50 protein-coding genes (1 of these 50 cut by a window edge) are annotated in these 56,821 nt (G+C 72.2%); 39 read left to right on the top strand and 11 right to left on the bottom strand.

Going from position 1 to position 56,821, the window contains the following annotated elements:
- The 14 genes from ABD785_RS33140 to ABD785_RS33075 all read left to right on the top strand — a co-directional run.
- A protein-coding gene (locus ABD785_RS33140) for a winged helix-turn-helix transcriptional regulator (RefSeq protein ID WP_344836267.1) crosses the window boundary here: on the top strand, window positions 1-535 show its 3' portion. 245 nt of this gene lie to the left of the window's left edge; only the last 535 of its 780 coding nucleotides appear in the window; the start codon falls outside the window, past its left edge; the stop codon is at window positions 533-535.
- 69 nt (window positions 536-604) lie between these two features.
- A complete protein-coding gene (locus ABD785_RS33135; RefSeq protein ID WP_344836265.1) occupies window positions 605-1,027 on the top strand; it encodes a DUF2752 domain-containing protein in 423 nt (140 codons plus the stop codon).
- An 80-nt stretch (window positions 1,028-1,107) separates the two neighbouring features.
- On the top strand, window positions 1,108-1,914 hold the full coding sequence (gene trpC / locus ABD785_RS33130) for an indole-3-glycerol phosphate synthase TrpC (protein WP_344836263.1): 807 nt from the start codon (window positions 1,108-1,110) through the stop codon (window positions 1,912-1,914).
- An 86-nt stretch (window positions 1,915-2,000) separates the two neighbouring features.
- Window positions 2,001-3,212, top strand: coding sequence for a tryptophan synthase subunit beta (trpB, locus tag ABD785_RS33125; protein WP_344836261.1), 1,212 nt, complete (start codon window positions 2,001-2,003; stop codon window positions 3,210-3,212).
- Window positions 3,209-4,006, top strand: coding sequence for a tryptophan synthase subunit alpha (gene trpA, locus ABD785_RS33120; protein WP_344836259.1), 798 nt, complete (start codon window positions 3,209-3,211; stop codon window positions 4,004-4,006). The genes trpB and trpA overlap by 4 nt, the downstream gene beginning before the upstream one ends.
- Window positions 4,007-4,207: 201 nt before the next feature.
- Window positions 4,208-4,687, top strand: coding sequence for a DoxX family protein (locus ABD785_RS33115; RefSeq protein WP_344836257.1), 480 nt, complete (start codon window positions 4,208-4,210; stop codon window positions 4,685-4,687).
- A 43-nt stretch (window positions 4,688-4,730) separates the two neighbouring features.
- Window positions 4,731-5,483: a DsbA family protein gene (locus ABD785_RS33110; protein ID WP_344836256.1), complete on the top strand. Its 753-nt coding sequence runs from the start codon at window positions 4,731-4,733 to the stop codon at window positions 5,481-5,483.
- A gap of 87 nt (window positions 5,484-5,570) precedes the next feature.
- The gene (gene lgt, locus ABD785_RS33105; protein ID WP_344836254.1) at window positions 5,571-6,980 is read left to right on the top strand and encodes a prolipoprotein diacylglyceryl transferase; all 1,410 of its coding nucleotides are present in this window, start codon (window positions 5,571-5,573) and stop codon (window positions 6,978-6,980) included.
- Window positions 6,977-7,690, top strand: a complete 714-nt coding sequence (locus tag ABD785_RS33100) for a VIT1/CCC1 transporter family protein (protein ID WP_344836252.1) — start codon at window positions 6,977-6,979, stop codon at window positions 7,688-7,690. The genes lgt and ABD785_RS33100 overlap by 4 nt, the downstream gene beginning before the upstream one ends.
- Window positions 7,691-7,751: 61 nt before the next feature.
- Window positions 7,752-8,528: a hypothetical protein gene (locus ABD785_RS33095; RefSeq protein WP_344836249.1), complete on the top strand. Its 777-nt coding sequence runs from the start codon at window positions 7,752-7,754 to the stop codon at window positions 8,526-8,528.
- Window positions 8,525-9,292: a hypothetical protein gene (locus ABD785_RS33090; protein ID WP_344836246.1), complete on the top strand. Its 768-nt coding sequence runs from the start codon at window positions 8,525-8,527 to the stop codon at window positions 9,290-9,292. The genes ABD785_RS33095 and ABD785_RS33090 overlap by 4 nt, the downstream gene beginning before the upstream one ends.
- A gap of 208 nt (window positions 9,293-9,500) precedes the next feature.
- Window positions 9,501-14,054 carry a glutamate synthase large subunit gene (gltB, locus tag ABD785_RS33085; protein ID WP_344836244.1) on the top strand — a complete coding sequence of 1,518 codons (4,554 nt, stop codon included), beginning with the start codon at window positions 9,501-9,503 and terminating at the stop codon, window positions 14,052-14,054.
- Window positions 14,055-14,066: 12 nt separating this feature from the next.
- Window positions 14,067-15,533, top strand: a complete 1,467-nt coding sequence (locus ABD785_RS33080; protein ID WP_344836242.1) for a glutamate synthase subunit beta — start codon at window positions 14,067-14,069, stop codon at window positions 15,531-15,533.
- Window positions 15,534-15,633: 100 nt separating this feature from the next.
- Entirely contained in the window at window positions 15,634-16,392 is a 759-nt protein-coding gene (locus ABD785_RS33075) for a DeoR/GlpR family DNA-binding transcription regulator (protein WP_344836239.1), read from the top strand.
- A gap of 2 nt (window positions 16,393-16,394) precedes the next feature.
- Here the strand turns inward: ABD785_RS33075 and ABD785_RS33070 are convergent, their stop codons facing one another.
- Together ABD785_RS33070 and ABD785_RS33065 are read right to left on the bottom strand one after the other, a co-directional pair.
- Window positions 16,395-17,078: an alpha/beta hydrolase gene (locus tag ABD785_RS33070; protein ID WP_344836236.1), complete on the bottom strand. Its 684-nt coding sequence runs from the start codon at window positions 17,076-17,078 to the stop codon at window positions 16,395-16,397.
- Window position 17,079: 1 nt separating this feature from the next.
- Window positions 17,080-17,550, bottom strand: coding sequence for a pyridoxamine 5'-phosphate oxidase family protein (locus ABD785_RS33065; protein ID WP_344836234.1), 471 nt, complete (start codon window positions 17,548-17,550; stop codon window positions 17,080-17,082).
- Between the two features lie 58 nt (window positions 17,551-17,608).
- Here ABD785_RS33065 and ABD785_RS33060 point away from each other — a divergent pair, with 58 nt between their 5' ends.
- Window positions 17,609-18,244 carry a winged helix-turn-helix transcriptional regulator gene (locus ABD785_RS33060; RefSeq protein ID WP_344836232.1) on the top strand — a complete coding sequence of 212 codons (636 nt, stop codon included), beginning with the start codon at window positions 17,609-17,611 and terminating at the stop codon, window positions 18,242-18,244.
- Between the two features lie 6 nt (window positions 18,245-18,250).
- On the opposite strand, the gene ABD785_RS33055 is transcribed toward ABD785_RS33060, so the two are convergent.
- Window positions 18,251-19,723 carry an aminopeptidase P family protein gene (locus ABD785_RS33055; protein WP_344836230.1) on the bottom strand — a complete coding sequence of 491 codons (1,473 nt, stop codon included), beginning with the start codon at window positions 19,721-19,723 and terminating at the stop codon, window positions 18,251-18,253.
- Window positions 19,724-19,809: 86 nt separating this feature from the next.
- Between ABD785_RS33055 and ABD785_RS33050 the strand changes: the two genes are divergently transcribed.
- The 4 genes from ABD785_RS33050 to dmpI all read left to right on the top strand — a co-directional run bounded on the left by ABD785_RS33050 (window position 19,810) and on the right by dmpI (window position 22,393).
- Window positions 19,810-20,505 carry a GntR family transcriptional regulator gene (locus ABD785_RS33050; protein WP_344836227.1) on the top strand — a complete coding sequence of 232 codons (696 nt, stop codon included), beginning with the start codon at window positions 19,810-19,812 and terminating at the stop codon, window positions 20,503-20,505.
- A gap of 56 nt (window positions 20,506-20,561) precedes the next feature.
- Window positions 20,562-21,269, top strand: coding sequence for a siderophore-interacting protein (locus ABD785_RS33045; RefSeq protein WP_344836226.1), 708 nt, complete (start codon window positions 20,562-20,564; stop codon window positions 21,267-21,269).
- A gap of 3 nt (window positions 21,270-21,272) precedes the next feature.
- On the top strand, window positions 21,273-22,121 hold the full coding sequence (locus ABD785_RS33040; RefSeq protein ID WP_344836224.1) for a LysR family transcriptional regulator: 849 nt from the start codon (window positions 21,273-21,275) through the stop codon (window positions 22,119-22,121).
- A gap of 89 nt (window positions 22,122-22,210) precedes the next feature.
- Window positions 22,211-22,393, top strand: coding sequence for a 4-oxalocrotonate tautomerase DmpI (dmpI, locus tag ABD785_RS33035; protein ID WP_344836222.1), 183 nt, complete (start codon window positions 22,211-22,213; stop codon window positions 22,391-22,393).
- A gap of 10 nt (window positions 22,394-22,403) precedes the next feature.
- On the opposite strand, the gene ABD785_RS33030 is transcribed toward dmpI, so the two are convergent.
- Window positions 22,404-23,048, bottom strand: a complete 645-nt coding sequence (locus tag ABD785_RS33030; RefSeq protein ID WP_344836220.1) for a TetR/AcrR family transcriptional regulator — start codon at window positions 23,046-23,048, stop codon at window positions 22,404-22,406.
- Window positions 23,049-23,151: 103 nt separating this feature from the next.
- Between ABD785_RS33030 and ABD785_RS33025 the strand changes: the two genes are divergently transcribed.
- The 9 genes from ABD785_RS33025 (at window position 23,152) to ABD785_RS32985 (ending at window position 33,536) form a co-directional block, all read left to right on the top strand.
- Entirely contained in the window at window positions 23,152-24,600 is a 1,449-nt protein-coding gene (locus ABD785_RS33025; RefSeq protein ID WP_344836218.1) for an MFS transporter, read from the top strand.
- A gap of 55 nt (window positions 24,601-24,655) precedes the next feature.
- Window positions 24,656-25,213, top strand: coding sequence for a type 1 glutamine amidotransferase domain-containing protein (locus ABD785_RS33020; RefSeq protein ID WP_344836215.1), 558 nt, complete (start codon window positions 24,656-24,658; stop codon window positions 25,211-25,213).
- A gap of 19 nt (window positions 25,214-25,232) precedes the next feature.
- Entirely contained in the window at window positions 25,233-25,802 is a 570-nt protein-coding gene (locus tag ABD785_RS33015) for a GNAT family N-acetyltransferase (protein WP_344836213.1), read from the top strand.
- A gap of 14 nt (window positions 25,803-25,816) precedes the next feature.
- Window positions 25,817-26,605 (top strand): PhzF family phenazine biosynthesis protein, encoded by a 789-nt coding sequence (locus ABD785_RS33010; RefSeq protein ID WP_344836211.1) that lies wholly within the window; start codon window positions 25,817-25,819, stop codon window positions 26,603-26,605.
- Window positions 26,606-26,643: 38 nt separating this feature from the next.
- A complete protein-coding gene (gene lnt / locus ABD785_RS33005; RefSeq protein WP_344836208.1) occupies window positions 26,644-28,026 on the top strand; it encodes an apolipoprotein N-acyltransferase in 1,383 nt (460 codons plus the stop codon).
- A gap of 51 nt (window positions 28,027-28,077) precedes the next feature.
- Window positions 28,078-28,797, top strand: a complete 720-nt coding sequence (locus ABD785_RS33000; RefSeq protein ID WP_344836205.1) for a response regulator transcription factor — start codon at window positions 28,078-28,080, stop codon at window positions 28,795-28,797.
- Window positions 28,794-30,269, top strand: a complete 1,476-nt coding sequence (locus tag ABD785_RS32995) for a sensor histidine kinase (RefSeq protein WP_344836202.1) — start codon at window positions 28,794-28,796, stop codon at window positions 30,267-30,269. Before ABD785_RS33000 ends, ABD785_RS32995 begins: the two co-directional genes overlap by 4 nt.
- Before the next feature lie 67 nt (window positions 30,270-30,336).
- Window positions 30,337-31,542: a bifunctional glycosyltransferase family 2/GtrA family protein gene (locus tag ABD785_RS32990; RefSeq protein WP_344836200.1), complete on the top strand. Its 1,206-nt coding sequence runs from the start codon at window positions 30,337-30,339 to the stop codon at window positions 31,540-31,542.
- On the top strand, window positions 31,539-33,536 hold the full coding sequence (locus tag ABD785_RS32985; RefSeq protein WP_344836197.1) for an ArnT family glycosyltransferase: 1,998 nt from the start codon (window positions 31,539-31,541) through the stop codon (window positions 33,534-33,536). Before ABD785_RS32990 ends, ABD785_RS32985 begins: the two co-directional genes overlap by 4 nt.
- 22 nt (window positions 33,537-33,558) lie before the next feature.
- Here the strand turns inward: ABD785_RS32985 and ABD785_RS32980 are convergent, their stop codons facing one another.
- Window positions 33,559-34,008 (bottom strand): protease inhibitor I42 family protein, encoded by a 450-nt coding sequence (locus ABD785_RS32980; RefSeq protein ID WP_344836194.1) that lies wholly within the window; start codon window positions 34,006-34,008, stop codon window positions 33,559-33,561.
- A gap of 90 nt (window positions 34,009-34,098) precedes the next feature.
- On the opposite strand from ABD785_RS32980, the gene ABD785_RS32975 reads away from it, so the two are divergent.
- From ABD785_RS32975 to coaE, 5 genes are all read left to right on the top strand, one after another.
- Window positions 34,099-35,175 carry a polysaccharide deacetylase family protein gene (locus tag ABD785_RS32975; protein ID WP_344836191.1) on the top strand — a complete coding sequence of 359 codons (1,077 nt, stop codon included), beginning with the start codon at window positions 34,099-34,101 and terminating at the stop codon, window positions 35,173-35,175.
- A 248-nt stretch (window positions 35,176-35,423) separates the two neighbouring features.
- Window positions 35,424-36,890: a 30S ribosomal protein S1 gene (gene rpsA, locus ABD785_RS32970; protein WP_344836188.1), complete on the top strand. Its 1,467-nt coding sequence runs from the start codon at window positions 35,424-35,426 to the stop codon at window positions 36,888-36,890.
- 141 nt (window positions 36,891-37,031) lie between these two features.
- Window positions 37,032-38,870: an endonuclease/exonuclease/phosphatase family protein gene (locus ABD785_RS32965; protein WP_344836185.1), complete on the top strand. Its 1,839-nt coding sequence runs from the start codon at window positions 37,032-37,034 to the stop codon at window positions 38,868-38,870.
- Complete coding sequence (locus ABD785_RS32960; RefSeq protein ID WP_425547849.1) at window positions 38,870-39,328, top strand: GNAT family N-acetyltransferase; 459 nt, start codon at window positions 38,870-38,872, stop codon at window positions 39,326-39,328. The genes ABD785_RS32965 and ABD785_RS32960 overlap by 1 nt, the downstream gene beginning before the upstream one ends.
- 9 nt (window positions 39,329-39,337) lie before the next feature.
- On the top strand, window positions 39,338-39,940 hold the full coding sequence (coaE, locus tag ABD785_RS32955; protein ID WP_344836180.1) for a dephospho-CoA kinase: 603 nt from the start codon (window positions 39,338-39,340) through the stop codon (window positions 39,938-39,940).
- Here coaE and ABD785_RS32950 read toward each other — a convergent pair.
- Together ABD785_RS32950 and ABD785_RS32945 are read right to left on the bottom strand one after the other, a co-directional pair.
- Window positions 39,926-40,789 (bottom strand): glycerophosphodiester phosphodiesterase, encoded by an 864-nt coding sequence (locus tag ABD785_RS32950; RefSeq protein ID WP_344836177.1) that lies wholly within the window; start codon window positions 40,787-40,789, stop codon window positions 39,926-39,928. The two genes, coaE and ABD785_RS32950, sit on opposite strands and share 15 nt — an antisense overlap.
- 173 nt (window positions 40,790-40,962) lie before the next feature.
- Window positions 40,963-46,530: a TIR domain-containing protein gene (locus ABD785_RS32945; RefSeq protein WP_344836174.1), complete on the bottom strand. Its 5,568-nt coding sequence runs from the start codon at window positions 46,528-46,530 to the stop codon at window positions 40,963-40,965.
- A gap of 101 nt (window positions 46,531-46,631) precedes the next feature.
- On the opposite strand from ABD785_RS32945, the gene ABD785_RS32940 reads away from it, so the two are divergent.
- Window positions 46,632-47,813, top strand: a complete 1,182-nt coding sequence (locus tag ABD785_RS32940; RefSeq protein ID WP_344836171.1) for an ArsB/NhaD family transporter — start codon at window positions 46,632-46,634, stop codon at window positions 47,811-47,813.
- Here the strand turns inward: ABD785_RS32940 and ABD785_RS32935 are convergent.
- Genes ABD785_RS32935 through ABD785_RS32925 form a run of 3 tightly spaced genes read right to left on the bottom strand, consistent with a single transcriptional unit; the run spans window position 47,803 to window position 50,225 of the window.
- A complete protein-coding gene (locus ABD785_RS32935; protein WP_344836168.1) occupies window positions 47,803-48,582 on the bottom strand; it encodes an inositol monophosphatase family protein in 780 nt (259 codons plus the stop codon). The genes ABD785_RS32940 and ABD785_RS32935 overlap by 11 nt on opposite strands.
- Window positions 48,579-49,217: a hypothetical protein gene (locus tag ABD785_RS32930; protein ID WP_344836165.1), complete on the bottom strand. Its 639-nt coding sequence runs from the start codon at window positions 49,215-49,217 to the stop codon at window positions 48,579-48,581. The genes ABD785_RS32935 and ABD785_RS32930 overlap by 4 nt, the downstream gene beginning before the upstream one ends.
- Before the next feature lie 3 nt (window positions 49,218-49,220).
- Window positions 49,221-50,225, bottom strand: coding sequence for a hypothetical protein (locus ABD785_RS32925; RefSeq protein ID WP_344836162.1), 1,005 nt, complete (start codon window positions 50,223-50,225; stop codon window positions 49,221-49,223).
- A gap of 213 nt (window positions 50,226-50,438) precedes the next feature.
- Between ABD785_RS32925 and ABD785_RS32920 the strand changes: the two genes are divergently transcribed.
- From ABD785_RS32920 to uvrB, 3 genes are all read left to right on the top strand, one after another.
- Window positions 50,439-51,329 (top strand): DUF4352 domain-containing protein, encoded by an 891-nt coding sequence (locus ABD785_RS32920; protein ID WP_344836159.1) that lies wholly within the window; start codon window positions 50,439-50,441, stop codon window positions 51,327-51,329.
- A 34-nt stretch (window positions 51,330-51,363) separates the two neighbouring features.
- Window positions 51,364-52,371 (top strand): YsnF/AvaK domain-containing protein, encoded by a 1,008-nt coding sequence (locus ABD785_RS32915; RefSeq protein ID WP_344836156.1) that lies wholly within the window; start codon window positions 51,364-51,366, stop codon window positions 52,369-52,371.
- A gap of 137 nt (window positions 52,372-52,508) precedes the next feature.
- The gene (uvrB, locus tag ABD785_RS32910; RefSeq protein WP_344836153.1) at window positions 52,509-54,626 is read left to right on the top strand and encodes an excinuclease ABC subunit UvrB; all 2,118 of its coding nucleotides are present in this window, start codon (window positions 52,509-52,511) and stop codon (window positions 54,624-54,626) included.
- Between the two features lie 9 nt (window positions 54,627-54,635).
- Here the strand turns inward: uvrB and ABD785_RS32905 are convergent, their stop codons facing one another.
- Window positions 54,636-55,181, bottom strand: a complete 546-nt coding sequence (locus ABD785_RS32905) for a hypothetical protein (RefSeq protein ID WP_344836150.1) — start codon at window positions 55,179-55,181, stop codon at window positions 54,636-54,638.
- Window positions 55,182-55,287: 106 nt separating this feature from the next.
- On the opposite strand from ABD785_RS32905, the gene ABD785_RS32900 reads away from it, so the two are divergent.
- Window positions 55,288-55,836, top strand: a complete 549-nt coding sequence (locus ABD785_RS32900; protein ID WP_344836147.1) for a TetR/AcrR family transcriptional regulator — start codon at window positions 55,288-55,290, stop codon at window positions 55,834-55,836.
- A 97-nt stretch (window positions 55,837-55,933) separates the two neighbouring features.
- The coding region (locus tag ABD785_RS32895; RefSeq protein ID WP_344836144.1) for an SPFH domain-containing protein at window positions 55,934-56,821 on the top strand (888 nt) is incomplete at its 3' end.

Genomic DNA, 56,821 nt, shown 5'->3' with positions numbered 1-56,821 from the left:
CTCCACGGTCGCCGCGCTCGGCCCCGACATCGTTGTGCTGGACCTGTCGGCGCTGCCGCCGCCCCTCACCCAGGCCGACCTGCACCGCCGGGTCACCGAGGCCGCCAGGCCCGCCCCCGTCGTCACCGTGCTGCCGCCCGGACGGCCGGAGGTGACCGGCGACCGCACCGTGGTCCGCCCGTTCAGCCCGCGCACCCTCGTCGGCGCCGTCGCCGCCGCGCGGCGCGGCCGGGCCGACGAGGTCGCCGCCGACATCCTGCGCGCGGGCACCCTCATGCTCGACCCGCAGACCCGCATGGTCCGCATCGAGGACCGCCCCACCCCGCTGACGGCCACCGAGTTCGACCTCCTGGCCCACCTCATGCGCCATCCGGGCCGGGTCTTCACCCGCGAGCAGCTCCTCGCGGCCGCCTGGACCAGCGGCGCCAGCGCGGGCGTCCGCACCGTCGACGTGCACATCGCCCAGCTCCGCGCCAAGCTCGGCCAGGCCAGTCCCATCCGCACGGTCAGGGGCGTCGGCTACGCCGCCGACTGAGCGGCGGGCGCGCCGGTGGGCGCCGGATGGCGGATGCGGGGCGCGGACGGTGGGTACGGTGAGGATGTGATGGGGGTACGGAGCGTCAGGGCCTCGCGGTGGCGGGGGTTGATCGCGCCGCTGGGGCTGGGCGCGGCGGCGGCAGCGGCTTTCGCCTATGTCGGGTCGGTGGACCCGAACGAGGCGGGGCACTATCCGACCTGCCCGTTCCTGGCGACGACGGGCCTGCTGTGCCCGGGCTGCGGCGGCCTGCGGATGACGCACGCGATCGCGCACGGGCAGTTCGGCGAGGCGGCGTCCAAGAACCTGCTCGCCTTCGTGATGATCCCCGTCGTGCTCTACCTGTGGGGCCTGTGGGTGGTGGCGGCCTGGCGGGGCACCGAGGTGCGGACCAGGCTCTCGCACCGGTGGCTGATCATGGGATTCGTCGGCACGATCGCCGTCTTCTGGGTGCTGCGCAACCTGCCCTTCGGCGGCTTCCTGGCCCCCTAGGGCCGGGGGCGCGTGCAGATCCCGGGTCGTCGGCGGGCTACCATCGCCTGAGACAGGGCAGCCGGGACGAGGGGACAACCGTGAGCGTTCTCGACGAGATCATCGACGGTGTGCGCGCCGATCTCGCCGAACGGCAGCAGACCGTTTCGCTGGAGGAGCTCAAGGAGCGCGCCGCCAAGGCCGCGCCCGCACGGGACGCGATCGCCGCGCTGGGGGGCGACGGCGTGGCCGTGATCGCCGAGGTGAAGCGGAGCAGCCCGTCCAAGGGCGCGCTCGCCGCGATCGCCGACCCGGCGGCGCTGGCGGCCGACTACGAACGCGGCGGGGCCAAGGTCATCAGCGTCCTCACCGAGCGGCGCAGGTTCGGCGGCTCCCTGGACGACCTCGCGGCCGTCCGGGCCACCGTCGGCTGCTGCGTGCTGCGCAAGGACTTCATCGTGACCTCCTACCAGCTGTGGGAGGCGCGGGCCTACGGCGCCGACCTCGCCCTGCTGATCGTCGCCGCGCTCGAGCAGGACGCCCTGGTGTCGCTGATCGAGCGGGCCGTGTCCATCGGGCTCACCCCGCTGGTCGAGGTGCACGACGAGGAGGAGGTCGAGCGGGCCGTCGCCGCCGGGGCCAAGGTCATCGGCGTCAACGCGCGGAACCTCAAGACCCTCGAGGTCGACCGCGGCACCTACGCCCGCGTCGCCCCGACCATCCCCGCCCACCTGATCCGGATCGCCGAGTCGGGCGTGCGCGGCCCGCACGACCTGCTCTCCTACGCCGCCACCGGCTGCGACGCCGTCCTGGTGGGAGAGAGCCTGGTCACCGGCAAGGACCCGCGGGCGGCCGTGGCCGACCTCGTGGCCGCCGGGGCGCACCCGGCGCTGCGCCAGTCCAAGTAGGCTACTGATCATGCAACTGCGCGAACGATGGCGTAGCGGTCCCCGTCTCACCGACTAGACCGCTACGACTTCTGACAGGAAAAAACATGACCATCGTTCCCGACGCTGCGGGACGTTTCGGCAGGTTCGGCGGGCGTTTCGCCCCCGAGGCACTGATGGCGGCGCTCGACCAGCTCGACACCGAATACGAGAAGGCGAAGAACGATCCGGCCTTCCAGGCCGAGTTCCGCGACCTTCTCACCGGCTACGCGGGCCGTCCGAGCCTGCTGACCGAGGCCAGGCGCTTCTCCGAGCACGCGGGCTGCCGCGTCCTGCTCAAGCGCGAGGACCTCAACCACACCGGCTCGCACAAGGTCAACAACGTGCTGGGCCAGGCGCTCATGGCCAAGCGCATGGGCAAGACCCGGGTGATCGCCGAGACCGGCGCCGGCCAGCACGGCGTCGCCACCGCGACCGCGGCCGCCCTGTTCGGCCTCGAGTGCACCGTCTACATGGGCGAGGTCGACACCGAGCGCCAGGCCCTGAACGTGGCCCGCATGCGGATGCTCGGCGCCGAGGTCGTCCCGGTCAAGCACGGTAGCCGGACCCTCAAGGACGCCGTCAACGAGGCGTTCCGCGACTGGGTCTCCACGGTCGAGAACACCCACTACATCATCGGCACGGTGATGGGCCCGCACCCGTTCCCCGCGATGGTCCGCGACTTCCAGCGCGTCATCGGCGTCGAAGCCCGCGAGCAGTGCCTGGAGCTCACCGGCGCGCTGCCCGACGCGATCGTCGCCTGCGTCGGCGGCGGCTCCAACGCCATCGGCCTGTTCCACGCCTTCGTCCCCGACGAGTCCGTGAAGATCTACGGCTTCGAGGCCGCGGGCGACGGCATCGAGACCGGCAGGCACGCCGCCACGATGTCGGCCGGCTCCGTCGGCGTCATCCACGGCATGCGCACCTACCTGCTCCAGGACGAGGAGGGCCAGACGATCGAGTCGCACTCGATCTCGGCCGGGCTCGACTACCCCGGCGTCGGCCCCGAGCACTCCTGGCTCAAGGACATCGGCCGCGCCGACTACCGGGCGATCACCGACAAGGAGGCGATGGACGCCTTCCTGCTGCTGTGCCGCACCGAGGGCATCATCCCGGCCATCGAGTCGGCCCACGCCCTCGCCGGGGCGCTGAAGATCGGCAAGGAACTCGGCCCGGACGCGACGATGATCGTCTGCCTGTCCGGCCGCGGCGACAAGGACATGCACACCGCGGCCGAGTACTTCGGCCTCATGGACACGAGCGCGGAGGGCGGGAAGTGAGCGTTCAGTCCGCCTACGACCTGGCGAAGTCGGAGAACCGCGCCGCGCTGGTGGGCTACCTGCCCGCCGGATTCCCGACCGTCGACGGTGCGGTCAAGGCCGCCACGGCGATGGTCGAGGGCGGCTGCGACATCATCGAGATCGGGCTGCCCTACACCGACCCGCTGATGGACGGCCCCACCATCCAGGACGCCGTGCACCGCGCCCTGGAGGCGGGCGTCCGGCTGCCCGACCTGTTCCGCACGGTCGAGGCCGTCGCCGCCACCGGGGTCCCGACCCTGGTCATGACCTACTGGAACCCCGTCGACCGCTACGGCGTCGACCGGTTCTCGCGTGAGCTCAAGTCCGCGGGCGGCCAGGGCCTGATCACTCCCGACCTCACTCCCGAGGAAGCGGACGAGTGGTTCGAGGCGGCCGACGCCCACGACCTCGACAAGGTCTTCCTGGTGGCCCTCAGCTCGACCGAGGAGCGCATCGAGAAGATCACGAGCGTCTGCCGCGGGTTCGTGTACGCGGCGTCGCTGATGGGCGTCACCGGGGCGCGCACCGCCATCGACACCGGCGCCGCCGGGCTCGTCGCCCGCACCAAGGCCCACACCGACCTGCCCGTCGGGCTGGGCCTGGGAGTGAGCACGGGGGCGCAGGCCGCCGAGGTCGCCGCCTTCGCCGACGGCGTCATCGTCGGATCCGCCTTCATCCGCCGCCTGCTGGACGCGCCGACCGAGGCCGAGGGCCTCACGGCGGTCCGGGAACTGGCCGCGGAGTTCGCGGAGGGCGTCCGCAAGGGCCGCTGACCGCCGAGCTTTTCTCAGCCCCCCGCCGTCACGGCGCGGGGGCTGAGCCGTTCCCGAGCGCTATTGTTCGACGCACGGTAACGTGCCGACAGCAGTGTGCGGCCATCGATGCAGGGTTGACGGGGGGCTTACGTGGGAGCGCCTAGGGTTCGTGCGACGATCTCTGAGCCGGCTGACGCATCGACGACGGGGGAGGACGGCATGGTGACCGAGACACGCCGGGCCGAGGTGCTGCCCTGGATCACGACAGCCGCCCGGATCGTGCTGGCCGCGATTCTTTTCTGGGCGGGCTGGGCGAAGGTCACCGAGCCGCCCGCGTTGCAGAAGCAGGCCGTCGAGGCCTACCAGCTGCTGCCCGCGTCGCTGACCGGTCTCGTCGGGTACGGGCTGCCCGTGCTCGAGATCGTCCTGGCCGTGCTGCTGCTCGTGGGGTTCGCCACCCGCTTCGTCGCGATCATCTCGGCGGTCCTGATGGCGGTCTTCATCGGCGGCATCGCCTCGGCCTGGGCCCGCGGGCTCAGCATCGACTGCGGCTGTTTCGGCGGCGGCGGGGCCGTCGCCAAGGGGCAGACCAAGTATCTGTCGGAGATCATCCGCGACGTCGTGTTCCTGGCGCTGGCCGTCTGGATCGCGCGGTTCCCGCGGAGCAGAGCAAGCGTCGACGGGCTGCTCGGCATCTGAGCCCGCACTGTTCACAGCCTTCCAATCCAACAGGGGCGTCATCATGAGCAAGGCCACGCGGGACCGCACCGCGCGGGAGAAGCTGGCCGAGGAGCGCAGGCTCCAGGCGCAGCGCGACAAGCAGAAGAGGATGCTCGGGGCGGTCGGCGCGGCCGCCGCCGTGATCGTCGTGGTGGTCGGGGTCTTCGTCTTCGTCAACTCCAACCGGGACAAGGCCGAGGACTTCGTCGGCGCGCTGGCGCCGACCAGCCGCGCGTCGGACGGGTCCATCGTCATGGCCAAGGCGGGAGTGACCAGCCCGGTCCTGGAGGTCTTCGAGGACTTCCAGTGCCCGGCCTGCAAGAACCTGGAGAAGACCAGCGGCAACACCTTCAAGCAGCTCGCCGCCGACGGCAAGGCGAAGGTCGTCTACCGGCCGTTCCGGCTCTTCCAGCAGACCCCGCTGAAGGAGAACTCCGAGCGGGCCGCCAACGCGGCGCTGTGCGCCCCGGGCGACAACTGGGTCCCCTTCCACGACAAGATCTACGCCGAGCAGCCGCCGGAGGGCAAGGTCGGCTTCTCCAACTCCGACCTGATCTCGTGGGCCGCCGGGCTCAGCACGCCGATCACCGGTGACGCCTTCACCCAGTGCGTGAACGGCGCCGAGAAGAGCGCCCAGGTGCAGGCGATGACGGACTACGCGCTCAAGGTCGGCAAGGTCGAGTCGACGCCGACCGTCAAGCTCGACGGCAAGGACATCACCAACGACGCGTTCGTGCCGTCCGACCTGAAGAAGGCGGTCGCCGACGCCGGGTAGCGCGGTCCTCACGGCAGAGCCGGTGTTCCCTTCCCGTCGACCGGGGCCGGGTCATCGGCTCTTCCGTTTGCGGTAACGTCAACGCTCATGCAGCTCGCCTTCATCCCCAGCCCTTCGCAGGGCGTCTGGCACATCGGCCCCCTCCCGCTGAGGGCCTACGCGATGATGATCATCATTGGCGTCGTCGTCGCCGTCTGGCTGGGGGAGAGGCGCTGGATCGCCAAGGGCGGGCAGCCCGGCGTCGTCATCGACGTCGCGGTCTGGGCGGTGCCGTTCGGGCTGGTCGGCGGACGGCTCTACCACGTGATCACCGACCATCAGATGTACTTCGGCGAGGGCAAGCACCCGCTGGACGCGCTGAAGGTCTGGAACGGCGGGCTGGGCATCTGGGGGGCGGTCGCGCTCGGCGCGGTCGGCGCCTGGATCGGCTGCCGCAGCAAGGGGGTGCGGCTCGCGCCGTTCGCCGACGCGGTGGCTCCGGGCATCGCGCTCGCCCAGGGCATCGGCCGCTGGGGCAACTGGTGGAACCAGGAGCTCTACGGCAAGCCGACCACCCTGCCGTGGGGCGTCGAGATCGATCTCGCGCACCGGCCCAAGGACGGCCTCGGCGGGATCCTGCCGCAGTACGAGAACGTCGAGACCTACCACCCGACCTTCCTGTACGAGTCGATCTGGTGCATCGCGCTCGCGCTGGTCGTGATCTGGGCGGGCAAGCGCTACAACCTGAACCACGGCAGGAGCTTCGCGCTGTACGTCGCGGGCTACACCGTGGGCCGCGGCTGGATCGAGGCGCTGCGCATCGACGAGGCCCACCACTTCCTCGGGCTGCGGCTCAACGACTACACCTCGATCATCGTCTTCCTGGGCGCCGCCCTCTACCTCTACCTCAAGCGGAACTCCGGCTCCGTGCCCGAGCCGCTCTACTTCGGCGACTCCGCCGAGACCGAGGAACTCGTCCCGGTGGGCGCCGGCGCGACCGGCGCGGCCGAGGAGGGAACCGGGGAGACCGTCACCGACAAGGCCGTCGCGTCCGCGGGGCCGGTCGCCGCCCCCGTCGTGGTGCCCGAGCCCGAGTCCGGGGACGCCGAGCCGGAGGATGAGGCGCTGGAGGACGAGGCGCTGGAGGACGAGGCGCCCGCTCCGGTCGTCGCGGAGGAGCCGGACGAGCCCGGGGACGATGACGAGGAGGAGCCCGGCGACATCGAGATCGCCGAGGCCGAGGAGGCGGGGGACGTCGAGCCCGCGCCGGTCGAGAGCGCTGACGAGGACGAGGCCGAGGAGCTGGCGGAGATCGAGGACGAGGGCGAGCTGCCCGTCGAGCTCGAGGAGGAGCCGGAGCCCGAGCCCCGCGCGCCGGCCGAGCCGATCGTCACCGAGGCCGAGCCGGTCCCCGAGGACGTCTGGTGGGCCAAGAACGACGACGACAAGAACGACGACGACAAGAACGACGATGACAAGAACGACGACGACAAGAACGACGCGAAAGGCGAGGGGTGACCGAGCAGCACTCGGCCCCTGAGATCCATCACGAACATCGCGACGTCAACGGCGGATGGCTGCGTCCCGCCGTGTTCGGCGCGATGGACGGCCTCGTCTCGAACTTCGCGCTGATCGCCGGTGTCGCCGGAGGCCAGGCCGGACACAAGATCGTCGTGCTCGCGGGTCTCGCGGGCCTGGCCGCGGGCGCGTTCTCGATGGCGGCGGGGGAGTACATCTCGGTCGCCTCGCAGTCCGAGCTGGCCGAGGCGGAGATCGAGATCGAGCGCAGGGAACTGGACCGCAACCCGCTCGCCGAGCGGGAGGAGCTGGCGATGCTGTACGAGGCGCGCGGGCTCAGCCGGGAGCTGTCGGAGCAGGTCGCCGAGGTGCTGTCCCGCGACCCGCGTGAGGCGCTGGAGATCCACTCCCGTGAGGAGCTGGGCGTGGTGCCGGGAGAGCTGCCCTCGCCCGTGCTGGCGGCGGTCTCGTCCTTCCTGGCGTTCTCGGTGGGGGCGACCCTGCCGGTCCTGCCTTATCTTCTGGGGGCGGACTCCCTGGTCCCCTCGGCGGTCCTGGCGGTGCTCGGGCTGTTCGGCGCGGGTGCCCTGGTGTCCCGGGTGACGGCCAGGAGCTGGTGGTTCAGCGGGCTGCGCCAGCTCGCTTTCGGTGCGGCCGCGGCCGCGATCACCTACGGTGTGGGCGCATTGATCGGAACGAACGGCCTGTGAACGCGATCCGGCGTACTAGGCTCTGCCGCGGACGGAATTGCCTGGAGGAACGGTGGGCGACATGAGCTCACAGACGAAAGCTCGCGGCGACGAGAACGAGTTCTGGCCGGACGCCCCCGACGGGCCCCGCAGCCGGACGATCTCGATCGTGGTCGCGGTGATCGTGCTGTTGGCCGCGGCGGGCGGTGCCGCCTGGTGGTTCCTGGGCCGGGGCGGTGATGACGCGGTGTCGACCTCCGTCGGCAAGCGCCTGCCGGTGACCTATGTGCCGCAGGAGGGCGACAAGGACACCACGAAGCTGAGCCTGCGCACGGCGGATCCGCGCCTGTTCACCGAGGGCGAGATCTTCGACGACAAGAAGACGGTCGCCTACGGCAAGTACAAGTTCGCCCTCAAGGGCCAGAAGCTCACCGACTGCCCGTCGGCGGCCTGGGGCGACGTGTTCGAGACCATGCTTCAGCAGGCGGGCTGCAACCAGATCGCGCGCGGGCTGTACGTCTCGGAGGACAAGACCTACGCGGGCCTGTTCGTGGCGTTCAACCTCGCCGACGAGAAGGGCGCGACCCTCGTGATGAACGCCATGGACGTCACGCGGAAGAACGGTTTCGTCCACCCGCTGGAGAGCCCCGAGGTCAAGGACTTCGGCGGCAACTGGAGCGCCGCCTACTCCCAGGTCATCGGCCACTACGTGATCATGAGCTGGGTGCAGCGGGCGAGCGGCGAGCGGCCGCCCGGGCTGAACGAGATGATCGACATCAGCCTCGCGGTGCAGTCCCCCGAGGACTTCGCCTGGGGGCGCCTGGTGAACCTCGACCCCGGGCCGAAGGGCGAGAATTGAGCCCGGGCCGTCAGCCGGCCCCGGGACGCAGGCCGCCGCGGCGGAAGGGTCCCGGGCCGGTCGTCTTCTTCGGCGCGGCCGCCGGGCTGATCCTCGTGGTCGCCGCCGCTGTGATCGTCATCCTGATGACGGGCGACGACGACGGCCGGGCGCAGACCCTGGACGCCGTCGCGATGGGCAGGCCCGCCGCCAACGGCACCTCGCCGTCGAGCTACTCCTCCTCGCCCTCCTCGGACGTGTTCGTGCCGATCGAGACCAGGGCCAGGGACGGCGCCCCGCTGACGGCCGCCGAGCTCTTCCCCGAGAAGACCCTGATCGACGAGACCGCCAAGACGGCCCTGACCCGGCGCGCGGTGGTACTCGACGGGGACTGCGCGAAGGCGATGTGGGGAAGCGGTCTCGGCCGGGTCCTGCGGGCCGGGGGCTGCTCCCAGGCGGGCCGTGCCCTCTACGGCGACACCGCCAAGGGCTTCGCCGTGACGATCGGCGTGTTCAACCTCCGTGACAGCGAGGCGGCCGACACGGCGGTGGCCGCCTTCGGTGCCGGAACCGGTGGTTTCGTCCGCCCGCTGCCGGGGAAAGGTGCCCTGAGCAAGTTCGGGCAGGGCTTCAGCATGGCGCGCGGTGTGGCCATGGGTCACTACGTCGTGATCACGTGGGCGCAGCGCACGGACGGCACCGGTGACGAGCGCAGCAAGCCCCTGCTGTCCTTGGTCCTCTCGGCGGCGAAGGCCGAGGCGATTTACGAGCGTGCGGCCGCCTGACCTGCGACGATTCCGTGAGGTTGATCACGGGAAATTGGACTGGTCCAGACCTTTGCCGCCGGATTTGTCCAGCTATCATGAAGGAAGGGTGCTCAACTGCCGCGGTGGTAGTGATGTAACCTCTAGGTAATAACTCGCAGCAGGGCCAACGCCGTCCCGAACTGCACTGGTTTCCCAGACAGTGTCTTGATTCGAAACGGGAGGGTTGATGGCGGCTGCTGCCCTCACACCTGGACAGCCTGCAGCTCAGGGGCTGTATGACCCGGCCAACGAGCACGACGCCTGCGGCGTCGGCATGGTGGCCGATCTCAACGGGCGCAAGAGCCACGACATCGTCGAGAACGCGCTGACGGTCCTGCGCAACCTCGACCACCGGGGTGCGGTGGGAGCCGAACCCGACGACGGAGACGGCGTCGGCATCCTCACCCAGATCCCGGACGCCTTCTTCCGCGCCGTAGTGGACTTCGACCTCCCCGAGGCGGGCTCCTACGCGGCCGGACTGTGCTTCCTCCCCGCCGACGCCGAGGCCCGCAAGGCCGCCGTCGGCCACATCCACGCCGTCGCCGCCGAAGAGGGCCTGACCGTCCTCGGCTGGCGCGAGCTGCCGATCGACCCGCAGTTCACGGGCCCGGCCGCCAAGCGCGTGATGCCGCACTTCTCCCAGCTGTTCCTGGCCGCCGCCGAGGACGGCCCCTTCGCGGGGCGTTCCGGCATCGAGCTGGACCGCGTCGTGTTCTGCGCCCGCGAGCGCATCGAGCAGGACGTCCCCGTCTACTTCCCGAGCCTGTCCTCGCGCACCATCGTGTACAAGGGCATGCTGACGACCCCGCAGCTCGAGCCGTTCTTCCCCGACCTGTCGGACCGCCGCTTCACCTCCGCGATCGCGCTGGTCCACTCGCGGTTCTCGACCAACACCTTCCCGGCCTGGGAGCTCGCCCACCCGTACCGGTACCTGGCCCACAACGGCGAGATCAACACCGTCAAGGGGAACCGGAACTGGATGCGGGCGCGCGAGGCCCTGCTGGCCTCCGAGCTGTTCCCCGGCGACCTCTCGCGGATCTTCCCCGTGATCGACATCGAGGCGTCCGACACGGCGTCCTTCGACGAGGCACTCGAACTGCTGCACCTGGGCGGGCGCTCGCTCCCGCACGCGGTGCTGATGATGATCCCCGAGGCGTGGGAGAACCACACCGAGATGGACCCGGCCCGCCGGGCGTTCTACGAGTTCCACTCGACGCTGATGGAGGCCTGGGACGGCCCCGCGTCGGTGTCGTTCACCGACGGCACGGTCGTCGGCGCGGTCCTCGACCGCAACGGCCTGCGCCCGGGCCGCTTCTGGGTGACCGAGGACGGCCTGGTCGTCCTGGCGTCCGAGGCGGGAGTCCTGGACATCGACCCGGCGAAGGTGGTCCGCAAGGGCCGCCTCCAGCCCGGCAAGATCTTCCTGGTCGACACCGAGGCCGGCCGGATCGTCGAGGACGACGAGGTCAAGGCCTCCCTCGCGGCCGAGCACCCCTACCAGGAGTGGCTGGCCGAGGGCCTGGTCCGGTTCGAGGAACTGCCGCAGCGCGAGCGCGAGATCCCGACCCACGACACCCTCGTCAAGCGCCAGCAGACCTTCGGCTACACCAGCGAGGAGCTCAAGATCCTCCTGTCGCCGATGGCACGGGACGGCTTCGAGCCGATCGGCTCCATGGGCACCGACACCCCCGTCGCCGCCCTTTCGGAGAAGCCGCGCCTGCTGTTCGACTACTTCAAGCAGCTGTTCGCGCAGGTCACCAACCCGCCGCTGGACGCCATCCGCGAAGAGATGATCACTTCGCTCCAGTCCACGCTGGGTCCCGAGGGCAACCTCCTCCAGCCGGGCCCGGACTCGTGCAAGCGTCTCGTGCTGCCGACCCCGATCCTGGACAACGACGAGCTCGCCAAGATCATCCACATCAACGACGAGGGCTCGCTCCCGCACCTCGACGCCCATGTCGTCCACGGCCTCTACGAGGTCGCCGGGGGCGGCGCGGCCCTGCGCCGGCGCATCGAGGAGATCTGCGGGGAGGTCTCGCGGTCCATCGCCGCGGGCGCCCGCGTGATCGTCCTGTCGGACCGCGGCTCGGACTCCCGGTTCGCCGCGATCCCGTCGCTGCTGCTCACCGGCTCGGTGCACCACCACCTGATCCGGGAGAAGACCCGCACCCAGGTCGGCCTCGTCATCGAGACCGCCGAGGCGCGCGAGTGCCACCACATGGCGCTGCTGATCGGGTACGGCGCCTCGGCCGTCAACCCCTACCTCGCCATCGAGACCGTGCAGGACCTGGTCAAGTCCGGCGACCTCAAGGGGCTCGACGAGACCAAGGCCGCCCGCAACATGGTCAAGGCGTACGGCAAGGGCGTCATGAAGGTGATGTCCAAGATCGGCATCTCGACGGTCGCGTCCTACACCGGTGCGCAGATCTTCGAGGCGATCGGCCTGGGCGCCGAGGTCATCGACGTCGCGTTCGTCGGCACCGCCTCCAAGCTGGGCGGTAACGGCTTCGACGTGATCGCGTCCGAGGTCGCGCAGCGCCACGCCCGCGCCTACCCGGTCAACGGCAACGACGCGGCGCACCGCACCCTCGAGGTCGGCGGCGAGTACCAGTGGCGCCGCGAGGGCGAGCCGCACCTGTTCAACCCGAGCACGGTGTTCAAGCTCCAGCACGCCACCCGCACCCGGCAGTACGACATCTTCAAGGAGTACACCTCCCTCGTGGACGACCAGTCCGCGAAGCTGATGACGCTCCGCGGCCTGTTCTCCTTCGCCGGTGACCGCACGCCGGTCCCGCTGGAGGAGGTCGAGCCGGTCGCCGACATCGTCAAGCGGTTCTCCACCGGCGCGATGTCCTACGGCTCCATCTCCGCCGAGGCCCACGAGACCCTCGCGATCGCCATGAACCGGCTCGGCGCCAAGTCGAACACCGGTGAGGGCGGCGAGGACCCGGCCCGGTTCACCCCGGACGCCAACGGCGACTCCCGCCGCTCGGCGATCAAGCAGGTGGCCTCGGGACGCTTCGGCGTCACCTCCGAGTACCTGACCAACGCCGACGACATCCAGATCAAGATGGCGCAGGGCGCGAAGCCCGGCGAGGGCGGCCAGCTGCCCGGGCACAAGGTGTACCCGTGGGTCGCCAAGACCCGGCACTCCACCCCCGGCGTCGGCCTCATCTCGCCGCCGCCGCACCACGACATCTACTCGATCGAGGACCTCGCCCAGCTCATCCACGACCTGAAGAACGCCAACCCGGCGGCGCGCGTCCATGTGAAGCTCGTCTCCGAGATGGGCGTCGGCACGGTCGCGGCGGGCGTGTCCAAGGCCCACGCGGACGTCGTCCTGATCTCCGGCCACGACGGCGGGACCGGCGCCTCGCCGCTGACCTCGCTGAAGCACGCGGGCGCGCCCTGGGAGCTCGGCCTCGCCGAGACCCAGCAGACCCTGCTGCTCAACGGCCTGCGCGACCGGATCGTCGTCCAGACCGACGGCCAGATGAAGACCGGCCGTGACGTCGTCATCGCCGCCCTGCTGGGCGCCGAGGAGTTCGGCTTCGCGACCGCCCCGCTGGTGGTCTCCGGCTGCATCATGATGCGCGTCTGCCACCTCGACACCTGCCCGGTGGGCGTCGCGACGCAGAACCCGGTGCTGCGCGAGCGGTTCTCCGGCAAGCCCGAGTTCGTCGTGAACTTCTTCGAGTTCATCGCCGAGGAGGTACGGGAGATCCTGGCCTCCCTCGGCTTCCGCTCCCTCGAGGAGGCCGTCGGCCAGGTCGGCGTCCTCGACACCCGGGAGGCGATCACGCACTGGAAGGCCGCCGGTCTCGACCTGTCGCCGATCTTCCACCTGCCGGAGCTGCCCGAGGGCACCGCGCTGCAGTGCGTCACCGTCCAGGACCACGGTCTGGAGAAGGCGCTCGACAACACCCTGATCCAGCTCGCCGAGGGCGCGATCGCGTTCGGTGACAAGGTCAAGCTCGAGCTGCCGATCCGCAACGTCAACCGGACCGTCGGCACCATGCTCGGCCACCACCTCACCAGGAAGTGGGGCGGCGAGGGGCTGCCGGACGACACGATCGACATCTCCTTCACCGGCTCGGCGGGCAACTCCTTCGGCGCGTTCGTGCCGTCGGGGATCACGCTGCGGCTCACCGGCGACTCCAACGACTACCTCGGCAAGGGGCTGTCGGGCGGCCGGATCACCGTCCAGCCCGACCCGTCGGCGACCTTCGCCGCGGAGGACCAGATCATCGCGGGCAACGTGCTGCTGTACGGCGCGACCTCCGGCGAGGCGTTCCTGCGCGGCCTGGTCGGCGAGCGGTTCTGCGTCCGCAACTCCGGGGCGACCGCGGTCGTCGAGGGTGTGGGCGACCACGGCCTGGAGTACATGACCGGCGGACGGGCGATCATCCTCGGCCGCACCGGACGCAACCTGGCGGCCGGCATGTCGGGCGGCATCGCCTACGTGCTCGACCTCCAGCCGCAGCGCGTCAACGGCGAGATGGTCGAGATCGAGGAGCTCTCCGCCGACGACCGCGCCTACGTGCGGGCGATGGTCGAGAAGCACCAGGCCGAGACCGGTTCGGTCGTCGCCGCCAAGCTCGTCGCCGAGTGGGACTCGGCCGTCGAGCGGTTCAGCAAGATCATGCCGCGGGACTACAAGCGGGTGCTGGCGGCCATGGCCGCCGCCGAGGCCGAGGGCCGCGACGTCGACGAGGCCGTCATGGCCGCGGCACAGGGATAGGGGGCACCTCGAATGGCGGACCCGAAGGGGTTTTTGAAGGTCACCGAGCGGGAGCTGCCCGCCCGGCGGCCCGTGGACGTCCGCATCCGCGACTGGAAGGAGGTCTACGAGGACTTCGCCAGGCCCACCCTGGAGCGCCAGGCCAGCCGGTGCATGGACTGCGGCATCCCGTTCTGCCACCAGGGCTGCCCGCTGGGCAACCTGATCCCCGAGTGGAACGACCTCGTCTTCAAGCAGAACTGGCGGGAGGGCATCGAGCGGCTGCACGCCACCAACAACTTCCCGGAGTTCACCGGGAAGCTGTGCCCCGCCCCGTGCGAGACGGCCTGCGTCCTGGGCATCAACCAGGACGCGGTGACCATCAAGCGGATCGAGGCCGAGCTCATCGACCGGGCCTTCGCCGAGGGCTGGGTCAAGCCGCAGCCTCCGTCGGTGAAGACCGGCCGCAAGGTCGCGGTCGTCGGCTCCGGCCCCGCCGGCCTTGCCGCCGCCCAGCAGCTCACCCGGGCCGGCCACGACGTCGTCGTGTTCGAGCGCTCGGACGCGATCGGCGGCCTGCTGCGCCGCGGCATCCCCGAGTTCAAGATGGAGAAGCGGCACGTCGAGCGCCGCATCGGCCAGATGCGCGCCGAGGGCACCGTCTTCAAGACCGGTGTGAACGTGGGCGCCGACATCACCGCCGACGAGCTGCGCGAGCAGTTCGACGCCGTGCTGCTGGCGGGCGGCGCGACCATGTGGCGTGACCTGAACGTTCCCGGCCGTGAGGCCAAGGGCATCTACCAGGCGATGGAGTACCTGCCCATCTCCAACAAGGTCGCCGAGGGCGTCCTGGCGGAGCCGACGATCACGGCCGAGGGCAAGCACGTCGTGGTCATCGGCGGCGGTGACACCGGCGCCGACTGCATCGGCACGGCGCTGCGCCAGGGGGCGGCCTCGGTCACCCAGCTGGAGATCATGCCCCGGCCGCCGGAGGCGCGTCCCGGCTCGGCCCCGTGGCCCACGTTCCCCATCCTGTTCAAGATGGAGAGCGCCCACGAGGAGCTCGAGGCCGCGGGCGGGCCGCGCGTCTACGCCGTCAACACGCTCGGCTTCACCGCCGACGAGGACGGCAACGTGGCGTCGCTCAGGCTCGTCGACGTCGAGGGTCCCGCGACCGGCTTCAAGCCGATCGAGGGCACCGAGCGCGAGATCCCGGCCGAGCTGGTCACCCTCTCCATGGGCTTCCTCGGCCCGCAGCGCGAGGGCCTGCTGGAGCAGCTGGGCGTCGAGCTCGACGGCCGCGGCAACGTGGTCCGCTCGCTGGAGTACAAGACCACGGTCGACGACGTGTTCGTCGCCGGTGACATGGGCCGCGGCCAGTCCCTGATCGTCTGGGCGATCGCCGAGGGCCGCGCCGCCGCCTCCTGCGTCGACAAGGCCCTCCAGGGCACGACCAACCTGCCCTACCCGATCCCGCCGACGGCACGCCCCATCGCCTGACGCACCCCGCGTCCGAAGGGCCCGGTGGCACCTCGCCACCGGGCCCTTCGCCGTTCCGCGTACCCCGGACTTCGCACACGGTCCGTGTTAGATTCACCATGTGGAGAGTGCGGAACGGCTGCGAACGCTCATCGCGAGGTTGCGGACGACCGAGCATGTGAGCGTCGCGGAGCTGGCGGCCGAGACGGGCTGCTCGGAGATGACGATCAGGCGCGACCTCGACCAGCTCGCCGAGCAGGGCGTCCTGCGCCGGGTCAGGGGCGGGGCGGTGAGCCTGCTGCTGCGCGGCGAGGCCACGCCCTACGCGGTACGGACCCGCGAGGGCGCCGAGGTGAAGGGCCGGATGGCCGAGGCAGTGGACGGCCTGCTCGCCGACGGGGAGACCCTGATCCTCGACAGCGGGACCACCACCCTGGCCGTCGCGCGGCGGATCGCCGGCCGTCGGCTCACGGTCGTCCCGATGGACCTGCACGTCGCCAACGCCCTCAGCGCCGCCCCCGGCGTCAAGCTGCTGCTGCCGGGCGGCCAGGTGGAGCCGGGCTCCCTGGTCTTCACCGGCCATCTCGCCGAGACCGCGCTGCGCTCGCTGCGCGTCGACACCCTGGTCATGGGCGTGTGCGGCCTGTCGCCCCTCGACGGCGTCACCGCCCACGACCTCGCCGAGGTCCCGGTGAAGCGCGCGGCCATCGCCTCGGCCCGGCGGGTGGTCGTCGTCTGCGACGGCGGCAAGTTCACCCGGACCGGCCTCGGCCATGTCTGCGCCGCCGGCGCCCTCGATCTGGTGATCACAGACCCGTCCGCGCCGGAGGAGGCCCTCACCCGCCTCGCGGACGAGGGCGTCGCGGTGAAGATCGTCTGACGCTAGGTCCGGTGGCCGTTCAGGAGGTAGGCGGCCAGGGCGTGCGGGTGGGCGAGGGCCGGGCAGTGGCCGCCGGGGAGCTCGTCGGCGGTGAGGCCCAGGCGTTCGCGGGCCTGGCGGCGCTGGAAGGCCGCGGGGAAGAAGCGGTCGTCCCGGCAGAGCGCGAAGCGGGTCGGGACGTCCGGCCAGGGAGGCATGGCCAGGCCCTCCTCGAAGGGGCGGTCGGACTGCTCGTGCGGCAGATCCGCCGCGGCCTCGATGAGCGGGCGCGGGACGTCGTGCAGGAAGACCACCTCCGGGTCGAAGGGGGCGTCGGGGTCGCGTCCCGCGGCGGTCTCGGCGGCGCGGCGGGCCTCGGAGTGGCCGGTGTTCTCCCACCAGGCGCCGACCGTCTCGCCCTCGGCGGGGACCATCGCGGCCACCAGGACGATCTCCTCCAGGGGGAGGCGCGCGGCGGCCAGGGGCGCGACGAAACCGGCCATCGACTGGGCGACGAGGACCAGGCCGGTCCGGTCGCCGACGGCCTCGACCACGGCGTCGGCGTACTCGTTCAGGCCGGCCTTGGGATCGCCGACGGGCAGGTCCATGGCGACGGTGCCGTGCCCGGCGGCGCGCAGATCCGGTTCGACGAGATGCCAGTACCAGGCGGAGTCGCCGGCGCCGTGCAGGAGAACGAAGGTGGACATGTCAGCTCCTCGAGAGGGCGTGCGGAAGACGGGTCCGGAAGTCCAGGACGCCCGCCCACGTGGGCGTCAGGGCGAGGCGGGCCATGCGCAGCCCCGGACGGTCGATCTCGGCGGCGGTCCGCTCGGCCTGCTCGTCGCCGTAGTAGTGGCGCTGCATGGTGACGTAGTCGGGCAGGACGCCGTCGACCTCCTGGACCTCGACGGGGCCGCGCAGCAGCAGGACCTCGGGCGGCGGTCCGCCGACGTCGATCGTGACGGCCGCGGCCGGCGCCGCGCGCAGTGAGGCGATCTTGTGGGCGCCCCCGAAGGTCGACATGACCAGGGTCGTACCCGTCCAGAGGAACATCATCGGCATGACGCGCGGCGTTCCGTCCCTCCCCACGTAGGCGAGGTGGGCGAGTTCGCGGGAGTGCAGCAGGCGCCGGGCGGTGTCGGTCTCCAGCAGCCGGAGGTCGCCTTGCGGAAGAGTCATGCTCCTAAATTAGGAGTAGTGACTCCTTGATTGCAAGCACTTCGGCTAGGATGACGCCATGGCGGGAAAGCGGAGCTACCAGGACCCGTGCGGGATCGCCCGCGCCCTGGACCTGGTGGGGGAGCGGTGGGCGCTGCTCGTCGTCCGGGAGCTGCTGTACGGGGCGCGGCGCTTCTCCGATCTGCACCGGACGCTCCCGTCGCTGAGCCAGAACGTCCTGTCGACCCGGCTGCGCGAGCTGGAGGAGGCCGGAGTCGTCCACCGGCCCTACTACGGGCCGCCGGTCGGGGTGCATCTGTACGAGCTGACCGAGCGCGGCCGCGGGCTGGAGGACGTGCTCGTCGCGCTGGCCCGCTGGGGCAGCCTGGCGCCGCTGCCGGGAGAGGGCGAGCTGAGCGCCGCGGCTCTCGTCCTGGCCCTGCGGACCACCTTCCGGGCCGCGGACGCGCCCGACGCCGACATCCTGCTCGATCTCGGCGAGGGGCGCTTCCACGTCCGGATCAGGGCGGGGGAGTGCACGGTGGCGGCGGCCGCCCCGGAGACGAGGGCGGACGCCGTCCTGCGCACGAGCCCGGCCGTCCTGCGCGATCTCGTGTTCGCCGCCGGAGACGTGCCCGGCGCGTCCGGCCTCGGGATCGAGGGCGACGCCGGGCTCGCCACCCGCTTCCTCGGCTGGTTCCCGCGCCCGGGCTGAGGACGGCTACAGCAGCGCCGCCATCCAGGTCTCGATCTCGTCGGAGCCGCGGGGGAGCGCGGCGGAGAGGTTGACACAGCCGTCGTCGGTGATGACCAGGTCGTCCTCGATCCGGACGCCGATGCCGCGAAGCGCGGCGGGCAGGGTCAGGTCGTCGGGCTGGAGGTAGAGACCGGGCTCGACGGTGAGGACCTGACCCGCCTCGAGGACGCCGTCGAGGTAGGTCTCGGCGCGGGCCTTCGCGCAGTCGTGGACGTCCATGCCGAGCATGTGGCCCGATCCGCAGAGGGTGTAGCGGCGGTAGAGCCCCGAGTCGGGGTCGAGGGAGGCCTCGGCGCCGCCCGGCAGCAGGCCCCAGGAGTCGAGGCCCTCGGCGATCACGCGCATCGCCTCGTTGTGGAAGTCGCGGAACCGCGCCCCCGGCCGCAGGGCGGCGATGCCCGCCTCCTGCGCGGCGAAGACGAGGTCGTAGACCTGGCGCTGGGCGTCGGTGAAGCGGCCGTTGACGGGCAGCGTGCGGGTGACGTCGGCGGTGTAGAAGGAGTCGACCTCGACGCCCGCGTCCAGCAGGAGCAGCGAGCCGTCGGGGACGGGGCCGTCGTTGCGGATCCAGTGCAGGACGCAGGCGTGCGCCCCGGCCGCGGCGATCGTCTCGTAGCCGACGCCGTTGCCCTCCAGCCGCGCCCGCCGGTTGAACACGCCCTCGATCCAGCGCTCGCCACGGGCCAGGGACGCCGCGTGGCGCAGCTCGCCGACCACGTCGGTGAATCCGGCGACGGTGTGGTCGACGGCGGCCTGGAGCTGTGCGACCTCCCACTCGTCCTTGACCAGGCGCAGCTCGGCCAGGACGGCGGCGAGCTCCCGGTCGGCGTCCGGGGCGGGGTGCGGCCCGACCAGGGAGTCGATCGCGGGATCGACGCCGCGGACCACGCGGGTGCGCCCCGCGCCGGACAGCGCCTTCGGCAGGTCGTCGACGGAGGCGGCGGCGACGCCGAGCGCGTCCTCGGTCTCGCGCAGGGTGCGGCGGCGGCCGACCCAGAACTCGCCGTGCCTGCGGTCCCGGTAGAACTGCGCGCCCATCGGGGAGCCGTCGCGCGGGGAACGCGGATGGGTGAACAGCGTCGCCTCGTGCCCCGATCCCGCCGGCTCCAGCACCAGCACCGTCTCCGGGACGGCCTCGGTCGCCAGCTCCGCGGTCAGATGCGCGAACGCCGAGTGGGGACGGAAGGCGTAGTCGCAGTCGTTGCTGCGGACCTTGAGGTCACCGGCCGGGATGACGAGCCGTTCCCCGGGGAAGCGCGCCGACAGCGCGGCCCTGCGCTTCGCGGCGTACACCGCGGCCGGGACGGGCTGGAGCGCGACGTCCGTGGCCGCCCACCCGCCCTGGAAGAAGGCCGCGAGGGCGGGGGGAACGGGCAGGTCGTGGGAGCCGGTGACGAACGCGCCGTCGCCGGGGAGTGACTGAGCAGACAGGGACATCTTCGGCTTTCTCGAGAGGTGGCGGGGGGCTCGGCCCATGTGACACCCTACTCTCGGTGACCGGGTCGAAGAGAAAGGCGTCACTGATGTCCGAGCCGCTCAACCTGCCGGACTTCCGTGCCCGCCGGAACATCCGGGAGAAGATCGCCGACGCCCTGCGCGCCGCCCTCGTGGCGGGGGAGATGCGTCCCGGAGTGATCTACTCGGCGCCGGTCCTGGCCGAGCGCTTCGGGGTCTCGGCCACCCCGGTCCGGGAGGCGATGCTCGACCTGGTCAAGGAGGGCCTGGTCAGCGTGGTCCGCAACAAGGGCTTCCGGGTGACCGCCCTGTCGGAGCGGGATCTGGACGAGATCACCGAGCTCCGGGCGCTGATCGAGGTCCCGACCGTGGCGAAGATCGCCGCGACCGTGCCCGGGGAGCGGGTCGCCGCGCTGCGGCCGCTGGCCGAGGCGATCGTCCGGGCCGCGGAGACGGGCGACATCGTCGGCTACATCGAGGCCGACCAGGCCTTCCACCTGGAACTCCTCGCCCTGGCGGGCAACGCCCACCTGCCGGGGATCGTCCGGGACCTGCGGCACCGCTCCCGGCTGTACGGGATGGCCCGGCTGTCGGAGCAGGGCGGCCTGGTCGCCTCGGCGCGCGAGCACCTCGAGCTCCTCGGCAGGATCGCCGCGGGGGACGCCGAGGGCGCCGCGGCCTTCATGGACCACCACCTCCGGCACGTGCGCGGCGTCTGGGCGGGCCGCGCGGAGCCGGAACCGGCGGACGGGCCCTTGATCTGACGCGAGCCATCGCGATATATCTCAAGAGTGTCTTTCGTGCTCTAGGAGGCTGCGCCATGGCTCGCACCGATCGGCTGCTGGATCTTCTGTTCGTGCGCGGGACCGTCCTGGACGTCTCGCCCGCGGCCGGCCGGATGCGCGCGGTGCGCGCCGGCGGCGTCCCGGGGCTGGCCTGGCGGCCGGGCCAGCAGGTGCGGCTGCACGTCAACGACCTCTTCGCGGCCCGCAGCCTGCTGCGTCCCGGCGACATCCTGCGCACCTACTCCGTCTGGGACTACGACGGCGACGTGCTGGAGCTGCGGATCCTCGACCACGGGGACGGACCGGGCGCCCGCTGGTCCCGCGAGGTGAAGGCGGGTGATCCGGTCGTGTTCGGCAAGCCCGAGGGGAACTTCGTCGTCAGGGAGGCGGACCACCACCTGTTCGTGGGGGAGGAGACCGCCTCCGTGGCGTTCGGCGCGATGATGCGGGGCCTGGCGAACGCCCGCGCCGTGCTGGAGGTGCCGGACGAGGACTCCCGGCTGCCGCTGGAGGGCGACGTCACCTGGCTCTGCCGCGGGGAGGGCTCCGCCCACGCCTCGGAGAACCTGGTGAAGGCCGTCGCGGCACTGGACCTGCCGGCCACCGGCGTGGTCGCCTACCTCGCGGGCGAGGCGAAGACCTGCCAGGCCGTCAAGCGCCACCTGATCACCGACCGGGGCTGGGACCGCCGGAGCATCCAGGTGAAGCCGTTCTGGACCCCGGGCAAGCGCGGGATGGAATAGCCCGTGGAACTGCGCCAGCTGCGCTCCTTCGTGACGGTGGCCGAGGAGCTCCACTTCGGCCGCGCCGCCGAACGGCTGCACATCGCCCAGCCCGCCGTCAGCCAGCAGGTGCGGCGGCTGGAGCGGGAGCTCGGGGTCGTGCTGCTGGACCGCTCGCCCCGGCACGTGCGGCTGACGGCCGAGGGCGCCCGGTTCCTGCCCGAGGCCAGGGCCGTGCTGGACGCCGCGGAACGGGCCAGGGCCTCCGTCGAACCCGCCCGCACGCTGCGGCTGGGTACCAGCACCGGGCTCGGCGAGCATCTCGACCGGATCCTCGACGCCCTGGCCGTCCTCGCGCCCGCGCTGAAGGTGGAGCTCGTCGCGGGGCCGTCCCGGCTGGACCGGGTGGCGGCCGGGCGCCTCGAGGCTGCGCTGGTGCGCGGCGTCTCCCGCCACCCGGGCACCGTGCTGCACCCGGTGTGGGAGGACGAACTGCTGGCCGCCCTGCCCGCCCGTCATCCCCTCGCGGAGGCGGCGGCCGTCACGGCGCCCGACCTCGCCGGGCTGCCGCTGCGCCTGGTCGACCGCAGGCTGAACCCGCCGATCGTCGATCTGGTCACCGGCCGCTTCGCCGGCCTCGACCTGGCCGTCTCGCCCGGTGCGGGGAGCCTCAACGACAGCCTCGCCCTCATCGGGGCGGGAGAGCCGCTGTGGACGGTGCTCTACGCCGCGCACGCCCGGCAGTTCAGCACCCGGCGCGTCGCCCATGTCCCGTTCGACCCGCCGATGGTCATGACGACCTATCTGGCGGTCCCGCCGGACGCCCCCTACACCGGCCTCCTGCTGCGGGCCTGCGGCGATAAGCGTTCGTGATCGCTGCGAGCCCGGAGTGGCCCTTGGCCGGGAGGCGCGGTTCCGGTGGACTGGGTCCGTCAGCGAGAAGCCTCGTGAAGGAGCAGAACATGCCCATCGTCACCGTGCAGCAGACCCCCCGGACGCCCGAACTGCGGCGGGAGCTCGTCCGGCGGATCACCGACGCGTTCGTCGACGCCTACAAGGTGCCCGCCGAGAGCGTCCAGGTGTGGATCCAGGAGTACCAGCCCGACGCCTGGGGCCGGGCGGGACGCCTGTTCGCCGACGAGTGAGCCGGGGTCCTCACGGGGCCTCCCAGGCGTGCATGACGCGCTCGACCTGGTCGATGGTGAGGGCGGGGGCGGGGAGCGGGGACGGCGCGGGGGTGCGCAGGCCGTCGAGGACGATGCCGAGGATCCGGCGCCAGGTCTCCCCGGAGACGGGGCCCGTGTAGTCGGAGACCGTCGCGGTCGTGAGGGCGATCAGCGGCACGTCCGACGGGCTGAGGTCGGGCCGGACCGCCCCGGCGGCCTGGGCGCGCTCCAGCAGCGCCGTGACGGCGGGCAGGATGCGCTTGCGGGCCCGGGCCACCCGGTCGGTGCCGTGGGCCGTGCTCAGCGCGACGGTCCGCAGCCCGCGGTCGTTGGCCTGCTCGGCGCAGACCCGGGTGAGGAACGTGGCGAAGGAGTTCCACGGATCGGGATCGGCGTACGCCTCCACGGCGAGGTCGGCGATCTGGCCCATCCGCTCCTCGAACAGCTCGTCCACGAGGGCCTCGCGGTTGGCGAAGCGGCGGTAGACCGTCCCGACGCCCACCCCGGCGCGCCGGGCGATGTCGTCCAGGGTGACCTCGAGGCCCTGCTCGGCGAACAGGTCCTTGGCGGCGTCGAGGATCCGGCGCCTGTTGCGCTCGGCGTCGGCGCGCAGCGGCCGTGTGTCGGAGCTCATGATGCGTCCAGCCTATCAAGTGGAGGAATCTCCTCCGTTTAGTGCTACCTTCGAGAAGCGGAGAGGTCTTCTCCGTTTACGCTCATGTGAAGGAGTGCGGGTCATGACGTCCTCAAGGACGAAATGGACGATCATGGTGATCATCGCGATCGCCCAGCTCATGGTGGTCCTCGACGCGACGATCGTGAACATCGCGCTGCCGTCGGCGCAGGCCGATCTCGGCTTCTCCGACGGCGACCGGCAGTGGATCGTCACGGGGTACGCCCTGGCCTTCGGCAGCCTGCTGCTGCTCGGCGGGCGCATCGCCGACCTGTTCGGCCGCAAGCCGGTGTTCATCGCCGGTCTCGTCGGCTTCGCCGTGGCCTCCGCGCTCGGCGGCGCCGCCGGGAGCTTCGAGGTCCTCGTCGCCGCCCGGGTGCTCCAGGGCGTGTTCGGCGCGATGCTCGCGCCCGCCGCCCTGTCGCTGCTCACCACGACCTTCACCGAGCCCGCGGAACGCGCCAGGGCGTTCGGGATCTTCGGCGCGGTCGCGGGCAGCGGCGGCGGCATCGGCCTGCTGCTCGGCGGGGCGCTCACCGAGTACACGACCTGGCGCTGGTGCCTGTACGTCAACCTGGCGTTCGCGGCGGTCGCGGCCGTCGGCGGCTCCGTCTTCCTCAAGCACGAGCGGCGGGCGGAGAGGGCCAGGCTCGACCTGCCCGGCTCCCTGACGGTCTCCGCCGGCCTGTTCGGCATCGTCTACGGGCTGTCCAGGGCCGAGACCGCCGGCTGGGACTCCGCCGCCACCCTCGGCTGGATCGGCGCAGGAGCCGTCATGCTGGCCGTGTTCGTGCTGATCCAGCGCCGCACCGCCCATCCGCTGCTGCCGTTGCGGGTCGTCCTGGACCGCAACCGCGGCGCCTCGTTCCTGGGCGTGCTGTTCCTGGGCGCCGGCATGTTCGCGGTGTTCCTCTTCCTCACCTACTACCTCCAGCTCACCCTCGGGTACTCGCCGGTCAGGACCGGGTTCGCGTTCATGCCGATGGTGCTGTCGATCATGGTCGGGGCCCAGCTCAGCACCCAGGTCCTGATGCCGAAGGCCGGCCCGCGCGCCCTCGTCGGTACCGGGATGCTGCTCGGGGCGGCGGGCATGCTCTGGCTGACCCGCATCGACGTCACCAGCGCCTACGCCACCGGCATCCTCGGCCCCCTGATGGCCCTCGGCCTCGGGCTCGGCCTGGTCATCGGCACGTCCATGAGCCTGGCGACGCTCGGTGTGCGGGCCGACGACTCCGGTGTCGCCTCCGCGCTGGTCAACACCACGCAGCAGATCGGCGGATCCATCGGCACCGCCCTGCTCAGCACCATCGCCACCAGCGCGATCACCGACCACCTCGGCGGCCGGACCCCGACCCCCGCCCTCCAGGCCGAGGCCATGGTCCACAGCTACACCACGGTCTTCGCCTGGGCCGCCGGCATCTTCCTGCTCGGCGCGCTGGTCTGCGCCCCGCTCATGCGCCGCGGCATCCCGGACACCCAGCCCCTCCACGGGGAACCCGTCCTCGTCCACTAGGAGGTTTCGAACGCCCTGCCGGGGCACGGATGCGGCGAGAGAAAGGGGCACCGAAATGAGCGGTGAACTGCAGGGGCTCAAGGTCGCGTTCCTCGTCGCTCCCGAGGGCGTGGAGCAGGTCGAGCTGACCGAGCCGTGGGAGGCCGTCGAGGAGGCGGGCGGGCTGCCGGGGCTGATCTCGACCCAGTCGGGGAGGGTCCAGGCCTACGACCATCTGGACAAGGGCGACTCCTTCACCGCCGACAGCACGGTGAACGTGGCGAGCCCGTCCGACTTCGACGCGCTCGTCCTGCCGGGCGGTGTCGCCAACCCCGACTACCTGCGGACCCAGCCGGAGGCCGTCGCCTTCGTGCGGGCGTTCTTCGACACCGGCAAGCCCGTCGCCGCGATCTGCCACGCCCCCTGGGTGCTGATCGAGGCCGGCGTGGTCAGTGGCCGGACCCTCACCTCCTGGCCCAGCCTCCGCACCGACCTGGCCAACGCGGGCGCCACCTGGACCGACATCGAGGTGCAGGTCTGCGACGCCGGGCCCAACAGGCTGATCACCAGCCGGAAGCCCGACGACCTGAAGGCCTTCTGCCAGGCGCTTCTCTCGGGGCTCCCGCGCAGGTGAGAGCCCTAGAATCGGGTGAATGAAGACCGTTCCGGCCGAAGTGACCACCTGGTACCTGGAGCAGACCTCGCCCGGCGACCTGGTACCGGCGCGTCCCGCGCCCGTCCAGATCGTCAGGGCCGAGGTGCCCAGCCCGGAGTTCGCGCGCTACCTCTACACGGCCGTCGGCGGCCCGCACAACTGGACCGACCGGCTCGTCTGGTCCCACGACCACTGGCAGGAGCACCTGACGCGGCCGGGCGTCGAGATCTGGACGGCCTGGGACCGCGGCACCCCGGCCGGATACGTCGAGCTCCTCCCGCCCGAGGACGGCGCCGTGGAGATCATCTGCTTCGGCCTGGTCCCCTCCTTCATCGGCCGGGGCATCGGCGGCCACCTGCTCAGCGAGGGCACCGCCCGTGCCTGGGACCTCGCCGCCCGCTGGCCGGGCCTGCCCGCCACCACCCGCGTCTGGCTGCACACCTGCTCCCTGGACGGCCCCGCGGCCGTCCCCAACTACACCAGGCGCGGTTTCCGCGTCTACGCCACGAGAACCCGGGTCGAGGACGTCTGGGAACGGCCCCTGGGCCCCTGGCCCGGCGCCCGCTGACCTAGGCTCGGATCATGAGGATGTTCGTGGTCGACGCCTTCACCGGCGAGGCGTTCGCGGGGAATCCGGCCGGGGTCTGCCTCCTGGACGCCCCGGCGGACGAGGCATGGATGCTGAAGGTCGCCGCCGAGATGAAGCACTCCGAGACGGCGTTCGTCCGGCGGTCCGGGGGCGGGGAGTTCGAGCTGCGCTGGTTCACTCCGGCCGTCGAGGTGCGGTTGTGCGGGCACGCGACGCTCGGCGCGGCGCACGCCCTGTTCGAGGCCGGGCTGGTGCCCGCGGGACGCCCGGTGGTCTTCCGCACCAGGAGCGGGCCGCTGACCGTCACCCCGGTGGCGCGGGGGTACGAGCTGGACTTCCCCGCCAAGGCCGCCGTCCCGGTTGAGACGCCGGACGGGCTGCTGGAGGCCCTGGGCGTCGCGGCGGAGGACGTCCTGCGCAACGACCAGAACGATCTGCTGGTCGTGGTCGCCGACGCCGCGGCCGTCCGCGGGACGGCCCCCGATTTCGCCGCCCTGGCCGGGATCGACGCCCGCGGCGTCTGCGTGACGGCCCCCGGCGAGGACGGACCCAACTTCGTGTCGCGGTTCTTCGCCCCGGCCGTCGGGGTCGAGGAGGACCCGGTCACCGGCTCCGCCCACTGCATGCTCGCCCCGTACTGGGCGGAGCGGCTCGGCCGGACCGAACTCGCCGCCCGGCAGCTCTCGGCGAGGGGCGGATCCCTGCGGGTGACGCTGCGCGGCGACCGCGTCCTGCTCGGCGGCGAGGCCGTGACCGTCCTCGACGGAGAGCTGCGGGTCTGAGGCATGGCGCCGCCGTGCGGGGGAAAAGGCCGGGAGTGATGCTCTGGTCGTTCCTGGCGGGGGCCCTGCCGGTGCTGGCCTTCCCGCGGGCGGGGCTCGGCTGGCTCGCCTGGGTGGGACTCGTCCCCGGGCTGCTCCTGATCAGGGCCGCCGCCGATCCGGCACGGGCCTGGCGGCGCGGCTGGGCGTTCGGGTTCGGCTACCTGCTGGCGGCGGTCTCCTGGATGACGCCCAGCATCGGGCCCGGTGTCCTCGTGGTCGCGCTGGTCTTCTCGGCGCCGTGGGCGCTGTGGGGCCTCGCCGTGCGGGCCTGCCGGGGCGCCGCCGCGCTGGTCGTGGTCCCCTCGGTGTGGGTGCTGGGGGAGTACGCGCGGTCCTGGCACGGGTTCGGCGGGCCGTGGGCGGTGTTCGGAGTCACCCAGTGGCGGCATCCGGCGGTTCTGGCCCTCGCCGGCGTGGGCGGGGTGTGGGCGCTGAGCTTCGTCCTGGTGCTGGTCAACGTCGCCCTCGTGGAGGCCGACCGCAGGGCGCTCGCCGTCGCGTTCGCCGCCGTGGTCGCGGGTCCCGCGCTGTACCTCCTCCAAGGCGCGCCGCCGGTGACCGGGCGGTTCACGGTGGCGCTGGTCCAGCCGGGGATCATGCCCGATCCCGCGTCGCGGTTCGACGCGGGGGAGCGGATCACCCGGACCCTGCCCCCCGTCGATCTGGTCGTCTGGGGCGAGAGCAGCGTCGGCTACGACCTGAGGACCCGGCCCGACCTGCGGGAGCGCGTCCCCGGCACGGCCCTGGTCAACGAGGACGCCAGGGACGCGGGCGGCCGCATCTCCAAGAGCTCGGTGCTGCTCGAGGACGGTGCCGAGCAGGGACGCTACGTCAAGACGCGGCTGGTGCCGTTCGGGGAGTACGTGCCGTTCCGGTTCGCCCTCGGCTGGCTGACGAGGATCAGCAAGGCGGCCGGGGAGGACCGGGTGCCGGGGACGGGCGCGGCCGTGATGGACGTCCACGGGACCGCGATCGCGCCGATCGTCTGCTTCGAGTCGGCCTTCCCCGATCTGGGGCGGGCGGCCGTGGGGATGGGAGCGCGGGTGATCGTCGTCCAGTCGGCGACCTCGTCCTTCCAGGACTCCTGGGCGCCCCCGCAGCACGCGGCGCTGGGGGCCGTCCGGGCGGCGGAGTCGGGCCGCCCGGTGGTGCAGGCCGCCCTGACGGGGGTCTCGGCGGCCTTCGACGCCCGCGGCCGCCGGCTGGCCTGGATGGACACCGGCGACCGCGGGGCCGTGGTCGTCCCCCTCGACCTCCCCGTCCGGGGGCACCGCACCCTCTACTCGCGGCTGGGCGATCTCGTTCCCCTGCTCTGCCTGCTGGTGATCGCCGGGCTGGGGGTCGGAACGATCACTGAGAAGTCCATGAGAGCGTCCTGAGAAACCGGCCCGGACGTCGCCGGGGGTGTTCCCGCTGGTTACCGTGGACGTATGAGCACTCCCGACGAGCCCCGCGCCCACATCCTGGTCGTCGACGACGAACCCGCCGTGCGCGAGTCCCTCGTCAGCAGCCTGGAGTTCGAGGGCTACCGGGTCAGCGAGGCCGGGGACGGCGTGGACGCCCTCCACATGGCCGAGAAGGTCGACCCCGACCTGATCGTCCTGGACGTCCTGATGCCCCGCATGGACGGCCTGACGGCCTGCCGCCGCCTGCGCACCCAGGGGGACACCGTCCCGGTGCTCATGCTGACCGCCCGCGACATGGTTGGCGACCGCGTCACCGGTCTCGACGCCGGCGCCGACGACTACCTCGTCAAGCCCTTCGAGCTCGACGAGCTGCTCGCCCGCATCCGCGCCCTGCTGCGCCGCAGCTCCCTGGCCTCGGCCTCGGGCACTGGGCCGGAGGAGGAGGTCCTGGAGTTCGGCGGGATCCGCATGAACACCCTCACCCGCGAGGTCACCCGCGACGGCCGCCGCCTGGAGCTGACCCGCACCGAATACATGCTGCTCGAGATGTTCATGAGCCACCCGCGCCAGGTCCTCACCCGCGAGCAGATCCTCGAGACCGTGTGGGGCTTCGACTTCGAGCCCGCCTCCAACTCCCTCGACGTCTACGTCATGTACCTGCGCCGCAAGACCGAGGTCGACGGCCTGCCCCGCCTGGTCCACACCGTCCGCGGGGTCGGCTACGCCCTGCGCACCACGTCGTGAGAAGGCTCCCGCTCCGCGGCCGCCTCGCCCTCCTGACCGCGGTGGCCGTCGCCATAGCCGTCGCCGCCTGCGCCGTCGCCTCCTGGTTCCTCGTCCGGGGCCAGCTCTACGACCAGCTCGACAAGCAGCTCGTGGCCCGTTCGGGGATCATGCCGCCGCCGCCCGGAGAGGACGGCGGGGGGCTGCCCCAGCGCAACATGATCAGCAACCAGATCATCGTGGCCGCCGGCACCTGCACGCAGGAGTTGCAGACCAGGCCCGAGGGATGGCCGTACGGCCCCGGCGACGACCAGTTCATGCAGGTCCTCAACGAGGACGGCGGCTACTGCACCGCGCCGGGCAAGGGCAAGATCGCCGTCACGGCCGAGGACAAGGCCGTCGCGGAGGGCACCTCCGCCAGGTCGATCGGCAATTCCACCGGCACCAGCATCGACGGCACCAGCACCGATCTGCGCGTGCTCACCCAGCGGGTCACCCTCGACGTCATCGACACCGAGGGCAAGCACGCCCGCAAGACCTACACCGTCATGACGGGCATGCCGCTCGACCAGGTCACCGCCCCGCTCGGCAACCTCGCCCTCACCCTGCTCGCCGTGTCCGCCCTGGGCGTGCTCGGCGCGGCCTTCGCCGGGCTGCTGATCGCCCGCGCGGCCCTCAAGCCCGTCGACGGGCTGACCGACGCGGTCGAGGACATCGCGCGGACCGAGGACCTGTCGGTGAAGATCCCCGAGGAGGGGACGGACGAGATCGCCCGGCTCGGACGGTCGTTCAACACGATGACGGCCGCCCTGGCCGCCTCCCAGGAGCGCCAGCGGAACCTGATCGCCGACGCGGGACACGAACTCAGAACCCCGCTGACCAGCATGAAGACCAACATCGAGCTGCTGATCAAGAGCCAGAACACCGGCCGCGACCTGCCGCCGGACGTCAAGGAGCGGCTGCTCGCGAGCGTCAAGGCCCAGATGCAGGAGCTGACCACGCTGATCGGCGACCTGCTCCAGCTCGGCAGCCCCGCCGCCAAGAGGCGCGAGGTCACCGAAGTGCCCCTGCACGAGGTGGCGCGGCGGGCCGTCGAACGGGCGCGTCTGCGCGGCCCCGGCCTGACCGTGACGGCCCGGCTCGACCCCTGGTACGTGCGCGGCGACGCCGACACCCTGGAACGCGCCGTCGTCAACCTGTGCGACAACGCCGTCAAGTTCAGCCCGTCCGGGGGAGTGGTCGAGGTGCGCCTGGAGGGCGGCGCGCTGACGGTCCGCGACCAGGGTCCCGGCATCCCCGAGGACGAGCTCCCCTACGTCTTCGAGCGGTTCTGGCGCTCACCCAGCGCCCGCAGCCTGCCCGGCTCCGGCCTCGGCCTGTCGATCGTCGCGCAGATCGCCGAGGAGGCGGGCGGCAAGGTCGCGCTGGAGCCCGTCCCCGGCGGCGGGACCCTCGCCCGGCTCGAGCTGCCCGGTGCCAGAACCGCCTCCTGAGCCCCTTCTCATGAGGCGTTAAAGGCAGCGTCAGCCCCGTCCCAGACGGGCTCGCGAACCTGGTCGCATGAACCCAGTGATCGAGCTGCCCCCGGCCCGACCGGCGGAACGCCTGGTCGAGATCGTCGTCCCCGTGTACAACGAGGAGCACGTGCTGGAGGCCAGCGTCCGCCGGCTGCACGGCTACCTCTCGGGCACCTTCCCGTACGGATTCCGCATCACCGTCGCCGACAACGCCAGCACCGACGGCACCTGGCCCGTGGCCCAGCGCCTCGCCGCGACCCTGCCGAAGGTCCACGCCGTCCACCTGGACGCCAAGGGCCGCGGCAGGGCGCTGCGCAAGGTGTGGGGCGAGAGCGACGCCGACGTCGTCGCCTACATGGACGTGGATCTGTCGACCCGGCTCGAGGGCTTCCTGCCGCTCGTCGCCCCGCTCCTGTCCGGCCACTCCGACCTCGCCATCGGCAGCCGCCTGGCCCGCAGCGCCGCCGTCGTGCGCGGGCCGAAACGCGAGTTCATCTCCCGCTCCTACAACCTGCTGCTGCGCACGACCCTCGCCGCCCGTTTCTCCGACGCCCAGTGCGGCTTCAAGGCGGGCCGCACCGAGATCGTCCAGGCGCTGCTGCCGGCCGTCGAGGACAACGCCTGGTTCTTCGACACCGAGCTCCTGCTGCTCGCCGAGCGCACCGGGCTGCGCATCCACGAGGTGCCCGTCGACTGGGTCGACGACCCCGACAGCCGCGTCAACGTCGCTCAGACCGCCCTCGACGACCTGCGCGGCATGGCCCGCGTCGCCCGCAAGATCCTTCGCGGCGAGTTCGGCCGCGGCGGGGTGCCGCGCCGCAGGATCGCCGCGGCCGCCCTGCCCACCGGCATGGGCCGCCAGATCCCCAGCTTCGCGATCATCGGCGTCGTCAGCACCGCCGCCCAGCTCGTCCTGTACACGCTGCTGCGGCTCGTGATGCCGCCGCTGGCGGCCAACGCCGTCTCGCTGGTCGTGACGACCATCGGGAACACCGCGGCCAACCGCCGCTTCACCTTCGGGGTGACCGGACCGGCGGGCGCCGTCCGGCACCAGCTCCAGGGAGGGGTCACCTTCCTCGTGGGGCTGGCCCTGTCCACCGGGGGCCTCGCCCTGCTGCACCTGCTCGCGCCGGGCTCCGCGCAGATCGTCGAGCTCGCGACCCTCGTCACGGCGAACGCCCTGGCGACCCTCGTCCGGTTCCTGTTGCTGCGGAACTGGGTGTTCACCAGCCGGAAGGAGACCGCGTGACCACCGCGACCATGCCGACCCGGGAGGCGGACCGGAAGCCACGGGAGCGCTCCCTGCCCGTCAGGATCCTGCGGGGCCGGTCCACGGACCCGGCCTGGGCCAGGCCCGCGCTCTGGGCGGTCCTGCTGCTCACCCTCGGCCTGTACACCTGGAACCTGTCGGCCAACGGCGACGCCAACACCTACTACGCGGCGGCCGTGAAGTCCGGCGCCGAGAGCTGGAAGGCCTGGTTCTTCGGCGCCCTCGACGCCGGTTCCTTCATCACCGTCGACAAGCCGCCGTTCGCCCTGTGGGCGATGGGACTGTCGGCCCGGATCTTCGGCTACTCGACCTGGAGCATGCTGCTCCCGCAGGTCCTGGCCGGGGTCGCGACCGTGGGGATCCTCTACAGCGCCGTGCGCAGGCCGTTCGGCCACGCCGCCGCGACGATCGCGGCGCTGGTCATGGCGCTCACCCCGATCACGGTCGCGATCAACCGCGACAACAACCCCGACACGCTGCTCGTCCTGCTGCTGGTGGCCGCCGCCTGGTGCCTCCAGCGCTCGCTCGGCGGCCGGCTGTGGCCGCTGCTCGGCGCGGCCGTCCTGGTCGGCTGCGCGTTCAACACCAAGATGCTCCAGGCCTACCTGGTGCTGCCCGCCTTCAGCCTGGTCTACCTGGCCTGCGCCAGGGGCGGCGTCGGCCGCCGCCTCGTGAACCTGCTCCTGGCGGGCGTCGCGCTGGCCGCGTCGAGCGGCTGGTGGATGGGCGTGGTCGCGCTGGTGCCCGCCGCAGACCGGCCCTACATCGGAGGCAGCACCGACAACACCGTCTGGGACCTCGTCATCGGCTACAACGGCCTCGGCCGCATCACCGGCAACGAGGGCGGCGGACCCGGCGGGGGCCGCGGCGGGGCGAGCTTCGGCGGCGAGGCCGGGGCGGGCCGGCTGTTCAACGACATCGTCGGCGGCCAGATCTCCTGGCTGATCCCCGCGGCCGCGCTGCTGTTCCTGGCGGGCCTGTACATCGTCGGCAGGGCGCCGCGCACCGACGACCGCCGCGCGGCACTGCTGCTGTGGGGCGGCTGGCTGGCCGTCCACTTCGTCGTGTTCGGCTTCGCCGAGGGGACCTTCCACCCCTACTACGTCACCGCGATGGCGCCCGCGCTCGGCGCGCTCACCGGGGCCGGAGCGGTCCTGACCTGGCGCCTGCCGTGGGTCCAGGCGCTGACGGCCGCCGTCACCGGCGCGTGGGCGTTCACGATCCTGCACCGCACGCCCTCCTGGCACCCGTGGGTCGCCTGGACGGTCGCGTGCGCCACGTTCCTCGCCGTCGTCCTGCTCCTGGTCCGCGGCTACTCCGACGGCCGCCGCGGCATCGCCGCCGCGGCGATCGCCACGACCCTCGTCGCGACCCTCGCGGGACCGGCCGCCTACTCGGCCTCGGCCGCCGCGAGCAGGGTCAACGGCACCAACCCCCTGGCGGGACCGGGCAGCGGAGGCATGGGCGGCCCCGGAGGCAGGGGAGGACCTCCCGGCGGCTTCGGCGGGCAGCGCCCCTCCGGCACCGCCGGGCAGGCCCCCACGGGCTCCGGCGAGCAGCCGCCGCAAGGCATGACCGGCGGCGGTTCCGGCGACGGCCCCTCCGGCGGCATGGGCGGAGGCGGCATGGGCGGGGGCGGCATGGGCGGCCCCGGCGGGAACATCGGCTCCGAGGTCGTCGACTACCTGGTGAAGAACCAGGGGAGCGCGCGGTGGCTCGTCGCGGTCGCCAGCGCCCAGTCCGCGAGCTCGCTGATCCTCCAGACCGGGAGGCCCGTCATCGCGATGGGCGGCTTCACCGGCAGCGACCCGGCGATGACCGTCGCCAAGCTGAAGGCCTACGCCGCCGCCGGGAAGCTCAGGTACGTCCTGGTCGGCGACGCCCGCGGCGGCGGCAGCTCCGAGGTCACCGCCTGGGTTCAGCAGAACGGCAAGGCGGTGACCGGGATGAGCGGCCTGTACGAGCTGTCCTGACCGGACGGGCCGGGAGGCCGGGCTACTCGACCATGACGTGGACCGACCACGTCCTCGCGGGCTTCTTCTTCTCCCACGAGCGCAGGTAGCCCAGCCTCAGCGGCGTCGCCCCCTTCTTGGCGGCCGTGAAGCGGAACGTGACGGAGCCGCCCGCACCGGGCGGCGGGGCGGAGGAGATCTGCGGCTCGCCGTCCTGCCGCAGCACCTTCGGGTCGTTCTTCAGCACCCACCAGGAGTAGCCGGTGGAGGTGTCGCCGGGCAGCGTGACCACGATGCGCTGCCCGGGCCGCACCGGGACGTGCCTCCCGTCGTCGGCCGGTCCGAGCCGCACCACCGGCGGGACCTTCGCCAGGGCGGCCGCCGCCGTCATGGGCGGCGGCATGACACCCGCCTCCACCGGACGGCGGGGTGCCGCGTCCGTGCCGCATCCGGTGAGCGCCAGCACCACCACCAGCGGAAATATCTTGCGCATGGGATCCCCCGATTCCATTTCGCCTACAGGGCTTCGAGGTTAGGGCGCGGCGCTCTACGCTGGGCGGACCCCGCGCCCCTCGGAGAGTCCGTGCCCACTCTGCACAAGTTCGCCGTCCTCGTCGTCGGCGCCGCACTGCTGTTCGGCCTGCTGCTGATGCCCGAAGATCCGCATGGCGGCAAGGAGGCCGGCGCCGTCGTCAGCCCCGGGACGGGCACGCCGGGCCCGTCCGCCTCCGCGCCGCCCACGAAGGGACCGCCGCCCAAGCCGCAGCCCGCCTCCGCCGAGGCCACCGCCGCCAAGGCCGACGAGCTCGGCCAGGTCCCCGTGCTCATGTACCACCGGATCGTCGCCAAGAAGGCCGCCGACCTCGACCGCACCCCCAAGGAGCTCCGCACCGAGCTCGAGGCCCTGGCGACGGCCGGCTATGTGCCCGTCACCGCCGCCGAGTACGTCCAGGGGAAGATCGACATCCCGCTGGGCAAGCACCCGGTCGTGCTGACCTTCGACGACGGCTACCCCGACCACATCGCCCTGGACGCCCAGGGCGCGCCCGCCCCGGACACCGCCGCCGGGGTGATCATGGACGTCGCCTCCCGGCACCCCGAGTTCCGCCCGGTGGCGACCTTCTACGTGATCAAGGATCCGTTCCAGCTCGGCGCCACCGGGCCCGACCCGACGCTCACCTGGCTCGTCGACCACGGCTTCGAGGTCGCCAACCACACCTCGACCCACCCCGATCTCTCCCGGCTCTCGGAGAAGAAGGTCCAGAAGGAGATCGGGGACCAGGAGAAGCTCGTCCAGAAGCTGACCGGGCGTCCGTCGATCACCTTCGCCTACCCCTACGGGGCGGTCCCGAAGAAGCACCAGTGGGCGATGAAGGGCGACGGCTGGGCCTTCCAGGGCGCCTTCCTGGCCGGGTACGACCCCGCCCCCTCGCCCTTCGACAAGCGCCTCGACCGGGCGAAGATCCCCAGGATCCGCTCGATGGGCAAGGTCAAGAAGGACGGCTGCGACCAGTTCTGCTCCACCGCCTGGCTCGCCTGGCTGGACAAGAACCCCGGCAAGCGCTACACCTCTGACGGCGACCCCTCGGTCATCACGGTCCCCGAAGCAGAGGTGAAAGATCTTGCTCCGGGGCTCGCGGAAAAGGCCCGGATCTACTAGATTCCGGCTGACGTGCGCCGCTCCAATTGACCCGCGGCCCCAAGGTCTCATATGCTGATCGCTGCGCTATGGGTCTGCGGCGCCTCGGACGTAGCAGGCACTCGCTCGAAACGGTCGACATCGGTCTTACAGGACACAAGCTGGCTCTCTGAGCCAGGTGTCCCGGCATCTCCGGTCTTGGCGGGGACGAAACCGGCCCTCCGCGCTACACATACGACTCATTGTCCGTACCCGGAGCCAGCCCACACATGACGAGCAGCACCGAAGCCACCTCGACCACCCCGCAGGTAGCGGTCAACGACATCGGCTCGGCCGAGGACTTCCTCGCCGCGATCGACCTGACCATCAAGTACTTCAATGACGGCGACATCGTCGAAGGCGTCGTCGTCAAGGTCGACCGAGACGAGGTCTTGCTCGACATCGGTTACAAGACCGAGGGCGTCATCCCGTCCCGCGAGCTCTCGATCAAGCACGACGTCGACCCCAACGAGGTCGTCACCGTCGGCGACGAGGTCGAAGCCCTGGTCCTCCAGAAGGAGGACAAGGAAGGTCGCCTGATCCTGTCCAAGAAGCGCGCGCAGTACGAGCGCGCCTGGGGCACGATCGAGAAGATCAAGGACGAGGACGGCATCGTCACGGGCACGGTCATCGAGGTCGTCAAGGGTGGTCTCATCCTCGACATCGGCCTGCGTGGCTTCCTGCCCGCGTCGCTCGTCGAGATGCGCCGGGTCCGCGACCTCCAGCCGTACGTCGGCAAGGAGCTCGAGGCCAAGATCATCGAGCTGGACAAGAACCGCAACAACGTGGTCCTGTCCCGCCGTGCCTGGCTCGAGCAGACCCAGTCCGAGGTCCGCCAGACCTTCCTCAACACCCTGCAGAAGGGCCAGGTCCGCAAGGGCGTCGTGTCCTCGATCGTCAACTTCGGTGCCTTCGTGGACCTGGGCGGCGTCGACGGTCTCGTGCACGTCTCGGAGCTGTCCTGGAAGCACATCGACCACCCGTCCGAGGTCGTCGAGGTCGGTCAGGAAGTCACGGTCGAGGTCCTCGACGTCGACATGGAGCGCGAGCGCGTCTCCCTGTCGCTCAAGGCGACCCAGGAAGACCCGTGGCAGCAGTTCGCCCGGACCCACCAGATCGGCCAGGTCGTCCCCGGCCGCGTCACCAAGCTCGTCCCCTTCGGTGCGTTCGTGCGCGTCGAGGAGGGCATCGAGGGCCTGGTCCACATCTCCGAGCTGGCCGAGCGCCACGTGGAGATCCCGGAGCAGGTCGTCCAGGTGGGCGACGAGATCTTCGTCAAGATCATCGACATCGACCTCGACCGCCGTCGCATCAGCCTCTCGCTGAAGCAGGCCAACGAGGGCGCGGCCGAGGTCACCGACGAGGAGTTCGACCCGACCCTGTACGGCATGCCGGCCGAGTACGACGCCGAGGGCAACTACAAGTACCCCGAGGGCTTCGACTCCGAGACGGGCGAATGGCTCGAGGGCTTCGACTCGCAGCGTGAGACGTGGGAGAAGCAGTACGCCGACGCGCGTCAGCGCTTCGACGCCCACCGCAAGCAGATCGACGAGGCCCGCAAGGCCGACGCCGAGGCCGCCGGCGGCGAGGGTCAGACCTCCTACTCCGCCGGTGCGAGCGAGGAGCAGGTCGGCGGCGCTCTCGCCACCGACGAGGCGCTCGCCGCCCTGCGGGAGAAGCTGTCGGGCAACCAGTAGCATCCGTCAGGCGCTACCATCTCTCAGGTGGTAACGACTGATATTGGTACTCGCGCAGAGGGTCCCTCCGGTCCGCCGGGGGGACCCTCTGTCGTTCCCCGGGGCCGGGCCCGGCTGGCGCTGATCGCGGTCACCGTCGCCGTGCTGGCCGAGACTCTCCGCTTCTCGCTCGCCGAGTTCTCCGGCCTGGGGGTCGGCGCGGCCGCCGGGCTCGGCCTGCTGGCCGCCGCGATCCCCTTCCTCGCACCGCTGATCCGCTCGGCCGCGGGGCCTCGGGCGCTGATGGCCGTCGGCGTCGGCGGGCTGCTGGCCGCCCGGCTGGCGGCCCAGATCCTCGGCCCCGACGTGGCGATCGCGGTCGCCGGGACGGGCCTCGGCCTGCTGGCGCTGACGTCGTTGTACGAGGGTTCGCGCGGGCTGTCCGGCGTCGGGTTCACCATCGCCGCCACCGCGGGCCTTGCCGTCGACACGAGCGTCCGCATGGCGTTCGGGACCTGGGACCCGGTCTGGCGGTCCGGCGTGGCCCCCTGGGCGGTCTGCCTGCTGACCGTCGCCCTCGGCGGGGTCGCGCTGTTCCGCGAGGTCTCCTCGGGGGCGGTGCCCGCCCCGCGGATCTCCTGGCGGGACGCCCTGGGCGCCGCCGCGCTGGGGCCGTTCCTGGCGTTGCAGGTCCTGGTGCTGTCCAGCCCGCCGTTCGTCGCCTCGTCCGGGTGGCTGTCACTGACCGTCGCCCATCTCGTGGTGCTGGCCGGCCAGGCCCTCGCGCTCGGCTTCCTCGCCTCGGGGCTGGCCGTCCGCGCGGTCCCCGGCGGGCTGGCCGTCCTCGGCGGCACCCTGCTCGGCGTATGCGCCGGATCGGTGGCGGGCAGTTACGCCCTCACCGGCAAGGCCGTCGTCTTCGCGGTGATCCCCGCGCAGGTCCTCGCCGCCTGGCTGCTGGCCGTCGCCTGCCGCTCCCCGCTGCGGCGCGGCCGGTTCATCGTGCCGGAGCAGCGCGAGAACGCCCAGGTCTCGGGCGTCTACGGCGTCTTCGGACGGCCGCAGAGCGCCTGGCGGATCGACATCGGCGCGGCCATCGGCGGCATCGCCGTCCTGGTGATCCTCCTGCCCTACACGCTCAACACCGTCCACCCGCTGCCGTTCCCCAACAACGCGCTGACGGCCCTCGCCGGGATCCTGCTCGGCCTGCTCGCGGCGATCGGCGCGGCCCGCGGCGGCCCGCTGCCCGCCCGCGCCCCGCAGCGCGCCGTGGCCGCGATCGCCGGAAGCCTGGCGCTGCTGGGCGGCACCGCGGTGTTCGTGGTCACCGAGCCCGCGGTGAGGAACGCCGGCTCGGGCGCCGACCTGCGCATCGTCTCCCTCAACCTCGAGCAGGCCATGCACGGCGGCAGGCTCGACCCCGAGGCCTACGCCCGGCGCATCCTCGCCCAGGACCCCGACGTGGTGCTGCTGCAGGAGGTCGGCCGCGGGGCGACCAGCTCGGGCGGCGCTGACCTCGGCGTCTGGCTGTCACGGCGCCTCGGCATGTCCCTGGTGTGGGGGCCCGCCACCGACGCCCAGTACGGGAACGCCATCCTCACCAGCCGCGGCGTCATGGCCTCCGGCACCTCCCGGGTGATCACCGGCGACCAGATCCGCGGCTACGCCTGGGCCAGGATCATCGTCAGGAACGGCCCGGTCGACGTGTGGACCACCCGCTTCGCCGACGGCCCCGGGGACGCGGCGATCCGCGCGACCGAGGGCGCCGCGATCGTCCGGGACTGGAGCAACGCGCCGCACACCGTCGTCGCCGGCGACCTGGGCGCCCAGCCGGGCAGCGACGAGCTGTCGACCCTCACCGACGGCACCGGTCTGCGCCGGGTGTCGGGCACCACCGAGCGGGGCCGCACCGACGGCCTGTTCGGCTCCCTCGACATGCTCTTCTCCGACGTCACGCTCGAACCCGGCCTCCTGGCCATCACCGCGAAGGCCGCCCGATGATGATCGAACGGGCGGGCGCGCAGGACGCGGGCGAGATCCTCTGCCTCCAGCGGGCGGCCTACGTCACCGAGGCGCAGCTGTACGGCGACCCGTTCCTGCCGCCGCTGGTGGAGTCCCTGGAGCAGGCCACGGCCCTGTACGCGACGGACGCCGTCGTGCTGAAGGCCACCGAGGCCGGCCGGGTCGTCGGCGCGGTCCGCGCGGTCTTCAACGAGCGGACCTGCCTGGTCGGACGGCTCATCGTCGCCCCCGACCGGCAGGGCCGCGGCATCGGCACGGCCCTGCTCAAGGCCGTCGAGGAGGAGGTCGCCGAACTCGCCGACGCCCTGGTGCTGTTCACCGGCCACCAGTCGGCGGGCAATCTGCGGCTGTACAAGCACCTCGGCTACCAGGAGTTCCGCCGCGAGCGGATCAACGAGCACCTGGTCCACGTGCATCTGCGCAAGGACCTCGAATAGCATTCGGTCATGCTGAAAGTGGGTCTCACGGGCGGTATCGGTTCCGGCAAGAGCGAGGTGTCGCGGGGCCTGGTCGCCAGGGGCGCGGTGCTGATCGACTCCGACGCGATGGCCCGTGAGGTGGTCGAGCCGGGCACCCCGGGGCTGGCGGCGATCGTCGAGGAGTTCGGCCCCGGGGTCCTGCGGGCCGACGGCGCGCTCGACCGCGAGAAGCTCGGCTCGATCGTCTTCTCCGATCCGGAGAAGCTGGCCGCGCTGAACGGCATCACCCATCCGCTGATCGGTGCCCGCGGCCAGGAGCTGCTGGCCGCGGCGCCCGAGGGCTCGATCGTCGTCTATGACGTCCCGCTGCTGGCGGAGAACCGGCTCAAGCCGCTCTACGACCTGGTCGTCGTCGTGGACGCCCCGGTCGAGACCCAGCTGGACCGGCTCACGTCGCAGCGGGGGATGACCGAGGAGGCGGCCGGGGCGCGCATCGCCGCCCAGGCCACCCGCGAGGAGCGCCGGGCCATCGCCGACCACGTGATCGACAACTCCGGCACCCTCGAGGAACTGCACGCCCACATCGACGCGCTGTGGGCGGACCTCCAGAAGAGGCTAGCCGCGGCGTAGCGTCCGGGCGAGGACGTCCGGCCGGTTGGTGACGATCCCGTCGACCCCGTAGGAGATCATCCGGCGCATCGTCGCACGGTCGTTGATGGTGTAGGCGTACAGGTCCATCCACTGGGAGTGGACCTCGCGCGCGTACTCCGGGGTGACCGTCCTGTGGTCGGGGTGGACGGCGTCGGCGTACCAGCGCAGGCCGAAGAGCTGGTCGGCGCGGGGCTTGCCGAGCGCGGCGGTGCGCGCCGAGCGCAGCCGCTCGTGGACGGGCTTGAGGTAGCGCCAGGAGAAGCTCTGGACCGTCAGCCGGTCGCTGTCGCGCCACCGGGGATCGGTCTTGATCGTGGCGATGACGCGGTCGGTCATGCCGGGGTAGAGGTCGGGGCGCTTGAGTTCCAGCAGCATGCCCGTGCCGGAGTCCGCGACGGTCCGCAGCGCCTGGGCGAGGGTGGGGATCCGCTCGCCCTTGTAGGTGCGGCCGAACCAGGAACCGGCGTCGAGCTTCTTGATCTGCTTGAGGGTCAGGTCCTTCACCCGCCACGGCTTGAGCTTGGGGTAGACCTTCTCGACGTTGGTGGTGCGCTTCAGCGTCTCGTCGTGGACGACGACGAGCTTGTGGTCCCTGGTCTGCTGGACGTCGAGCTCGGTGACGTCGGCGCCCATCCGGGCGGCGAGCCGGAACGAGGCGAGGGTGTTCTCCGGCGCGTAGGCCGACGCTCCCCGGTGGGCGATGGAGACGACCGGACCTCCCAGCCGGGCGGGCGCACCGGCGGCGGGCGGCACCACGGCGGCGCGGGCCGGTACCGGGAGGACGAGAACGAGGGCGGACGCGAGGATCACGGCTCCGAGCCGATGCATGCGGGGGGTTCCTCCGGCTGTATGGGGGCGGATGGCGCGCGAAGACCACGGTAGGGCAAGGGGTCACCGTCCGGCAGGCGAGTCTCACGGCCTGTGCGTGAACCTTCGGGGCCCTTGGGTGAAAGGTCCGGTTATGTCGCCTGAGGGGAGAGGCGAGTGAGGGTCCTGTGACGTCAGAGGCCGGACTCCAGGGGCACCCGCCGGACGGTCGGCAGATGGTCGTCGAGTTCCCCCGGCTCGAATCTGGTCAGGCCCACCGACCACCAGAACTGGCCCGTCACGGTGCCGTCGTACTTGTAGCGGCCGTCGGGCGTGATCGCGGCCCAGCCCTCGGGCAGCCCGAGCAGGGTGTGCAGGCGGGTGGCGGTGGCGACGTCCCAGATGATGACGGAGCCGTCGTCGCCGCCGCTGGCCAGCAGGGCGCCGTCGGGGGAGAAGTCGGCCGACCAGATCCGGCGGGTGTGCCCCGGGAGGGTGTGGACGAGGGCGCCGGTGGCGACGTCCCAGAGCCGGACGACGAGGTCGTCGCCGCCGGTCGCGAGCAGCCGGGCGTCGGGGGAGAACGCGCAGGTCCACAGCCGTCCGGTGTGGCCGGTGAGCAGATGGCGGGTGGCGCCCGCCTCCCAGATCCTGGCGGTGCCGTCGTTGGAGGCGCTGGCGATCAGGCGTCCGGTGCGGTCGTGGACGACCTGGTAGACGCGGTCGTCGTGGCCCTCCAGCGTGGCGCCGAGCACTCCGGTCCCGGCCTCCCAGACGCGGACCGCCCGGTCGTCGCAGCCGGTGGCGAGGGTGAGGCCGTCGGGGGCGAAGGAGATCGACCTGACCCGGCCGCGGTGCCCGGAGAGGTTGACGATCTCCCGGCCGGTGGTGTGGTACCAGAGCCGGACGCTGTCGTCGTCGTTCGCGGTGGCCAGGACGGTCCCGTCGGGGCTGAACGCCTGCGCCCACACGTGGTCGGTCTCGACGCCGAGCTCGCGTTCGAACGCGCCGCTCCCGGACTGCCACAGGTAGACGCCGCCGTCGTTGCTGGCGGTGCCGATCCGGCCGCCCGCCGGGCTGAACGTCGCGGACGTCAGGCGGTCGGCGGTGCCGCGCAGCTCCCGCACCCGCAGCCCGGTCATCGGCTCCCACAGCCGGACGATCCCGTCGTTGCCGACGCTCGCGAGCAGGGAGCCGTCCGGGCTGAACCCGACGGAGGTGACGCGGCGGCCGTGCCCGCGCAGGACATGGCGGCAGATCCCGGTCGCGGTGTCCCAGACGCGGGCGGATCCGTCGTTGCTGACGGTCGTGAACTGGGCGCCGTCCGGGCTGAAGACCGACGGCCAGACGGCGCCGCGGTGGCCGGACAGCTCGTGCCTCAGCCGTCCCGCGGAGACGTCCCAGAGCCGGACGGCGCCGCCGCTGTCGGTGGTGGCCAGCAGGGTCCCGGTGGCGTCGAAGGTGGTCTGGTAGACGGCGCTGGAGTGGGCGGGCAGGACCAGCGGGGGACGCCGTCCCGAAAGGTCCCAGAGCCGGACGCCGCCGTCGGTGTCGCCCGAGGCCAGCAGGCCGTCGTGCAGGGCGAGGGCGAAGACGCTGCCGGTGTGGCCGGTCAGCTCGCGCAGCGGGGCCCCGGTCGGCGGGTCCCACAGCCGGACCCTGCCGTGCTCCTCGCCGGTGACGAGCAGGCCGTCGGGGGTGAACAGGAGCCGGAAGACCGCTCCGTCTCCGTCCAGGACGCGGTGCAGGACGCCGTCGGGCGACCACATGCGCACCGTCCCCGCGGCGTCGCCGGTGACCAGGGACGTGCCGTCCGGGCTGAACGCCGCGGTGTAGACCGGGGCGGTGTGGCCGGGCAGGGTCGCGCGAAGCGTGCCGTCCACGCCCCACAGCCGGACGGTCCCGGTGGCGTCACCGGCGGCGATCATGGTGCCGGAGGGGTCGGGCAGCACCGGCCACACCCCGTCGGGGTGGACGTCGATGACCTTCAGCTGGTCGCCGGTGGCGGTGTCCCAGAGCCGGAGCGTGCCGTCGGCGGATCCGGTGACCAGGAGGTGGTCCCCGGCGTAGGACACGGCGTAGGCGCGGTCGCTGTGCCCCTGGAGGGTGCGCAGCGGCAGCCCGGTCCGGCTGTCGCAGACGAGGACCGCGCCCTCCTCGCCGCCGAGCGCCACGGCGGAGCCGTCGGGGGAGTAGGCGGCGGGTGAGGGCAGGCGGCCGATCTGGAAGTGGAAGCCGTAGGGGACGCCGATGGAGGCGGGGGCGAACTCGGCCTCGACCGGGGTGCCGGGGACGACGGCCGCGCCCCGGAAGTCGTCGGCGGAGCGTCCGGCGGGCAGGGCCGCCTCGACCAGGGCGGCGCGCACCCAGCGGCTGCCGTCCAGGACGGTGTCGCGCAGGTCGGCCCGCAGCAGCCGGGCGCGGCTGAAGTCGGCGCCGGTCAGGTCGGCCCCGGTGAGCTTGGCCTCGTCGAGCCTGGCCCCGGCCAGGACGGCCCCGCGCAGGATCGCACGGGTCAGGTTGGTGCCGATGAGCTGGGCGTCGGAGAGGTTCGCTCCGGTGAGGTCGACCTCGGTGAGGTCGCGATGGGACAGGTCCTCGCCCTGGAGGCCCGCGCCGCGCAGGTCGGTGCGGGCCGGGGTGCGCAGCCTGGTGGTGATCTTGATGGCGTTGGCGCGGCGCAGGTCGTCGCTCCCGGGGTCCTCCAGCACCGCGACGGCCCAGTCGCGCAGCGCGCGGCTGTCGGCGAGATCGCACAGGAAGTCGACGGTGAGCTGGGACAGCGCCCGGCGGCCCAGCGCGGGCGGATCCAGCCCCGCGTCGAGGTCGAGGGCGAGCCGCGAGGCCACCAGCCACTCGACGACCGAGGCGTGGATGAAGCCGAACAGCCCCTCGTCGGTGCGGACCAGCAGGCCGCCGGCGCCGACCGCGTGCGTGGTCTGCCCGCCCGAGAGCCCGGCGAGCCCGCTGAGCGCCCCGGCCACCTCGGCGAGCTCCGCCAGCCGCAGGTACTGCTCGCCCGTCTCCCACAGCCGCATCGCCAGGGCGCGCGCCGCTCGCCACAGGTCCTCGATGCCGAGACCGCCGGGCGAGCCGGGCACCCCCCGCACCCGCTGCTCCTCGTAGGCCAGCCAGGAGGAGAGGATCTCCTGGTAGAGGTCGGCGGCGCTGACGGTGCGGTGGGCGCGGGCGACGGCGTCGAGCCGTTCCTCGGGCAGGTCGGCGATGAAGCCGAGCATCCGGGGGTTCTGGGCCAGGCCGAGCAGGTTCTCGACGCCGCGCAGCCGCGCCATCCGCCGGTCGGCGGCGTCGGCCTCGCCGTACCGGTTGACCAGGAACTCCCTGACCTGCGCGGGGGTGAAGTCCGCGACGCTCAGCACCCGCCGGTTCGGCAGCGCCCCGACCCGCTCGCCGAGTGCGGTGAAGACCTGGGCGTGCGACTTGAAGTGCTGGGTCCGCGACGCGACGACGATCTTGGCCTTGCCCTCGGCGGCCTGGAGGAGCGTCTCGAGGTGGTCGGCGGCCCGGTCGTAGGTCACCCGCGTGACCAGCTCGTCGAAGCCGTCGAACAGCAGCACGATCCGGCCCTGCCGGAGCATGTAATGGAAGGCCCTCAGGTCGATGAGCTCCTCGCCGTGTGCGGCGAGATGGGCGGCGACCAGGGCGTCGACCGAGTGCGCCTTGTCGAGGGCGCGCAGCTCGATGAGGATCGGGATGAGCTGCGGCAGCTCGGCGGGAATCCGGCGGGCGACCTCGCGGAGCGCGAAGGTCTTGCCCCGGCCGAAGTCGCCGAGCAGCAGCAGGAACCGGCCGTGGTCGGAGGCCAGGAGGTCCATGACCGCGTCGGTCAGCCCCTCCTGGACACCCGCCGACTCGCCGTCGAGGTCCCGGTACCGCTGCGGTACATAGAGGTCGGGCGGGTAGAGCGGGCTGGTGGTCAGCCGGACGGTCTGCTCCCCGACGTAGGCCGACAGGTCGAGCAGCCCCTGGAACTCCGTCAGGCTGCGCAGCCGCACCCCGCGGCGCAGCGCCTCCTCGCGCAGGGAGCGGGGCGGCGGCGGGCCCAGGAAGACGAGCTCGGAGCCGAGGGCGTCGCCGCCGGCGTGGACCTGCCGCAGGAAGGCGTCCACCTCGGGACGGCCGATCTCGCCGACGTGCCCGCCGATCCGGAACTGGCGCAGGAACCCGTCCTCCAGATGGGAGACCAGGAGGTGCGGAGGGTCGGCGGGGACCCGCCGGACGCGCGCGCCGGGGAAACGGGTCTCGCACGCCTCGGCGATCTGGTCGAGCAGGAGCTCCACCGGGTCGGGCGCCTCGTCGTGGGAGTCGTCGGGGGGCAGCGGCGGAGCGGGGGGCGGCGCGGGCCGGAACAGGCCGGGGGAGCGCCAGGTCCTGGCGGTCCGCTCGGCGGCATGGTCGGGGGAGATCCTGGTGAGGCCGTCCCGGTCGACGGTGAGCAGCTCGTGGTGGCCGGGGGCGAGGGCGCCGAGGCCGAGGGTGCCGGAGGACAGCTCCCCCGGCGGCTGGTGGCCGCCGTGCAGGACCAGGTCGAGCCCGGACCCGACGAGCCGGTCGAAGGTCTCGGCGTCGCGCAGCCGGCCGGGGTCGCCCGGCACCGGGCTGTGCTGGAGGACGCCGAGGCGGAGCCAGCCCTCGCCGTGGTCGCGCAGCCGCTCGGCGAACCAGGCCGCCTGGGCGTGGCCGACGCTGCCGTACTGGTCGTCCTCGCGGTGGGAGACGGCCATGGTCGAGTTGATCCCGGCGACGACGACCTTCAGCTCGGGCACCGGGAACAGGGTCCAGGGCTGGGCGCTGTCGAAGACCGCGCCGGGCAGCCCCCGGTACAGCTCGGTGAACAGCCCGCTGAAGTGCCGCCACTTCGGCCAGTAGGGCGGCTCGGGGTCCTCGTCGTCGGCCTCGCAGGAGTTGAAGTACGCGCGGCTGGCGGCCTTGGTGACGTCGTGGATGCCCGGCACCACGGCGACCCGGTGCGGTTCCAGGCCCAGCAGGGTGCGCAGGCCGGTCAGGAACGAGACGGCCTCGGCGAACTCGCGGCGGCTGCCGGACTCGGTCAGGTTGCCCGAGACCACGAGCAGGTCGGGGCGGACGCCCAGCTCGGTGACGTCCGCCCAGATCCGGGACTGGAGCTCGGCGGCGTCGAACGGATCTCTGGTGAGGGCCCGGCCGAAACGCGGCCCCGCCAGGTGCAGGATCGAGACGTCCGTGCGGTCGGGCTCGGCGCGCCCGGTGCCCGCGGGGAACTCCGGCGGCCCGGACGGCGCCCGCCGCTGCTGGCGCGGCCCGGGGGAGGAGCTCCGCACGGGCGGCGGCGGGGCGAACGGCGACGCCGGGCGCTCCTGCGGCTTCGCCCGTCCCGCAAGGGCCTCCCCGATCCGGGTCAGCAGCAGCCCGCGGGCCGCCGCCTCGTCGGCGACGCCCACGAGGTCGACCCAGGTGATGGTCGAGAGCAGCCCCTCGACCTCGCACTCCTCGAGCCGCACCGTGACGAGCTTCGCCGACGGGTTGTCGGGGTTGGCGCGCAGGGCCGTCTGCCATTCCAGCCGCCCGTACCGCGAGTGCAGGTAGTTCTCCGAGAGCACGGCCAGGACGATCGCGGCCTCGCTGACCCCCCGGTCCATGAAGTCGATGAAGTTGGTGCCGGGAACGAAGTCCCAGGCCTGCATCATCGTGCGGTAGCCGGCCTCCTCCAGTTCCCACGCGATCCACGCCGCCCACCGCTCGTCAGCGGGTGAGTAGCTCACGAAAACATCCACCGGGGGGACGGTCATGGTCACCAGTATCTCCGCAGGAGACCCTCCCCGTCATAGGATCAATTTGAGGTCAACTGGACGGGGACTGGAGAATGCTCAAGAAGGTGGGCGTGCTGGACTGGATCCGGTTCGGCCTGCTCGCCGCGGGGATCCTGGCGGTGGTGACCGGAATCCTTCCGGCCGCGGACGCCGAGGAGAGCCTGCGGCGGATCGCGCCGCTGCTGTTGTTCCTGGTCAGCGTCATCGTGCTGGTGGAGCTCACCAAGGAGGCCGAGGTCTTCGACGTGATCGCCACCCGGCTGGCCGCCTTCGGCCGCGGGAGCTACGCGGCGCTGTTCCTGCTGTGCGTGGTGTTCGCCTCGCTCACGACGATGTTCCTCAACCTGGACACCACGGCCGTGCTCCTCACGCCCGTCATGCTGGCCCTGGCGGCCAGGTCGGGGATCGCGGCGCTGCCGCTGGCGATGACCACGGTGTGGCTCGCGAACACCGCCAGCATGCTGCTGCCGGTCTCGAACCTGACCAACCTGCTGGCCGCCGACCGGGTCGCGCTGGAGCCGCGGGAGTTCGCCGCCCGGATGTGGCTGCCCCAGCTCGCGGCCATCGCGGCGACGATGGTGCTGCTGTGGGCGTTCTACTGGCGGCGCGGGGCGCGCGGCGCCGACCGGTACACCCCGCCGCACGCGATCAAGACCCGCGACCGGGTGCTGTTCGCGGTGTCGGCCGCGGCGTGCGCCCTGTTCATCGTCTCCGTGCTGTCGGGCATCCCGGTGGAGTTCTCCGCGGCCGCCGCCGCCCTGGTGACCCTGGCGGCCTTCACGGTCCGTGACCGGTCCGCGCTGACCCCCGCCCTGTTCCCGTGGCGGCTGCTCGTCTTCGTGGCCGGGCTGTTCCTGGTCGTCCCCGCGCTGACCCGGCACGGCCTCGGCTCGCTGATGACCTCGCTGATCGGCACCGACCCGGGGGCGGCCGGATCGCTGCGCGCCGCCGCCTCGGGCGCGGGACTGTCCAACCTGATCAACAACCTGCCGGCCTACGCGGCGGGCGAGACCGCCGTCCCGGAGGCCAACCACACCCAGCTGCTGGCGCTCCTGGCGGGCACGAACGTCGGGCCGCTGGTCACGCCCTGGGCGTCCCTGGCCACCCTGCTGTGGTTCGAGTGGTGCCGCCGCCACGATCTGGCGATCTCGATGCGGCGGTTCATGCTGCACGGGGCGGTGCTGGCGCTGACCGCGCTGCCGCTGACGGTCGGGGCGCTGCTGCTCACCCGCTGAGGACGGCCAGCAGCGAGGGCAGCCGCTCGGGCCTGGCCGCCACGAAAGAGTGCTCGGCTGGGCCCTCGACGCGCAGGTCGTAGGGGAGTCCCGCGAGATCGGCCAGGACCACCCCGGCCTCGGCCGCGATCAGCGCTCCCGCGGGCAGGTCGACGGCGCCCGTCCGGTAGGCGACGATGCCGTCGATCGCGCCCCTGGCCAGCATGATCCAGGTGAGCTGCGGGGCCCAGAGCTGGAGGACGCGCTGGCTCGTGAGCGTCAGGGCCTGCTTGTAGGAGGAGGCGGCCGGATCGCCGGGGCCCACGCCATAGCCCTGGACCCACGACACGATCGGCCTGGGCCGGGGACGGGCCTGCGCCGGATCGAGCCCCCGGACGCCGTCGCCGCGGACGGCCGACCAGGTCCTGCGGGTGACCGGGTCGTGGATGACGCCGACCGAGGGCAGGCCGTCCAGGCACAGTGCCACCCCCACGGAGTAGGCGGGCAGGCCGATGGTCAGGTTGTGGGTGCCGTCGAGGGGGTCGACCACCCAGAGGGGGCCGCCGGCGGAGCCGTTCATCCCCGACTCCTCGGCCAGGACCGCGTGGCCGGGGAAGGCCGCCCGCAGATGGCCGAGGATGATCTTCTCGGCCCTGTCGTCGAGATCGGTGACGACGTCGCCGTCGCCGCCCTTCGCGCGGACGCCGAAGGCCGCGTCCGGGCCGAGCACCGCCCCCGCCGCCTCGGCGGCCGTCACCGCCACCCGCCGCGCCAGGAACAGATCGATCACGAGCTGACTCCCAGGGAGACGAGGTCGGCGGCGCGCCGGGCCAGGCGGGCGGTCTCGCCGGGCGGGCTCGCGACCCGGCGGCTGCGGTGGCCGGACAGGTCCAGCGGGCCGAGGGTCAGGTCACGGCCGCTGACCCGCTCGGCGCCGAGGGCGACCGTGGCCGCCTCGCCCTCGGTGACGGTCCGGTGGAAGACGCCCGACGGCAGCGCGTAGACCTCGCCCGCGCCGAAGGTCCCGCCGTCGGAGGGCACCGCGCGGACGGTCCGCGAGGTGGCCTTCAGCTCGTCGGCGTCGTCGCGGCTCGCCACCTCGAACACCCGGTAGTCGCGGCCGTCGGCGACCCTGGCCAGGACGTTGCCCAGCCGCCCGTACAGCAGCAGGCTGGTGAGGTCCCAGCTGTGGCAGTGCCAGGTCGAGGTGGCGGGCGGAGAGGCCGGGAGGTCGGGCGACCACACGTGCACGCAGACTCCGTGCCGTCCGGTCCGCTCGACCGGGAGGCAGAGGAAGCCCAGCGGATGCCTGATCGCGGAGATCCGGCCGGCGGCCGCCTCCAGGAGCACCTCGCGCGCCCACATCGGGACGTCCGGGGCGGTCGTGCCGTCCCGCATCCGCCGGTACAGCTCCCCGTAGCGCATCGGTCAGCCCACCGCCGGATCCCGGTAGGGGTCGACCGCGCGCAGCGCCCTGAGGGTGATGTCGGCGACGTCGCGGTCGGTGAAGCCGCGGGGCAGGGGGAGGCCGAGGGACTGGAAGAGGCGGCGCACCTCCTCGACGGTCGGCTCGTCCGACAGGGGCGCGCTCCTGGCCTGCTCGATCGGCACCCTGCGGGCCTGGTCGAGGCTGGCCAGCAGCTCCGTGGAGCACCAGTCGTAGTAGAACTTGCCGCGGTCGATCTTGAGCGCGGGGCCGTTCGGATCCTCGCGGGTGATGACCACGCAGGAGGACGACAGGTCCCAGCGGAACGTGGTCATCGTCGAGGCCAGGCCGATGTCGATGTCGAGCAGCCGGAAGCGCTCGCGGTGCCAGCAGGCCGCGAGGATCGTCGCGTAGGACTCCTTGCGGGTGCGCTCGAGCGTCCAGGGCTCGATCCCGTCGACGGTCTCGCCCACCGACCGGCGGAACCGGGCGTAGACGTCGCAGACCTCCTCGTCGGAGGGGTCGATGATCTCGAGCCGGAACAGCAGCGCCCGGCGCTCCCTGCGGGCGGCCGCCACGCATTCGGGCAGGGTCACCGCCCGGATGTAGGTGCCGGTGCCGCCCTTGTAGATCCACCGGTCGGTGCCGCCCCTGGCCTCGGCCAGGACGGGCGCCACCTCGGAGCCGGTGAGGATCTGGACCGCCGAGGACTCGTCGAGCTTCTGCCGGGTCCGGTCGACCAGCAGCTCGAACCGGGCGATCTGGTCGAGCCGCTCGGGGAGGACGGCGATGCGGCCGAGGGCGTCGCGCACCTCCTCCTCCACCGGGCCGCGCCGGGCCCGGTCGCGCAGGATGCCCGCCGCGAGGAGCCCCAGCACCAGCAGGGTGGCGCTGGCGACGACCTTCGAGCCCGGATCGCCGAGGCTGATGGCCGCGACGACCACGGCGAGCAGCAGCGCGATCGCGGCATCCGCGTTCTTCGCCAGCCAGAGCGCGAACCGTCCCACAGCGGCCTCATCCCCTGCCGCCCTAGGAACCCCGTACCTGCCGGCGGCCCGGTCATCGTAAACCGATCTCCGAACGTAAGGCCAGACCCCGGGATCGGGACCGGCGATAAGAATTCACCAAGAAATGGACATGTAAGTCACTGATTCCTTTCTGGGCCTTAATTGGCCAATTAGCGTGTCCTTTGGTGGCGATCTCATCGAAGGAGCGACATCGTGGCTAACGAACCGGGCTCACCGTCCGATGGATTCGGGAACGACGAGAACAGACCGAAGGATCGCGGTGACTCCCACCTGACGGGCAGCGAACGGGCGGATCCCACGAGGCGGGAGACCCGTCGCACCGGCGACACGGGCAGGACCGATCCGAAGTCCGCCGGCGCCAGGTCGGGGGCGGCGGCCGGAGCCACGGCGGCGGGCGACCCCGTCCGCAAGGCCGAGACCTACCGCCCGAAGGCCGAGACGCGGTCGGGCGCGACGGCGAGCGAGCGGGTGCAGCCCAAGAAGGGCTTCAACCCCGCGTGGCTGCTCGTCCCGGCGGCTGGCCTGCTGCTGGGCGGCCTGGGCATCGCGAACATGAACCGTGAGCCCGACGCGGCCACCCCGTCGGCCTCGGTCACCATGCCGAGCGCGACGATGCCCAGCGCGACCATGCCGGGCGCGTCCGGCTCGGCTCAGCCGGTCGCGCCCGCCGCGAGCGTCACCACGGCGCCCGCGACCGTCGGCGCGGGATGCAGGATCGCCTTCACCGGCACGCGGTTCGAGGAGCCGATCAGCCGGCTGAAGAACATCCGGACCGGTGAGTGGCTGAACGCCCCGAGCGGCCGGCAGTTCGTGGTGGTCAACACCACGATCCGCAACCGCGGCGAGGGCACCTGCTGGGCGACGCCCGGCTACCAGCGCGGCTACACCAGCGCGAACACCTACTACGGCGGCAGCACGACTGCGGGCAACGAGCTGTATCGCGGCCGCCGGATGACGAAGGCCGTCGGGTCGGGAAATCAGACGACCGGCGCCTACGTCTTCGTCGTGCCGGTGGGAAAGAACCTGACCCAGGTCGGGTTCAGGGCCAACGGCTCCACCGACTGGACGATCGTCCGCAAGTAATTCCGGAAATTCCACTTCTCTCTCGGAGGCTGTCATGACGACACCCCTGGACATCAAGAAGCTGCTGGGCGCCCGGATGACGGGCAGCGGCGGTCAGGAACTCGGCTCCATCGAGCAGGTCTTCTTCGACGACGAAAGCGGCGTCCAGGAATGGGCCCGGCTGCGCATGGGCGGGATGCTCGGCGGCAAGGACCGCTTCGTGCCGCTCGGCGGCGGAGCCATGTCCGGCAAGGACATGACCGTGCCCTACAGCAAGGACAAGGTCGTCGGCTCGCCGGAGCTCGTGGTCGACCGCCACATCTCGCCGGAGCAGGAGGAGCGCCTGCGCGCCTACTACGAGCTCGGCAGCTCCGCGCACACCACGAACACCACCTCGACCACGACGACCACCACGACGGCCAGCTCCAAGACCGCGTCGGCCGCCGCCGCCGGGGTCGCGGGAGCCGCCGGGGCCGCCGGGGCCGCCGGGATGGCCACCGGCCGTGCAGCGGAGACCCGCCAGGACATGCGCCGCGACGGCGACCTGTCGCTGCTGCGCAGCGAGGAGCGGATCCACTTCCGCACCGAGGACGTCGAGACGGGCCGCGTGCGGCTGCACAAGTACGTCGACGTCGTCCCGGTCGAGGAGCGCGTGCGCCTCATGCACGAGGAGTTCGAGATCGAGCGCGTCCCGGTCTCCGAGGGCCGCGGCGACATCCACGAGGACTCGGTCGAGATCGTCCTGCGCGGCCAGCAGGCCTTCGCCAGCAAGGAGGTCATCCCGGTCGAGCGGGTCCGCCTCAAGGTGCGCCAGGTGCCCGAGGAGCGGGTGATGCGCGACGAGATCCGCCGCGAGCGGATCGAGATCGAGCGGTTCGAGTCCGCCTCCGGCCACGGCTTCGCCACCGGCCAGCACGCCAAGGGCACGGACGGGAACGCGTCCGGCCGGGCGGGCGACGCCGCGGGGTCGATGACCGGCAAGGCCGGCGACATGGCCGACAAGGCGGGCGACGCGGCGGGCAAGGCCTTCGGCAAGGTCAAGGGCATGTTCGACGGCAAGTGAACCGGGCCGTGAGCCCACGGGACGCGCCCTGCGTACGGAGCCGGTGATCTTCGTGATCGCCGGCTCCGGCGGTTCTGTCGGTGCCGGGGCTTACGGTGGGAGGAGCAGGCGGAGAAGGCTTCACCGGGGGAGGAAACGTGCGACAGGAACTCGATCTTCAGCGCACCCGCGCGCCGTTCGAGGTCGTCACCGAGATGACCCCCTCGGGCGACCAGCCGACCGCGATCGCGGCGCTGAAGGAGCGGATCCAGCGCGGCGACAAGGACTCGGTGCTGCTCGGCGCCACCGGCACGGGCAAGACCGCCACCGTGGCCTGGCTGATCGAGCAGGTCCAGCGGCCCACGCTCGTCATGCTGCCGAACAAGACCATCGCCGCCCAGTTCGCCAACGAGCTGCGCGAGATGCTGCCGGACAACGCCGTCGAGTACTTCGTGTCGTACTACGACTACTACCAGCCCGAGGCCTACGTCCCGCAGACCGACACCTACATCGAGAAGGACTCCTCGATCAACTCCGAGGTCGAGCGGCTGCGGCACTCGGCCACCTGGTCGCTGGTCACCCGCCGCGACACCGTGGTGGTCGCCTCGGTCTCCTGCATCTACGGCCTCGGCACGCCCGAGGAGTACGTCAACCGGATGATCAAGCTGTCGGTCGGGCAGCAGATCGACCGGGACTCCCTGCTGCGGCAGCTCGTCGACATCCAGTACGCCCGCAACGACCTGGCCTTCACCCGCGGGACCTTCCGGGTGCGCGGTGACACCATCGAGGTCATCCCGCAGTACCAGGAGCTGGCCGTCCGGATCGAGATGTTCGGCGACGAGATCGACAAGCTCTCGACCCTGCACCCGCTGACCGGAGAGGTCCTGGCCGAGCACGAGGTGCTCCACATCCTGCCCGCCTCCCACTACACCGCGGGCACCGAGCGGATGGAACGGGCGATCGCGAGCATCGAGGCCGAGCTCGAGGAGCGGCTCACCGAGCTCGAGGGCCAGGGCAAGCTGCTCGAGGCCCAGCGGCTGCGGATGCGCACCACCTACGACCTCGAGATGATGCGCCAGATCGGCTCCTGCTCGGGCATCGAGAACTACTCCCGCCACATCGACGGCCGGAGCGCGGGCACCGCCCCGCACACCCTGCTCGACTTCTTCCCCGACGACTTCCTGCTGGTCCTCGACGAGTCGCACCAGACCGTCCCGCAGATCGGCGCCATGTACGAGGGCGACGCCTCCCGCAAGCGGCAGCTCGTCGACCACGGCTTCCGGCTGCCGTCGGCGATGGACAACCGCCCGCTGAAGTGGGAGGAGTTCCTGGAGCGGATCGACCAGACCGTCTACCTGTCGGCCACGCCCGGCAACTACGAGCTCGGCCGGGTCAAGGGCGACGTGGTCGAACAGGTCATCCGCCCGACCGGCCTGATCGACCCGGAGATCGTCGTCAAGCCCACCAAGGGCCAGATCGACGACCTCGTCCACCAGATCCGGCTGCGCACCGAGCGCGACGAGCGGGTGCTCGTCACCACGCTCACCAAGAAGATGTCGGAGGACCTCACCGACTACCTGCTGGAGTTGGGGATCCGGGTCCGCTACCTGCACAGCGAGGTCGACACCCTGCGCCGCATCGAGCTGCTGCGCGAGCTGCGCCAGGGCGAGTTCGACGTCCTGGTCGGCATCAACCTGCTCCGTGAGGGACTCGACCTGCCCGAGGTCTCCCTGGTCGCCATCCTCGACGCCGACAAGGAGGGCTTCCTGCGCTCGGAGACCTCCCTGATCCAGACCATCGGCCGCGCCGCCCGCAACGTCTCGGGCCAGGTCCACATGTACGCCGACAAGATCACCCCGTCGATGGAGCGCGCGATCGACGAGACCAACCGGCGCCGCGCCAAGCAGCAGGCCTACAACGCCGAGCACGGCATCGAGCCCACCGCGCTCCGCAAGAAGATCGCCGACATCCTCGACTCGATCGTCCGCGAGGACGAGGACACCGAGCACCTCATGGGCGGCTCCGGCCGCGCCCAGTCCCGCGGCAAGGCCCCCGTCCCCGGCTTCGGCAGCAAGACGAAGGAGACCGGCCGCCACGCCCACGACCTCGTCACCGACCGCCCCCGCGAGGAGCTCGAGGGCCTCGTCGCCTCCCTCACCGACCAGATGCACCAGGCCGCCAAGGACCTCCAGTTCGAACTGGCGGCCCGCCTCCGCGACGAGATCAAGGAACTCAAGCGCGAACTGCGCGACCTCAAGGAGGCCGGCATCGGCTGACCCGGGCGGTCAGGAGGCGCGGGATTCGGCGTGACGGGCGACGGCCCGGAGGAGTTCGAGGCGGATGAGGCCGGCGCCGCCGGCGCGGATGAGGAGCCAGTAGGGGGCGAAGGCCCGGTGGGAGCGGGGGTCGGTGGTACGGACCCTGGTCTCGGCGGCCAGGAGGGTGGTGCCGCCGGGCCCCGGGGTGAGCTGGAAGCTCATGGCGGCCTTGGCCCAGCCGGGGGCGGAGAAGGCGGCGAAGCCGTCCGGGGTGAGGGTCGTGTCCGGGCCGGGGAGGGGGCGGGGACGCCAGAACTTCGCGACCCTGCCGACGGCGGCCTCGACGCCCTCGTTCGTGCCCAGTGAGGGCAGCGGGGAGGAGGCGGTCAGCGGGCCCGTGCGGCGGTCGCGGCCGCCCGAGCGGATCGCCGACAGCAGCCGGGTGATCGGCAGGTCGGCGCGGGTGACGGTGTTCAGCGCCTCCCACACCGCCTCGGGCGGGGCGGCGATCCGGCGGGTGTAGCGGGTGCGGAAGTCGTACTCGGGCAGCAGGCGGTCGAGGATCCAGTCCATGGCACTTCCCTGAAAGTCGCTCCACTGGCGTCGCACCGTTCTGAACGGTGCCGTACAGAACGATAATGTACGGTGCCGTACAGAACCTGTCTAGAGGGGGTGCCGCATGCCACGTTCCGCGCGGTTGAGCCGGGAGGAGTGGGCGGAGGCGGCGCTGGCCGTCCTCGTCGAGGGGGGCCCGGGGGCCGTCGCGGTCGAGCCGGTCGCGGCGCGGCTGGGCGCGTCCAAGTCCAGCTTCTACTGGCTGTTCGACAACCGCAGGGCGCTGCTGCTGGCGGCGCTGGAGTGCTGGGAGCGGCGGCAGACCGAGGAGATCGTGCCGGTGCTCGCGGAGATCGCCGATCCGGGGGAGCGCCTGCGGTTCCTCGTCGAGGCGGCGTTCGCCGCCACCGAGTCGGGCGACCTGGCGCTGCGCCTGCTCACCGAGGCGGAGGACGAGGTCGTCCGGCCCGTGGTCGAGCGGGTCACCGCCCGCCGCCTCGCGGTCATCGCCGGCTCCTTCGAGGAGCTCGGCCTGCCGCCCGCCGCGGCGCGCGACCGGGCGGCGGCGGCCTACTCGGTCTACCTGGGGACGGCGGCGCTGGCCAGGATCGGCGCGGCGCCCACCGACCGGTCCGGCTACGTGGCCTCGGTCCTGGCGGCCCTGATGCCCTGACCCCGGCCCGCAAAAAGATCGCGGGAACCTTTTGGGCGAAGTTAGACTCTAATTGAGAAAGACACTACCCGAGCGGGTGCGACCCGAGGAGGACACGATGGCCGATGTTCAGCGCAGGCCCCTGCTGCGGCATCTGCGGAGCGCCCCGACGACCTACGTGCGCCACCTGAACAGGGGCAAGGTGGCGCACGAGGGCGTCGGGATCGCCTTCTGGTTCCGCCCGTTGTCGGCGGTGATCAGCGAGGTGCCGGTCGACGACCGGGAGCTGCCGATGCTGTTCCACGGCCGCAGCGCCGACTTCCAGGACGTCAGCGTCCAGGCGACCGTCACCTACCGGATCGCCGAGCCCGCCGTGGCGGCGCAGCGGATCGACTTCGCGGTCAGCCCCGACAACGGCCAGTGGCGCGGGACCCCCCTCGACCAGGTCGCGGCCATGCTGACCGAGACCGCCCAGCAGCACGCGCTGCGGGTCCTGGCCGGGCTGCGGGTGCGCGAGGCGGTCGTCGCGGGCCCCGACGCCGTCCGCGCCGAGCTGGTCTCCCATCTCGCGGGCGACGAGCGCCTGGCCGCGACGGGCATCGGCGTCGTCGACGTCCGTGTCGTGGCGGTGCGCCCCGAGGCCGAGCTGGAACGGGCCCTGCAGACCCCCGCGCGCGAGGAGGTCCAGCAGGAGGCCGACCGAGCGACGTTCGAGCGCAGGGCGCTGGCCGTCGAGCGCGAGCGCGCCATCGCCGAGAACGAGATGCAGAGCCGGATCGAGCTCGCCCACCGCGAGGAGAACCTGGTCGCCCAGCGCAACCAGAACGCCCGCAGGACCGCCGAGGGCGCCGCGGAGGCGGCCCTGGTCGAGGCCGGGTCGCGGGCCGAACGCGACCGGCTGGCCGCCGAGCTCGCCGCGGAGACCACCCGGGTGGGGGCCGCCGCGGCCGCCGAGCGGGTCAGGGTGGTCGGCGCGGCCGAGGCCGAGGCGCTGGCCGCGCCGGTC

Origin of the sequence: Actinocorallia longicatena (assembly GCF_039534125.1) — a bacterium.
GTDB lineage: Bacteria > Actinomycetota > Actinomycetes > Streptosporangiales > Streptosporangiaceae > Actinocorallia > Actinocorallia longicatena.
The sequence above is the reverse complement of the archived record's forward strand: the minus strand, read 5'-3'. Positions and strand labels throughout refer to the sequence as shown.

Excerpts from the sequence above, each read along its gene's own strand:
- ABD785_RS33080 (WP_344836242.1), top strand. The coding sequence starts at position 14,067 with ATGGCGGACCCGAAGGGGTTTTTGAAGGTCACCGAGCGGGAGCTGCCC.
- ABD785_RS33065 (WP_344836234.1), bottom strand. The coding sequence starts at position 17,550 with ATGACTCTTCCGCAAGGCGACCTCCGGCTGCTGGAGACCGACACCGCC.
- lgt (WP_344836254.1), top strand. The coding sequence starts at position 5,571 with ATGCAGCTCGCCTTCATCCCCAGCCCTTCGCAGGGCGTCTGGCACATC.
- ABD785_RS33015 (WP_344836213.1), top strand. The coding sequence starts at position 25,233 with ATGAAGACCGTTCCGGCCGAAGTGACCACCTGGTACCTGGAGCAGACC.
- ABD785_RS32905 (WP_344836150.1), bottom strand. The coding sequence starts at position 55,181 with ATGGACTGGATCCTCGACCGCCTGCTGCCCGAGTACGACTTCCGCACC.
- ABD785_RS33050 (WP_344836227.1), top strand. The coding sequence starts at position 19,810 with ATGTCCGAGCCGCTCAACCTGCCGGACTTCCGTGCCCGCCGGAACATC.
- dmpI (WP_344836222.1), top strand. The coding sequence starts at position 22,211 with ATGCCCATCGTCACCGTGCAGCAGACCCCCCGGACGCCCGAACTGCGG.
- ABD785_RS32960 (WP_425547849.1), top strand. The coding sequence starts at position 38,870 with ATGATCGAACGGGCGGGCGCGCAGGACGCGGGCGAGATCCTCTGCCTC.
- ABD785_RS32950 (WP_344836177.1), bottom strand. The coding sequence starts at position 40,789 with ATGCATCGGCTCGGAGCCGTGATCCTCGCGTCCGCCCTCGTTCTCGTC.
- ABD785_RS33095 (WP_344836249.1), top strand. The coding sequence starts at position 7,752 with ATGAGCTCACAGACGAAAGCTCGCGGCGACGAGAACGAGTTCTGGCCG.
- ABD785_RS32940 (WP_344836171.1), top strand. The coding sequence starts at position 46,632 with ATGCTCAAGAAGGTGGGCGTGCTGGACTGGATCCGGTTCGGCCTGCTC.
- ABD785_RS33010 (WP_344836211.1), top strand. The coding sequence starts at position 25,817 with ATGAGGATGTTCGTGGTCGACGCCTTCACCGGCGAGGCGTTCGCGGGG.
- rpsA (WP_344836188.1), top strand. The coding sequence starts at position 35,424 with ATGACGAGCAGCACCGAAGCCACCTCGACCACCCCGCAGGTAGCGGTC.
- ABD785_RS32930 (WP_344836165.1), bottom strand. The coding sequence starts at position 49,217 with ATGCGCTACGGGGAGCTGTACCGGCGGATGCGGGACGGCACGACCGCC.
- ABD785_RS32980 (WP_344836194.1), bottom strand. The coding sequence starts at position 34,008 with ATGCGCAAGATATTTCCGCTGGTGGTGGTGCTGGCGCTCACCGGATGC.
- ABD785_RS33135 (WP_344836265.1), top strand. The coding sequence starts at position 605 with ATGGGGGTACGGAGCGTCAGGGCCTCGCGGTGGCGGGGGTTGATCGCG.
- ABD785_RS33000 (WP_344836205.1), top strand. The coding sequence starts at position 28,078 with ATGAGCACTCCCGACGAGCCCCGCGCCCACATCCTGGTCGTCGACGAC.
- ABD785_RS32990 (WP_344836200.1), top strand. The coding sequence starts at position 30,337 with ATGAACCCAGTGATCGAGCTGCCCCCGGCCCGACCGGCGGAACGCCTG.
- trpB (WP_344836261.1), top strand. The coding sequence starts at position 2,001 with ATGACCATCGTTCCCGACGCTGCGGGACGTTTCGGCAGGTTCGGCGGG.
- ABD785_RS33070 (WP_344836236.1), bottom strand. The coding sequence starts at position 17,078 with ATGTCCACCTTCGTTCTCCTGCACGGCGCCGGCGACTCCGCCTGGTAC.
- ABD785_RS32915 (WP_344836156.1), top strand. The coding sequence starts at position 51,364 with ATGACGACACCCCTGGACATCAAGAAGCTGCTGGGCGCCCGGATGACG.
- ABD785_RS33030 (WP_344836220.1), bottom strand. The coding sequence starts at position 23,048 with ATGAGCTCCGACACACGGCCGCTGCGCGCCGACGCCGAGCGCAACAGG.
- ABD785_RS33060 (WP_344836232.1), top strand. The coding sequence starts at position 17,609 with ATGGCGGGAAAGCGGAGCTACCAGGACCCGTGCGGGATCGCCCGCGCC.
- ABD785_RS32900 (WP_344836147.1), top strand. The coding sequence starts at position 55,288 with ATGCCACGTTCCGCGCGGTTGAGCCGGGAGGAGTGGGCGGAGGCGGCG.
- ABD785_RS33025 (WP_344836218.1), top strand. The coding sequence starts at position 23,152 with ATGACGTCCTCAAGGACGAAATGGACGATCATGGTGATCATCGCGATC.
- coaE (WP_344836180.1), top strand. The coding sequence starts at position 39,338 with ATGCTGAAAGTGGGTCTCACGGGCGGTATCGGTTCCGGCAAGAGCGAG.
- lnt (WP_344836208.1), top strand. The coding sequence starts at position 26,644 with ATGCTCTGGTCGTTCCTGGCGGGGGCCCTGCCGGTGCTGGCCTTCCCG.
- ABD785_RS33115 (WP_344836257.1), top strand. The coding sequence starts at position 4,208 with ATGGTGACCGAGACACGCCGGGCCGAGGTGCTGCCCTGGATCACGACA.
- ABD785_RS33055 (WP_344836230.1), bottom strand. The coding sequence starts at position 19,723 with ATGTCCCTGTCTGCTCAGTCACTCCCCGGCGACGGCGCGTTCGTCACC.
- ABD785_RS33020 (WP_344836215.1), top strand. The coding sequence starts at position 24,656 with ATGAGCGGTGAACTGCAGGGGCTCAAGGTCGCGTTCCTCGTCGCTCCC.
- gltB (WP_344836244.1), top strand. The coding sequence starts at position 9,501 with ATGGCGGCTGCTGCCCTCACACCTGGACAGCCTGCAGCTCAGGGGCTG.
- ABD785_RS33110 (WP_344836256.1), top strand. The coding sequence starts at position 4,731 with ATGAGCAAGGCCACGCGGGACCGCACCGCGCGGGAGAAGCTGGCCGAG.
- ABD785_RS33045 (WP_344836226.1), top strand. The coding sequence starts at position 20,562 with ATGGCTCGCACCGATCGGCTGCTGGATCTTCTGTTCGTGCGCGGGACC.